The organism is Paenibacillus sp. FSL R10-2748 (assembly GCF_038005565.1).
GTDB lineage: Bacteria > Bacillota > Bacilli > Paenibacillales > Paenibacillaceae > Paenibacillus > Paenibacillus polymyxa_B.
Genome location: NZ_JBBOTK010000006.1, coordinates 230,686 through 288,356 on the forward strand (window position 1 = coordinate 230,686; position 57,671 = coordinate 288,356).

Consider the following 57,671-nt stretch of genomic DNA (forward strand, 5'->3'; position numbering starts at 1 on the left):
AGTTTGTCCAACAGATCTTGTTCAACGCCGAGCGATTCAAAATTCAATGTCATGAAAAGGTCCAACCCCTATACGTAAATTCGTTACTCTCCATTATATGCGAAAATAGCCCTGTTACCAAATCACAAAAATAAAAGATGTCCCTCACCATAGCTAATGGCTTACGGGACATCTTTTATTTCTTATTCATCACGCCATGACCCAGCCTATCGGTTAGTCTGGGAGCTAACTGATACAGCTTGAGAAAAGGAGATACCCACCGTGGCAGATTAACCTCCTCTTTGCCAAGCTCCATCGCTCTTACGATATGCCGTGCTACCTTATCAGGTTGTAGCATAAACCAGCTTACATTTCGAACATATCCTCCTGAAGGATCTGCCAGCTCAAAAAACGGTGTGTCGATCGGCCCCGGGTTAATCGTCGTTACAGTCACTCCACTCCCGCGCAGCTCTTGCCTGAGCGCATTGCTGAAACCCAGCAATGCATGCTTCGTCGCCGTGTAAGAAGACGATTTGGCTGTCCCGATTTTCCCAGCCATTGATGCTACATTGACAATCTGTCCATGGCCCCGCTCTGTCATTTGCGGCAGAAACGCCTTGATGCAGCGAACAACACCCATGTAGTTCACGTCCATCATTTGTTCAAACTCCGTCAGGTCGGTTTCATTAAAATACTCAAACTTTCCGTAGCCCGCATTGTTAAGCAATATATCGACCCGTCCGTACTGTTCCAATACTCGTGCAGCAACAGCCTCTACCTGCTCCTGGCGGGTGACGTCCAGTTGGATAAGCTCATGCCTGCCGCTGATTCCCGCAGATACTTGCTTCAGTCGCTCCTGCGAGCGTGCTGTTAAAATAGGAATCGCGCCCTTTTCGCTTAACAACTGAGCGCAAAGGGCTCCAATTCCACTAGATGCACCTGTAATCACAACTATCTTGTCCTGTAGTATACTCACGGTCATCCCTCCACATTAAGGAAACTTGCTCCTTTAATATTAAGAGATCATCACCTGAATATCCAGCTCGCCGATTCCTTCCACCGTGAGCGGAATATAAAGGGCACGCTGAGGCACAAAAGTGGTCAAGTTTTCTGATTTCATGACCTGCGGAGGCGTAATATCCACGACAATTCCCTGATTGGACAAAATCGTACTGGCATTACCACTAATCATATTGCCCAATTCTGAAATTGCGCTTTTTCCCATCTCATCAATTTCAGTCAACACAAATCCGCCCATCATCGCTGATACCATACGTAGCGCCACCTGTTCATTCAGGCCGAACACAATATTTCCGCTAAGCTGTCCGGTCATCCCGATCATAATCCAGATGTGGTCGTCCACCAGCTCGACATTTTTCACACCAAGATTTCCGGGTGAAGGAGATACTTGGATCAATTGTTCAATGACCCGTCGCGCCGACTCCAAAAAAGGATTTATCACTTCTGCCTTCACGATCAAAGCGCCCCTTTACGATGGGCTTTTAGACATACAACAAAAGTCCCATTTAAATTAGAATTTTTTAATTAAATATTACTGTAAAACGCATCGATCCTCAACAAAATGCTCTCTCTATCACTTATCGACAGCTGCCCGGTAATTTTTTATAGCTAAACCACAAAAAATGTGAATAATGTCCTATATCTTTGCTTCTTACCGATTTTAGACTGATTATTTTTGAAGGATATCAGGACTTTAGTCTTTATTTCCCAATATACCACACTTTAAGGTGCTCTGCTTCGATTCATTGCCCTTCCTGCTCGAATAACCTATAATTTAATGAAATAAAGCATAACGACGGTTTTACATATGAACCTATGGATTGGCTAAAAATATTCATTCTATACAGCTGCGACAAGATTAAGAAAAGAGAGGAGGAACTTCATGAACATCAGTCAACTTGAAACACTTATCATGATTTCCAAAACAATGAGCTTCCGCAAAGCCGGAGAACTTCTCAATTTGACGCAGCCGGCGGTGTCCGCCCAAATTAAAAGTCTAGAGGATGAGTTCAAAACCATTCTGATTGACCGCAACCAGCCCGTCACCCTGACCGACCGGGGAGCTGTTTTTTTGGAACACGCCGAGCGCATATTGGAGGTTGTTGAGGAATTAAGACAAAAATTGTACGATCTAAACGAAACACCGCAGGGTCACATTGCGCTGGGTACCACAACATCCATCGCTATTCAAATTTTACCGCGCGTGCTTTCCTACTTTCAGGATCAGTTCCCTCTCATCAAAACCTCCATTCAATCCATGGCTTCCTCAATGATTTATCAGCAGGTGGAGAACGGACTTATTGATGTTGGCATCGGCTATCTGATCGAACGTAATCCCAATTTAAGCACTTCGGTTCTGTATTACGATTCCTTCGAGCTAGTCGTGTCTCCTACTCATCCGCTGGCCTCACAACCACATGCTACCATTGAAGCCCTTCGGGAAATTCCGCTTATTCTGCTCTCTCCCGATACGGTGGGACGAAAATTCGTGGACGATGTATTTAAAAAGCACCAAATCGTACCTCATGTAGTGATCGAGTTGTCCAGCAGTGAGGAAGTCAAACGGATGGTCGAAATTAATCTCGGTGCTGCCATTATTTCCAGACTGTCGGTCACTTCGGAACTGCGTGCAGGCACATTAAAAATGATCCATATTCCCGAGCTGGAAGTTAGTCATCCGGTAGGAGTGATTTATAAATCCGGCCGATATCTAAACTCAGCCATGCAGCAATTTTTAAGTGATCTGAAGGGGATGCCGGAGACGAATTTTACCAGTTCTGAATAACGTAATTCACTATGAACAACATACGCAATATAAACTTGGTTACGAAAGGAAGACAGGCTATGAAATTTGATCTGCACACCCATCATTTCCGCTGCGGTCATGCAGACGGCAACATTCGGGATTATATTGAAGCAGGTATTCAATCTGGCTTACAAGCTATTGGCATTTCGGATCATTCCCCCTTTCTATGTAGCGAACAGGATCAGGCTTTTCCTAAAATTTATATGGCTAAGTCACAGCTTGCTGAATACGTAGAAGAGGTACAACAGCTCAAAAAGGAATACGAAGGCCGTATTGACGTGCTGCTCGGATTGGAAACAGATTATTTTCCTGATTTCGCTGAATTATATCGTTCCACTCTGGCTCCTTATCCATTTGATTACCTCATTGGGTCGATTCACAATGTCGAAGGGGACAGCATTTTTAACCGTAACCGTTGGAACAAATTAAGCGACGCTCGTAAAATCGAAGTCAAACAAGCCTACTATGCGCTCATTCAGGAATCTGCGCGAAGCGGCATGTTTCAGATATTAGGTCATATTGACGCAATGAAGGGGAACTTCCCTGCCTTTTCAGACATTCCTGCCGATACAGCCATTGATGAAACCTTGCGGGTAATTGCGGAATCCAATGTGGCGATTGAAATTAACACTTCGGGTAAAACCAAGCTGAGTGGCGGATGGTACCCGTCTGCTTCTATTTTAGAAAGAGCGCACCATTTTGGTGTGGAGGTCACTTTTGGTTCGGATGCCCATAAGCCTTCGCGGGTAGGCGATGATTGGGAAGAAGTAAAGGCAATGCTGAAGGATATCGGCTTCCGGGAATGGGTCTATTTTAAAGAAAAACGTAAAATTCCTGTGGCGCTTTAAAATTTAAGGTGGGAATTGCCGCTCCGCAAATCATTTGATCTTACGAACGCTGCTGCAATGGGATTGTTGGGGATTGTAATTTATAAGGTGATAATCCCATTGCAAAGGCGAATGCTTAGCAAGATTATGACATCTATGTGTGAGGAGAATTACATATGCACTTGGAAGATCCTATGGACAAGATCAAAAAGCTAAAGCATGACATCACGCGGTTTATGCTAATCTATAAATTTGCGCTCGACGAAATGGAAACCAAGATTGAAATATTAAAACAGGAATTTCAAGCATTACACGATTACAGCCCTATTGAGCATACCAAATCACGCCTTAAATCTCCTGAGAGCATCATGAACAAAATGCTTCGTAAAAATAGCGAGTTATCCCTGGATGCTGTCAAAAATCATATTAAGGATATCGCTGGCTTACGTATTACTTGCTCTTTTATTTCTGACATTTACGATGTCAGTAACATGCTTCAGAGACAGAGTGACTTGAAGGTGCTGGAAATTAAGGATTACATCAAGAATCCCAAGCCGAACGGTTACCAGAGCCTGCATTTGCTGGTTCAAGTTCCTGTATTCATGTCGGATTGTGAGGAGCTAGTCTGCGTAGAGGTGCAAATTCGAACCATTGCCATGGATTTCTGGGCCAGCCTGGAGCATAAAATCTTTTATAAGTACAACCAGTCCGTTCCCGAAAGTCTGACACGTGAATTAAAGAGCGCAGCGGATTCCGCTAATGCGCTAGATCTCCAAATGGAGCGTCTACATCGTGAGATCAAGGAAATTAAAGACGCTAGAGGTGAAGAGGACTCCATAGAGGAGCTTCGGAAGATTATGATTAATAATCAGCAAATTACGGTGCCAGCCAATTTCTTGAAGCTTCTAGGAGAGTAAGATTAGGCGGTGCTCCACCGCTATGCGAATGATTTGATCTTATGATCAACGGATTGCATGCTTGTTCAAAAATGAAAGAATAGAATCATTGATTAAGATCGGCTTCTCTCTAAGCATGTGCGGTCGATGACTACAACCCAGAGCAATTAGATAACGTGAGTCTTGGACCCATGAGCATAATTCCAGAAGCTGCTCTTCGGTGGCAAAATCATCATGTTCACCCGCGATAAATAATGCAGGGCACGTAATGCTGCTTAGCTCGTTACGTGCCAATTGCGGATATTGGCGCCAATCCTGTGCGCTCTGTCGCATAAACTCTTGCCAATTCCCCTGATGTGCCTCCTCATGCCGTTCCATCATTTGATGGATCATTTCATAACGTTCGTTTTTTGATGAGCCACTCCGGTTCAAATTCATCTGCCCCCACAGGACATGCGACTCCACTACAGCCTATGATCCTCCTCTTTTTACTTAATTGTTAGATGAACTATGTAAATAAACTAAGTATATGATAGATTGCAAAATGGCTCGGCACTAAGAGCACTTCATCAAAGTATGTTAAGCTCTTTTCATTCGCTCTGTACCCTTTACAGTCATTATTTCGTCTACCTTAATATCTGAGGATTTTGCAAAAAAAACAATAAGCGACTGGAATCGAATTTTGCAAAATCCTGATCTATGAAAACCATTCCGAAGGAGTGATAAAGTATGAGAAAGGTACTTGTATTGGGAGGAACGCGCTTTTTTGGCAAGAGACTGGTGGAACGTCTGCTGGAGAGTTCCGAGAACTCCGTTACCATCCTCACACGAGGCCAAACAAGCGATTCGTTCGGTGACCGCGTTCAGCGGATCTGTGCAGACCGTACCGACCGGCAAGCGCTCGCAGAGGCGGTAGGTGAGCAAGTGTGGGATGTTGTTTATGATAATATTTGCTTTTCTCCAGATGAAGCCAGCGAAGCCTGCCGCATTTTTGATGCTAAAGCCAAGAGGTATATTGTGACCTCCAGCCTATCCGTCTATGATTCGAGCCCGGAAGTGCTGACAGAGAGCATCTTTGATCCTCAAACTTACCCGGTTCGCAAGGGCGGGAAAGACGATTTTACATATCAGGAGGCTAAACGGCAGGCAGAAGCAGTTTTTATGCAACAAGCTACATTCCCTGTAGTCGCTGTTCGTTTTCCGATTGTATTGGGAACAGATGATTATACGAAAAGGCTTCATTTTCATATCGAACATGTTCGTGAAGGAACAGAAATCGGAATACCTAATTCCACAGCACAAATCTCATTTATTCGTTCCGATGAAGCCGCAGATTTTCTGCTTTGGCTCGGTCACACTCCTTTAACAGGGCCTGTAAATGCTTGCTCCGACGGTACAGTGAGGATTGGGGAGATCATTTCGATCATTGAGCAGACAACGGGAAAACAAGCTGTGGTGAAAGAAAAAACAGCAGACGAGCACATGTCTCCATTCGGTATTACACAATCGTGGTACATGGATACGTCCAAAGCTCAGTCAGAGGGGTACTCATTTCTCTCCCTAAATGAATGGCTTCCAGAGCTGATAACCAGCCTGAACCGTTCCTAAAATCATAAAAAAAGAGGACCCGAAGCTTCGGGTCCCAGCAATATATATAATTCAAAGGGGGTCATATCTATGTTGTACCCACTCTATGTTAAAGTAACTTTGCAGTTATGTTTCATCTTTGTAACAAAATGAAATGCAAATGAGTCCAGCCAAGGCAAGAACTCCACTCACTGCCACAGAAATAGAGAATGCTCTGATATAATCTGACAGATTAGCTTCTGAAAGCGTGTGATGGAGCAAGGAAGAGAACAAGATACCGATCAGAGCGACTCCCAACGAATTAGCCAAGTACATAAAGGTCGTAAACAAGCCTGAACCCGTTCCTGCCTCTTCAGCCGATACAGCACCAAGGACGACATGGGCCAGTGGCGTTGTGGCCATCCCGAGACCCAGACCATATACACCTAGTATCATGATATTTTGAATATGACATAAATGGATTGCATCTAGATGTAACGATCCAATGAGCAGAAAGCTACAAATCCCCATGATTAGCATACCTGATTTCAACACCTTGCTCCCCCACTTCTTTACTAGCCTGGACGACCATAATGAGGTGAGAAAAAAGCCAACACCAAGCGGCAAAAAGACCATGCTTGTGGATCGAACATTGTATTTCAAACCGGATTGTACATAATAATTTAAAATAAAGAAGAACGAAAACATACTAAGATAGATGACAATTACCGTCAATATCCCTGCGCCGAATGAACTCTTTCTAAATATAGATAGACGAATAAAAGGCGAGCCTTCCCTCTTTTCTTTTCCCATTTGCGTAACTATAAAAGCAACCAAAACCAGAATGGACAACAGCAGACACCCCCATGTCCATAAAGCCCAGCCCTGCTTTTGCCCGGTTGTCAACGGATAGACAAACAGCATTAAACCAAGAAGCAACAGAAAAGCCCCACCCCAATCCATATTCGGCACAGATCTGCCATAGGATTCCGTAATAATAGGACAAAAGAGTAACACTAACAGCCCAAAGGGGACATTAAAAAAGAAAATGATGCGCCAGCCCAGGCCGAAAAGGTTCCAGTCTACCAAAAATCCACCCAGAATTAAACCAAGTGTAAATCCAACCCCAATGATAGCTCCGTAAATTGCAAATACCAGTCCCTTCTCTTTGGGAAGAAAGCTGCTTTGCATGATAGATAGAACCTGGGGTTGAATCATGGCAGCTGATATCCCTTGAAGCACACGAATCATAATGATTAACGTAGGCTGCGATACGATCCCCCCTAACAGAGCCATCAATGTAAACCCCAACACCCCGATACATAACATGCGTCTTCTACCATACATATCTCCAAGTTTGCCGCCCAATATCAAGGCCACAGCCAATCCCAGAGAATATCCCGTAAATATGAGCTGTGCCTCTGAAAAACTGGCATGCAGGTCCGCCTGCATCATCGGAAGGGCAACCTGCATCATATAGTTGTTCAGTGAAATTAATAAAGTAGGAAGTAAAATCAGAGCTAATGCGTACCAGCGACGCGAATCTACCTGCTGTACTGCTTGAGGATTAGTCATGGCTATGGCAAAACGATCTTTCATTGTAGTTCCTCCAACCTATAATGGGCATCTTTAATCTTTTCATTTCTCATCTCAACTGATAACCATTATCATCTATAAAGCAAGGGGGTCTCTACCTGCAAAGGTATTTTCTATCCCTATAGAAGGAGCACCAATAAAAAATCCTCCAAACATGATGGACATGCTTGAAGGATTGTTTCATTAAAATTTATTCGTAAATGTATCTGGATTACGTATTTTTTTGATATATTCGCTAGGATTACAACCATAATACTTTCGAAAGGTTGTCGTAAAATTACTGGCGTTGCTGTACCCGATTGAAAATGCCGTCTCTCCAATGTTTAATTGTTCAACTTCCAAGTACCAGAGAGCTTTTTCCATTCTTTGCTTACGCACCATTTCAAAAATAGTCATTCCGAATAAATGGGGGAATCCTTTCTTTAGCTTGAATTCATTAAGCCCAACCTTTCGGGCCAACGCTTGAATCGACAGGGGGTGCTCAAAATGAAGAATGACGAATTCACGAGCCTTATGGAGCTTTGAAATATCTTCACGACTTATAAAATGGCTTGTCCCCCTTGTTACATGTCCATCCATCTCCCCAAACAATGCAATAAACTCCATTGCCTTACTTTCCATGTATAACCGTTTCATCGTCCCATTGTAGTTACAATGTATCATGTCATAAACACACCTGTGCATGGCGGGCGTATCCGCGTAGGCGTCAATATTCCCTTTGTAACGTTGTAACCATGTTTCTATGCTATGCTTTTCTGCAATATCTCCGGCGTAAGAAAATAGCTCTTGGGGAGAACACCTTATTTCCACCATTTGGTGGTGAACGCCTGCCTTCTTTTCCTCATAAACCAGTTCATCCTCTAAATATAAAACATTCCCGGTCAACCGATTGGTATGACTTTCTTTGCCGTTCCATTCACAGTATATTTCACCATTTAAGCAATAGCTGAGTTCAAAGAGCGGACAAGCCTCCTGAATATGAAGCTTCATATTCTGTTCAAAGGTGAGATCCGTGACCACGATTTCCATACCTGGACGAATCCGTGTGCGAGTCATACTTCCCTTACCTATATGCGAGGGAATCGTGAGTTGTTGCTCCGATTTTTTATGATGAATATGACCATCCACAAGCTCAGTGAATTGGTCAAATAAATGATGAATGTCTGCACTCCATATATTCAAAGCCAATGCCAGCCCTTCTTTCCTGTTCAGTTCTAACTATAGGATAACAAAAAAAGAGGACCCGAATCATCGGGTCCCAGCAACATATATTATTCAAAAGGGGGTCATGTCTGTATTGTACCCGTCCTGTGTTAGAGTTGTTTTGCAGTTATATTTCATCTTTGTAACAAAATATTCCACTGCCATTTCTACGCATAATCCCCTTGGGTCATCGAAAATACCAATACACTCGGTACCTCGCCTGAGGGATCATAAGCACCAATTGTACGCAGCAGGCGCATCTTATTTTTAATAAGCACGCGCATGGAAGCCTGATTATCCTCTTGGCAACGACTTTCGATCCGCTTGAGCTTCAAAGATCCGAAACCAAAATTCAGCATTTCTCCTACCATTTCTGTAGCCAGCCCCTGTCCCCAAAAAGGACGATCCAAAATATAGCCCAATTGCGCCTCACCCGTTCTTTCATTCCATTGCTGAAAAGAGACGATACCGAGCAACGGTGAGGAGGTAGGCTCATTGGACTCACCAAGTAAATTGCTTTCTCCTGTATTTCTCTGATGCCATTCCACCGCAAAATGCAGGGAATCTAGTGAATCAGCAGATACTTTAATTTGCGCAACCAGACGCCGCATTCGTGTATAGACTGGCTTGCGAATTCGATTCACATATTGGATCACCAATGGATCGGATAGGATCCGTTCCAGCGCGGGATAATCCTCTGCTCTTAGCTGGCGCAATCGGACTCGACGGGCGTAAAGCTCCGGTAGCCCAAGACGAAGCATTTCTCTGGTCAGCACAATGTCCCCTCCTGCGGATGGATTGGCTTTTAGAAATGAATGTTTCCATACTTAATCCAGGTCCTGAATCCCCCGGTAAATTCCTGTGCGCAGCTCTCGAATATAATACGGCAAAGAAGGTACAGCAGCTTCCTCCGCTTGTTTTACCGCCAGTTCTATATCATAAGGTACACGTACAAAATGAATGGAGAAGGACGTAGGCTGCTCCTCTCCCATCTCCCCCTCTAAAATGCAGTAGGAAGCCTGCGTAACATCCAACGGATTCCCGACACTACCGACGTTAAAAAGTGTTTTTCCCTGAAAATGCTGGATAAAAGCATTGTGCACATCACCATATCCCACGACATCCGGAGCAAAAACAACTTTTCCATTTTCTTCTGCTAACGGATCGAACATGGCAAGCCGTTTTTCCGGCTCATCCCATGGCTGCACACGGTGATATACACTTTGCGGCGAGGCATGCACCAGACGGATACGGCGTCCGCTCATTCTGAAATCATAATGAAACGGTAACTGTGCCAAATACTGCACTCGTTCTGCCCCCAAGCGTTCGGCTTGCCAGCTAAAATTGAGATCATCCGTAATACTAACCAGCTCATCCCAATTCCCCCGCACGACCACTTCACAACGTTGACGGACAGCATCCAGAACCTCGCACGGGCTAGGCCCTTTGCCGATCAGATCCCCCAAACAAAACACACGGCTAATGCCTCGGGAAGCAATATCCTCCAGCACCGCCTCACAGGCAGGCCAATTGCCATGAATATCTGAAATGACAGCAATACGATCCATCTGAACCTCACTCCTTTGTCCGAAACGACTACATCTCTACACTACATTCGAGCCATCTTTATGTAGTTCCAACATATATGATAAAGATGAAAAAAAGATCATGGCCTATTGGCCGGATTTTAACGTAATGACACTAAGCTCCGGTCTGCACAGCACGCGAATCGGCAGATGTGTCATGCCAATGCCTCGGCTGACATACAGCGGCATTCTCTCCGTTCCCACATGAAATAATCCCTGGATGTACTTGCGTCCACCCGGAGGCGGCATCGGCGCTCCAATGACCGGCAAGCGTACCTGTCCTCCATGCGTATGCCCTGACAGTTGAAGATCAAAGGACATTTGCGCCGCCACATCTGCATAGTCCGGCTCATGCATCAGCAGGAGCTTGCACATCTCATCAGGTAGTCCGTGAATGGCACGCTGCGGATTGGGCTTGCCCATGATGTTATCCTCTAAACCGACCAAGGCTACACGCTGTCCCGCAAGCTCTACAATCGCATGCTCGTTTCTCAGCAACGTAAACCCGGTTTTCGGATACAATTCCTGTACTCCGGCTGGTAAGCCTCTATAATCATGATTGCCCAGAATAGCAAATTTGCCAAGTGTGGCGTGCATAGAAGCCATAACTGGAACAGCAGCCTTCATGGATACTGCATAGTCATCCACAATATCGCCTGTAAAACAGAGCAAATCTGGCTTCAGACCTGCTATACGGTCCGCAAGCTCGCGTAGATCCTGCTCATCCATGTGAAAACCCAAGTGCACATCACTGAAATGTACGACCCTGATTCCGTCAAAAGCAGACGGAAGACGAGGGAGAAACAAGTTGAAGCGTGTAATTTCCAAATGATTAGGCTCCCATAAGGAAGCATATCCTCCAGCCAGAAGCGCGGTTCCGGCTGTGGCTAAAGCCGCTTTTTTCAAAAAATGGCGGCGCGAAGGATTGGCTGGTTCATTTGAAATGGAACGCCGCGAAGAACCGGGAGGGATAGCGGACCCCTGATGCGGGCCATCCTGACTCTCGCGGCGGGTGTGCGGCGTCTTCTCCATATGCATTCCCCCCTGCAATCTATTCCTTGATCTCACTTTTTAGAAATTCTTACTGTCCAGAAGCTTTAGCGGTAGTTGGACAACCACTGCTCCGCATAGTCTACCAAATCACGTTGCCTCGCGAAAAAACATGAAGCCTCCCCAATGTTCACCCGCGTAAAGGCTGAGGGACAGTCCCGTTCAAAATCAAGTCCCAGCTTCTCAAAGTCATCTGAGGTAATATTAAAATCCTGAAAAGATACCCACGCTTTTGCTCCATCCACCATCATAGGAGCTTGATGCGTGATCACTTCTCGTCCATTATAGGCTGTTCGATATTCCGCCAAATGCAAGGACGTGTTGCTGTCATGTTCGCAGCCCAACAGCAGTACATAGGCATCTGCCTCATACAGCTTTGCCAAGGGCGAATGCTCACCCAGCCCAAAATCAAGCTCATGCGCCTCCAGCAAGTCTGAAGCAGCAGGTCCACGTGCCGCCAGAGAAACATGCGGATGTCCGCTGCGCTTGGTTCCTGGCAGACCACGGAACGTTTCTACAATGACGCCCATCCCTCCGGTCAGCGTCCAGGCCGGATCATAAGCGGGCATTTCCTCGCGTACCAGTTCCCACCATGACTCATCCAGAGGCGGGTTCATCCAAGTCGAGGGATCAGTCAAGTCATGAGACTGTGTCGGCATTACCAGCGTCCCTTCCGGACCAACCGCTTCGGTTAGCGCGGCAAGAATGGCTGAGGCCCCGCCTGGAACAAAGCGTCCAAAGCTGCGCATCGACGAGTGAACAAGCAATGTCATGCCGCTCCGAACTCCCAGATCCTTTAATCCCTTCATTACATCCGACCTAGTGACAGGTCGATTCGTTATCGGTTGCACAGTCACCTGTCCAGCCTCCTTTTCACCAAAAACGATACACAATACCATAATTATACCATAACTGCTATCCCGCGCTCCTTTCTCCATGTTACCCTCCATCATTCCTGAGCGCAAAAAAACAGGCTTTCTCCAGTTTGAGAAAAAGCCTGTTTGTGCATAACCTATTCGCTGTCTAGTGCTATACAGTCAGCCAGCGCTTGAACATATGCTTGGTCGTTTCCTTGTTCATTTCGGCAATAGAAGTTGTCAACGGAATGCCTTTCGGGCAAGAGCGTACGCAGTTTTGCGAGTTCCCGCACCCTTCCAGCCCGTCGTCCGTCATCAACGCCTCCAGCCGCTCTTCCTGATTCATTTCCCCTGTCGGATGGCTGTTGAACAGGCGAACCTGAGATATCGCCGCAGGTCCGATGAACGTCGTCTTCTCGTTGACGTTCGGGCAAGCTTCCAGACAGACACCGCAGGTCATGCACTTGGACAGCTCATACGCCCACTGACGCTTTTTCTCTGCCATTCTAGGACCAGGGCCCAGATCGTAGGTACCGTCAATCGGAATCCACGCTTTGACCTTCTTGAGCGCATTAAACATCCGGCTGCGGTCGATGACCAAATCCCGAACTACCGGGAACGTGCTCATCGGCGCGATCGTAATCGGCTGCTCCAGCTTATCGACGAGCGCCGCACAGGCCTGACGCGGCTTGCCGTTAATCACCATGGAGCATGCTCCGCATACTTCCTCCAGGCAATTCGACTCCCAGCACACCGGAGCCGTCTCTTTACCGTGGCTGTCCACCGGGTTACGCTGAATTTCCATCAGCGCGCTAATCACATTCATCCCCGGACGATAAGCCAATTCGAATTCTTCCGTATAGGAACTGGTTTTAGGATCAGCTTGACGGGTCACAACGAACTTCACTGTTTTATTCGACTTCACTGCTTGCTCCGACATCTAAATACACTCCCTTCCGTTATTTGTTCTTGGAATAATCCCGAATACGCGGCTTGATCAGCGAAACATCCACCGCTTCATACGAGATTTGTGGTCCTTCCGGTGTCCAGTCCGCAATCGTCGTTTTCAGGAAATCCTCATCGTTGCGATCCGGGAAGTCTGGTTTGTAATGGGCCCCGCGGCTTTCGTTGCGCAACAGCGCACCTTTGGTCATCGCTTCGGCCAGCTCCATCATATTCCACAGTTGCCGTGTAAACGCCGCACCCGCATTGTTCCAGCGCGAAGCGTCATTGATGTTAATGTTAGAGTAACGCTCCTTCAGCTCCTTGATCTTGTGGATCGTAGCTTCCAGCTTGTCATTATAACGAACCACAGTCATGTTGTTCGTCATCCACTCGCCCAGCTCTTTATGAAGAACATAAGCATTTTCTTTTCCGTCCATATGCAAAATACGCTCATACTTCTCCGTCTGCTGATTAACTGCCGCATCAAATACGGAAGTAGCTATATCCTGTGCAGATTTTTTCAAGCCTTTGATATATTCCACAGCCTTAGGTCCAGCTACCATCCCGCCGTAAATGGCTGACAGCAACGAGTTCGCACCCAAACGGTTCGCACCGTGATATTGGAATTCACACTCACCAGCCGCGAACAAGCCCGGTATATTCGTCATCTGATTGTAATCGACCCACATGCCGCCCATTGAATAATGAACAGCCGGGAATATTTTCATCGGGATTTTGCGCGGATCGTCACCGACGAATTTTTCATAGATTTCAATAATGCCGCCCAGCTTTACATCCAGCTCTTTCGGGTCCTTGTGGGACAGATCGAGGTAGACCATGTTCTCGCCATTAATACCCAGTCCATCATCAACGCATACACTGAATATTTCACGTGTTGCAATATCGCGAGGGACCAGATTTCCGTAAGCCGGATACTTTTCTTCGAGGAAATACCATGGCTTACCGTCCTTATACGTCCAAATACGACCGCCTTCTCCCCGTGCCGACTCGGACATGAGACGCAGCTTGTCATCCCCTGGTATAGCCGTCGGATGAATCTGGATAAACTCACCGTTCGCATAGCGTACGCCTTGCTGATACACCGCACCAGCAGCTGTGCCCGTATTAATGACGGAATTCGTGGTTTTACCGAAAATAATCCCGGGGCCACCAGACGCCAAAATAACTGCATCTGCTGCAAAAGTCTTCACTTCCATCGTACGCAAATCCTGCCCGCAAATCCCTCGACAGATGCCTTCATCATCCAGTACAGCCTGTAAAAACTCCCAATTTTCATACTTGGTCACCAAACCAGCAGATTCCCAGCGCCGTACCTGCTCATCGAGAGCGTACAGAAGCTGCTGTCCTGTCGTCGCACCAGCAAAGGCGGTCCGATGATGCTGGGTACCGCCGAAGCGGCGGAAGTCCAGCAGTCCTTCCGGTGTCCGGTTAAACATGACGCCCATGCGGTCCATGAGATGAATGATCCCTGGAGCCGCTTCGCACATCGCTTTTACCGGAGGCTGGTTGGCCAGAAAGTCCCCGCCATAGACCGAATCATCAAAGTGAATCCAGGGTGAGTCTCCCTCACCCTTGGTATTTACCGCACCATTGATGCCGCCTTGAGCACAAACGGAGTGGGACCTTTTGACCGGAACCAAAGAAAATAAATGAACGTGAACTCCCGCCTCTGCCGCCTTGATCGTAGCCATTAGACCTGCCAGACCGCCGCCCACGACAATAATGTTGGATGCTGCCATTTCTGCTCACTCCTTTTTTTCAGGATTTTAACCAAATCCCCTTTTACGTTTAAAAATAGAATCTCAACACGATGTATAATGGATATGACTCATTTACAGTAGCTGTTTAAAAGCGCTGCATTGCACCAAGGCAGTTGCCGTTTCCTGAAATTCCGCGCTGCGGAATGCAAGCAGGGAAGCGATGAAGCCGATAGACACCACCACGAACAGGGTCATACAGATATAAGAAGATACTTTTTGCGCACGCGGTCCCACAGTAATCCCCCAACTGACCATAAATGCCCACAGTCCGTTAGCAAAGTGAAAGGATGCCGAAACGACACTGATTAAATACAAAATGAAATAAACCGGGTTCGTCACGATGCCATGCATAACGCCGCCTAGCTCCTCATGAGTTACTTTACCCAGAGCTACCTGAAAGCGTGTGTCGTATACGTGCCAGATAATAAATACAAATGTAATGACGCCAGAAATACGCTGGAACAGAAAGCGCCAGTTACGTGAATAGCCGAACCTTTTGACATTCGGGTCAGCCTGATAAGCGATATACAAGCCATAAATCCCGTGGAACAGTAATGGCAAGTAGATGAATAACGTTTCTAGCACAATAACCAGCGGCAAACCATTCAGGAAGGCCACGCTGCGATTAAATCCTTCCTTGCCGCCCTCCACCGCTGTGAAGTTCGTCACCAAATGCTCAACAAAAAATAGAGCCAACGGAATGACGCCAAGAAGCGAATGCAGCTTTCTGGAATAAAATCCTCTCATCTAGGTCATGCTCCCTTCTCTCAATAATAGCGTTTTCAATAGTAATATAACATATAAAATGACAGTTCCCGACAGGAAATGTCCAACAAGGTGTCCCTTATTAGGAAAAACAAAAGTGTGAACATCTTGTGTCGCTTTCATGTTACTCCTTTTCGGCTTATAATGGAATTGCAATATACGTATTAATTATTATGTCTTTTTTGCATATAGAGAGGAAGTGGATGATTTGTTTGAGGATTTGAACGCTTTTGCCGTCATTGTCGAGCAGTCCAGCCTGAATAAAGCCTCCAAACTGCTGAATCTGTCCCAACCTGCCCTGTCTCGCAAAATTGCCAAGCTGGAGGAAGAGCTGGGTGTGAATCTCTTTGATCGTCGGGGCAAACGGCTCGAAATTACGTCCACTGGCCGATTTGTTTATACATTCGCGCTAGAGCAACGGCAACGACAGCTTCGCTTTTTACAAAAGCTGTCCCAGCACAAAAATGAAGCCCAGAGTATGCTTACACTCGGCGCAAGCCTCACGACACTCCAAACGACGCTGCCTACCCTCGTCGAAGCTTTCATGAGCAAGCATCCTCAAACCGAGCTGAAGCTGCTCACCGGTAAAACCCATGAAATCGTCGCCTTTGTACGTGATAAAAAAGCAGACGCCGGTATTGTCGGGTCTGCCATTCATGAAGCCGGACTGCGTTGCATTCCGCTATTTGATGATCATTTGGAGCTTGTTGTTCCCATTGGACATGAATTAACCGTCAAGACAGGAACGGCCTCGATGAAAGACCTGCAAGGATTGCCGATGATTATTTTCTCCAAAGGAACCTGGTATCGCAGTCTGACGGATGACTTATTCCAGCGCAGCGGCATCATGCCGGATATCCGCATGGAAATCGACTCCTTCGAGGCAATTGTACGCCTGCTTCCAACCTGTAAGGCTTCCGCCTTGCTACCCAAATCCTATTTGCGCAGCGAACTATTACGGGATAATGGACTCACTGCATTGTACTTGCCCGATTTGAAGGAGACACGCCGAACGACCTCCCTCATTTACTCGGAGACGACCGATCTCGGTCCGACAGCACGACGCTGGATTAGCGAGACACGTGCGTCGTTTGCAGGCTATCGTATGGTGTAGAGGGTTTAGCCCTCTTCATTGACATTAACAACCTCATCCTCAAAGCGACCGATATTGTCATTCGAGCCGATGATGACCATAATATCGTCTGCTTTTAGCCGATCCATAGCCGTCGGTGCGATCAGGATACCGTTCGCCGTATGAAGCGCCACGACACTACAACCAAAGCGAGTACGGGCATTTAGCTCTGCTAGCGTTTTGCCATTCAGACATGCAGGTACATTGAGTTCCACAATACTGTATTCTTTGGACAACTCCAAATAATCGAGCAAATTAGGCGTGACTAGCTGATGAGCCACCCGGATACCCATATCCCGTTCTGGATAAATGATCCGGTCCACACCGAGCTTCTCTAACGCACGCCCGTGCAGCACAGATATGGCTTTGGCTACGACTTTTTTCACACCCAGCTCCTTCAGCAAAATGGCGGTCAGGATGCTTACCTGAATGTCATCACCAATAGCAACAATGCCGCAATCGAAATTACGGATGCCCAGTGATCGCAATGAGTCTTCATCGGTAGCGTCCGCCACGACAGTATGTGTCAACATCTCACTCATACTGTCCACCACATCCTCATTCCGGTCAATGCCTAGCACCTCGCACCCCATATCCACCAATTGCAAAGCCAGGCTTGAGCCAAACCGTCCCAAGCCAATAACTACAAACTGCTGCGTTTTCATATCTACTCGAAAACTCCCTTATCTGAATCAATTTCATAAATGAGGATTTTGCAAAAATCCCATAAGCGACTTCCAATGAAGAAGATATAGATCGAAATGGTTTAGTTCGTCTATATCTTGACTTCGGAGCGACTGGTATCGAATTTTGCAAAATCCTGAAATGATTAAACCCACGAAATGTATACTACATATCATGAAATGATTCATCCTATAATCATTTTGCCTTCCGGATGACGATATAATTCTTTACCCTTTTTCGGCCCCAGTGCATAAGCTAGCGTGAGTGGCCCCAGTCTACCTGCAAACATCGTCAGGGTAATCACCAGCTTACCTATGACTGTCAAATCAGGTGTAAGCCCCATCGACAGCCCCACCGTACCATACGCAGACACCGTCTCAAACAAGATCATCAGAAAATGATGATCTTCGGTTGCCGACAAAATCATGGTCACCCCGATCACGAACAGCAACCCCAGCAGTGTAATGGTCAAAGCCTTGTAAATTCGTCCCTGCGCAAGTCGGTACTTGAACAGTACAATATCTTCACGCCCCCGTAGCATCGAAATCACGGCTCCAATGAGCAGCGCGAATGTTGTGGTCTTAATCCCGCCTCCAGTAGAGCCAGGAGAAGCCCCGATAAACATGAGTATGATGATAAAAAACTGCGTAGCCTGCCGCAAGCCTGCAATGTCCAGTGTATTGGCACCTGCGGTACGAGGGGTTACGGACTGGAATAAAGATCCCAGCAGTTTCCCCCCCCAATCAAGCGAGCCAAGAGTCTTTGGATTCGTAAACTCAAATACAAAAATCACGAGCGTGCCGACTACAATCATAGCGCCCGTCATGCTGAGTACCACCTTAGTATGCAAGGAAAGTCTCTTGCGCTTGCGATATTCTGCCAGGTCCGACATCACTACAAAACCAATTCCGCCTGAAATAATCAGGAACATAGCTGTAAAATTAACAATCGGATCATATACATAATCTGTCAGGCTGCGAAAGTGCCCGAATAAGTCAAAACCAGCATTGTTAAACATGGAGATGGCATGCCAAATCCCAAAATAAATCGCCCTGCCTACAGGCATATCAAACGACCAGCGAATCGCAAATATTGCAGCACATACGCCCTCAATGACCAGCGAGTACAGCAGCACCTTACGAATCAATCCGACAATTCCTTCGACAGAGGTCTGATTCATCGCTTCCTGTAAAATGAGGCGCTCCCGTAAGGAAATCCGACGTTTGAACACCAGCGCGATCAAGGTAGCCATAGTCATAAAGCCCAGGCCGCCGATCTGAATGAGCGCAGCGATAACAACTTGACCAAAGGTTGTAAAAAAGGTCCCCGTATCCTTTACGACAAGCCCTGTAACACAGGTCGCGGAAGCGGCAGTAAACAAAGCGTCTATAAACGCAAGTGGCTTTCCTGTTGTATTGGAGATCGGCAGCATTAACAATAAACTACCTATTAGAATGATAATGGCAAAGCCCGCAACGAATATCTGCGGTGGAGAAAGCCGGAGCCAGCTTGCATTGGGATTCATCTATTCATCACTTCTCTCCTAATCCTTAAAACTATAAAAACAGTGATTTAATACGGTGTAAGCCCGCTACGCGTTCCATTTGATCTTCCGATCGTCGTTGCCCCTAATTTTTTTGATTTTTCCAAACCTTTAGTAACTATAATTAGCATTCCCTGAATACAGGAAGAATGCATGTCAAGCACTACTCTGCCCCCTGTGCTATTGGCGGGCAGCAGCGAAGGGAGCAGAATTGTTCTGAAGAAGCGAAGCGTTTGCCTTTATCTCCGGATTTTAACCATTAAAGGGGTTATACAATCAAAAAATCCGGGGATAACAGCAATCGGAAGAATAATCTGCACCCGCAGCGGTCTAACCAATCCAAACACTTTTATACACACAAAAAAAGACACCGGAAAACCGAGTGCCTGACTTGGTTCCTGCTCACAGCCTACGAGGTTAGCTGACGGATTCGGGCAGCACAGTATGCCCTATTTACACATCCAATCCAGCAGGATCAGCTGTAAAATTCACCCCAGTAACATGGTTCCCCCGTTTTCTCATAGAAATTCGGCTCAACTGTATATCATTACCTATGTATTTTATAGGCATTGCCTCAAGATTATAATCCTTCTATATCCAGATCACAAAACCGATTTCGCCGAAAAAACGTGAAATTGGCTTTATTTTGCGAATGGGCATCGTTTAATCGCAGCTTATCTTATTTTATTGGAACTTTAAAGTGCTTTCACTCTATTTTCATGAATATCGCTGGTCTGTTGGCGGGAACCTGTGCAGTATGATATCTTTAATGGATGTTCTTATTTACAGATTAAGGAGGAAACTCATGAATCCTATCGGGAAACCGGTCGTGCTCACGGCCAACTTCAAAAAATTAGGCTTGCTGGGCGGGATTGGCCTGATTTGCTTTTTTATCTTTCAATTGCTTATTCCCTCGCTTAGCAATCCGAGTCCAGAATCAGTAATGAACGCAAAGGTCATCAGCAAACAAGAAGCGGTCATACACGCATTGGACTTTGCCCGCTCCGAGTTGGGCTATACTGAATCACAGCCAGAGGAGCCTGTCGTGACCTATCAGGCCGAAACAGATTTGTACGGTTATTTATCTAGAGAAAAACTGCTTCAACAGTACGACCGTACATGGAAGAAAAATTACCCTTACGAAACCTTTCGGGTTGATCTGCCTGAATCCTCAGCGAAAAGCAAACTGCAAATTCATGTGGATTTATCCACTGGGAAGGTCGTTAGCTTTAAACGGATCACCTCCAGTACCAATTACACACAGGCTGATATTTCTACGGATGAAGAAGCACGTAACAGGCTTATACGTGTAGCTGAGGACGGCATGACGCTTGAAGCCAAGGAGCAGGCGGCCGCAGTATGGGTTAAGCGCTTTGGTTTTAAGCCGTCGGACTTGAAGCTCGCCACCACTGAAAAAGAAGGTGGATTAAAGTATACCGTAGACGATAAAAAAATCGGCGCCTCGGTACTTACATTGGCTTTTACTTTCGAAGACGGTGATGTTCGCTCCTTCTCTCAAAGCTTTTCGGCCCCGTCGTCCTATACCGATTATATCGAAAAGCAAACATTTTGGGCGAATTGGATGACCTATGCGGGTTATGCCCTATTTAGCTTTGTGCTGGGTGTTCTTGCCATTGTGTATGCGTCACTCACCCGACGACATACTTCATTTGTACGCGGCATTGTTCTGTCCGTTATATACTTTATTGCAAGTATAGCTGGGACAATGAACATGCTGCCTTTATTGCAAGCAGAAGCAGGCGGTAAGGGCATGCTTATATTTCTTATGGTGTTCCAGATTGGTGTTACCTTCTTCATGGCAGTAGCGCTCTACTTCTCCTTGGTCGGCGGTGACGGACTTATGCGTCAGGTTGGACTGAATGCATGGCCGCGTGCGAAAGAGCCGGGCTACGGGCTGTATGTGCTTCGCAGTATGTATGTTGGCTACTTGTGGGCCTTTATTTTACTCGGGGTACAATCCATCTTATTCTTTATACTGGAGCGCACATTTAATACATTCTCCACAACAGATGCCACGCAATCCCCTTACAATATGGCTTATCCATGGTTACTGCCGATTATGGCCTGGATGGCAGGTATTGGAGAAGAGACTGTCTACCGTCTGTTTGGTATTCCGATGGTCAAAAAAATAGTGAAAAACACTTTTGTTGCTTGTCTGATCACCACGCTGATTTGGGCACTGGGACATACACTTTATCCGATCTATCCGGTGATTTCCAGACCTATTGAGCTGACTTTTCTTGGCTTGCTGTTCAGTTTTGTGTTCCTGCGTTACGGTTTTATTGCCGCCATGTTCAGCCACGTTATTTTTGACAGCATTCTAATGGGGCTTAGTGTAATGAGTCTGGGAGACACTGTGAATGTGAGCGCTGGTCTATTCTGGATCTTACTTCCAGCCATTGTGGGTTACATCATTTATTGGTTTAGTCCTAAAAAGCCAAATCGAATTATGTTTGAACCTATTAAAAAAGAGGAGCCGTATTCTACGACTCCTCCTCCCGAAGGGCAGCTATAATCTGACGCGCAAGCTTATCCCCAATAGAGAGAGGCCGGAATTCTTCAACGCTGGCCTCTCTTATTTTTTTGAGTGATCCAAAATGCTTGAGCAGTAACTTACGCCGTTTCTCGCCGATGCCTGGAATAGAGTCCAGCCGGGAAGTTACCATAGATTTGCCGCGTTGCTCGCGGTGGAACGTGATGGCAAAACGGTGAACCTCGTCCTGAATCCGTTGCAGCAGATAAAATTCTTCGCTATTGCGTGCAAGTGTCACGGCCTCAGAGGACTCTCCCACTAATAGTTGGGAAGTTCTATGTTTGGCATCCTTCACCAGACCACACACAGGAATGAACAAACCCAGCTCATTTTGCAGTACATCGGTCGCCGCCTTAATTTGTCCACGTCCACCATCCACAACGATCAAGTCGGGACGTTCCAGATTTTCCTTAAGCACACGTTCATATCTACGCCGAATAACCTCACGCATCGTTTCATAATCATCGGGTCCCTGCACAGAACGGATCTTATATTTTCGATACTCCTTCTTGGCAGGCTTGCCATCAATAAACACGATCATGGCGGAGACTGGATCGGAACCCTGGATGTTGGAGTTATCAAACGCCTCCACCCGGTGCAAGCTATCCAGCCCAATGGCACGTCCGAGATTGCTTGCAGCTTTGGATGTCCGTTCCTCATCCCGCTCGATCAGCTTAAACTTCTCATCCAAAGCAACACGTGCATTTTCCGTCGCCATGCCTGTCATTTGCTTTTTCAGTCCACGCTGCGGTACAAGTACCTTAACATCCAACCATTCAGCCAGAGCGAGAGCTGCCGTAGCTGGGTCCTCCAGTCCACCGGATAGTTGGGTTTCTGTTTCCTTTATCTCTGCATCTTGGTCACCAACTTGACCTTGATTCGTTGCTACTGCATAAGCTACTCGTTCTTCAGCCACCAGCAGTGAGTCAGCAGAATGCTCTGTCTCCGTTTGTATCGCTTTCTCATCTGTCTGTCCGGTAACATCGGCTGTAGGTGCACTGTGGAGTGCAGTTTCTGCCGCAACCGGTTGATAGACATTGACCTGTTCTGCCTGCATCAGCTTAGGAGAATCCGGCAGCAATATTTCCTGCGGCACTGCTGGGTTGTCACTATAATATTGCGTCACATAAGACATAAAATCACTGTAAGCCTCACCGTAGAAAGGAAAAGTCGACATATGGCGCTCGATCATTTTACCTTTGCGGACATATAGGATTTGTACACACATCCAGCCCTTATCTACTGAAAAACCGAATACATCTCGATCCTTCGCATCCGATGTGGTGATTTTCTGCTTTTCCATCATCGCGTCGATGCTGATAATCTGATCTCGCAACTCCTTGGCCCGCTCAAAGTACAATTCCTCTGCGGCCTCCTGCATTTTACGCTGAAGATCCTTTTTAATTTCCTCATGTCCCCCGCTCAAAAAGGAACCAATCTCCTGACCAATCTGCTCATACGTTTCCTTCTCGACCTCTTTCACACAAGGCCCCAAACATTGATGCATGTGATAATACAGACACACTTCCTTGGGCATCACACCACACTTGCGTAAGGGATACATGCGATCCAGCAGCTTTTTCGTCTGATGTGCCGCGTAGGCATTGGGGTACGGTCCAAAATATTTTGCTTTATCTTTCAGAACGCGACGGGTCACCTCCAGCTTGGGGTGTGCCTCGTTCGTAATTTTCAAATACGGAAAGGTTTTATCATCCTTCAACAGCACGTTATAGCGCGGCTGGTGCTTTTTAATGAGGTTGCACTCCAGAATGAGCGCCTCCATATTACTACCTGTAACGATATATTCAAAATCACGGATATCGGAAACCAATCGCTGCGTCTTGCCGTTATGGCTACCTGTAAAATAGGAACGGACCCGGTTTTTCAACACTTTGGCCTTGCCGACATAAATGATGGTGCCTTCGCTGTTCTTCATCAGGTAACAGCCTGATGCATCCGGCAGTAACGCTAATTTGTGCCGTATGTTTTCCAGCGCCTTCTCCTGATTCTGCAAGTCCTCCGCATAAGGTTTCATTCGCCCGGTTCCTCCTTCCATTCTTAATGACTGCTCAACTAACTATTTATAATATATAGGAATAATACACAAAAACGCCCCCGGTATTTACAACCGGAGGCATTGACCTTTCATGGCCGCTCCACCAAGCCCCCGCGGGAGCATGGGTCACATGCGATGATTATTGGTGTTTAGTAAGCATGCTTTTCAGCGCTTCTTTGGAGTTCAGACCTACCACTTTATCAACAGGCTGTCCGTCTTTGAAAACGATCAGGGTAGGAATACTCATCACGCCGAAACGGGAAGCAGACTCTGGATTTTCATCCACGTTTACCTTCGCGATTTTGACGCTGTCGCCAACTTCTGTGGACAGATCCTCCAGAATGGGAGCGATCATTTTGCAAGGACCGCACCATGGCGCCCAAAAATCAACCAAAACGGTTCCTGTGCCTTCGACTTCTGCGTTGAAGGATTGATCGGACACGTTAACAATTGCCATTGTATGTTCCTCCTTTATAGAAAAGTCAAGATTATTATAACCTGTAATGTCTGTTTCGACACCTTTTAATTATATCACAATAGTCTTTTAATTGTAAGATATCAAAATAGCAGACGGATAAACGCTTACCCCCGCTGATTTTTTCCCTTTACGGTAATGACATCTACAAAAGGACGAATCCGGTCCATCAAGCGTTGTCCTTTGTACATTTCCTCTCCGTCCTTGCTCGTAAAGCTGAGATGCTTCTCCAGCCCCTGCAACGAATAATTGGAAGTATAAAAAGTAGGTTTGCGGTTCATTCGGTAATTCAAAATGGAACCCATCACATGGTCCCGTACCCACGGGCTTAAATTTTCGGCACCAATATCGTCAAATACGAGCAGATCACAATTTTTGAGCATTTCGGTCGTTTCCTTCAGCTTCTGTCCATCCTGAATCATGGACTTTAAGTCCTCCACAAAATCAGGCATATACACGATCACACCGTTCAGACCCGACAGAGCCAGCTCGTGCAATAGATAGCCCATCAAAAAAGTTTTACCCGTACCAAACGTACCTTCCAGATACAGTCCTTTTTTGGATAGACCCTGACTTTTCGTTTCTTCAATGTAACGGAATAGCTGTGTGACGGCAGGCATACGTTGTGAATCTTTGCGCGCAATCTCAAGAGCGTTATATCCCTCCAGAAGTGCCCGTTCATCCACATAAAAGCTTTTAATTCTCTGACGCACCCGTTGTTCATGTTGGGAAGCAACCAACTTCGCACATGGGGTCCGAATGTCCACGATTTCGGCTGTTCCATTCGGATATTCCACGCCCAGCTTACAAAAGTGGCCCTGAAAATCGTTAGGACACTGTTCCAGCCCCGGACAATTGTCGCAATTTCGACGATCCCGGGCATACTGAAAGAGCATGCTCATGTTGAGTCGCAATTGTGTTTCGTCCACATCAGGATGCGCAGCACAAAACTCCTGCACGAGCGGATCATTTAGAACTTGATCGGCTACATTGCGAGTGCGCTGGCGAAACGAAGGGTTCTGCATCTGCTGTAGCAAATCGCCCAGTGATTCCAAGAACGCTCCTCCTTTCTAAAATGTGCAGAGTTATGGGGGGAGACGCTTCGCGGATGGATCATTCTTACGATCGCTGTTGCCACCAGATTTTTTCTATCGTAATAGAAATTTAAAGGTGAAAATCCGGTGGCAAAGGCGAACGCTATCGCTTCTCCAGAACGATTCCATCCGCTCCGCTACTGACCGCCATAAAGTCGACATCTATTTGAATTGGCTTCGCTTAATAGTTTCATAAAACCTAAAATTCACTAGACTTTTTTCTGTTTTCCGGATTGCATTCGTTCGGCGAGACGCAGCAGTTCATCCAATTCTTCCTCAGATACAGACTCCTCGGAAGGGTGATCCTGAACGATTGGAATGGATGGCTTGGCTGGCCCGTTATTTTTGGCATATGCGCGGGATCGGCCGCCGGAAGGAGAAGCAGAGGACTGTTTTCCTTTTACCTTGGCTTGATCCCTTATATATTGAACGGCTTTTTCGTAAGTGTTTACCTGCTTAAGCAGCATGTTGGAAGCAACGGCCTCGACAAAGTTTCGGTTAATTCGCTGATCGCTCCCCGATACGAGCAGTGACATCAAATAATGGATCAGCACATTGATGACTTCACCGGGCAGCTTATAGCTGATATCAATTTTCTCGAATATATCCAGCAGGTTACCGGGAACCGTGCCGGGGAAAAAGGTTTGCAGCAAACGGCGATAAGGCTCGTTGCGCAACATCATATTATATTGGTGAATGTCACACTTGGCTGTGAATTGTGGTGGAACCTCCACATAAAATTCCATTTCCACAGCCTGTTCTGCAGGCGGCTCTTCAGGTGTGGAAGCTTCTCTTTGGCGCAAGGCGACCACTTTGGCGGCCTGTACCTGCTGTTCCTCCTGACGCTTCCGATCCTGTCTGGAGTGCTGACTAGCCCGAAGCTGAAGCTCGTCAAGCAACAAGTCGCCTGCTTCGGTAAAAATACCATCCTCATCCAGCAAGCGACTAATATCCTGTACAGAAAGGTCAAATTTGCGAACAACGTAATTGACCATGCCTAACTGCTCGTGTTCAAACCGGAGACGCTCCACGTGCTTGCGATTGGCAGATTCACGCGGAAAACGGAGAATAATATCTGCATAATTCAATGCTTCCTCCGATTCTGACGCTAGTGGTCCAGTCTGACGGCTAGTGGACACCTCGGACAGCGCCTGTTCCAGTTCGTAATCTATAACATGGGTATTCAATTCAAATAACTCGTAGAAAGGAATCGAAATATTTTCTTTATTATAGGAAGATTGCGACCATTCGCTAGATTCCCTACTCCACAACGATTCTCTCAGAGAAAGCACTGCAAACTTACCGATTTTGTCTCTCAACAAAAGGGTGAGATGCTGCGTTCTGAAAAATTCAGCAGGTGCGAGCGGCGGCTGCATCTCATATTCATACATATAGTCGTCCGTTTCGGGTGCATACAGCCTGGACGTCTGTAATAGACCGACGGCCTCCAGCTTGGAGGTCTGTTCAATCAAATACTTGCGTCCCTTCTCACTCGGCTCCAGTCCCAGTGTCAGAAAAAGGCGACGCTGCTGTTCCAACGGCGAATAACCGACTTGTCCTACTGGCACATGCTGGAACAACAGTCGATACAGACTGACCGCAAATGCGCCTACCATCGGCTGATAGACGCTTCCCAGCATCAATTCATCCAGTGCGCTCAAGCCAAATTCCCGATAAACGCAGTAGCGGTGGTTCTCAGTATAGTGCAGCAGGTTTTTCATCCGCATTCCAACATTCTTCCTTTCCTGACATAACGGTCTCCAAGATGTTTTTCTATTCTATCATACTTGCCTTCTCGTGGGACCAACAAAATAAGGGCAATTGTTCTCCTTTTTGGCAGCCGTATTCGTCTGAGTTCTACTTTTTTCGAGAATACTAACTATTTTAAGACTTTGTGACCTGCATCATGGTAAAAATAAAATTCTTCACACTTCTTTCATTGGTGAAAAGCTTTACTTTGAGCTACAATATAATGGTTAAGCATCACGTATTGGATACAGGAATGATATAAGGAAGTACACATATTTCGGCTGAGCCGATTATCATTTACAGACGTAAAGGAGTGTAGATCGTGAGTCAACATCAACCTCAACAAACCCCAGCAACACCCAACGAAGTAGCCTCCACACTGGAAGGCTGGTATGCGCTTCACGATTTCCGGTCCATCAACTGGACAGCATGGAAGACCGCAGACGATGAAGAGCGCGCCGGAGCACTGGACGAGCTTCAAGAGTTTATGAAGGAATGGAACGTTACCGAGGAAGCGGGTCTGGGCAGTTCAGCTGTCTATACTGTTGTCGGACAAAAGGCTGATTTTGTCATGATGCACCTGCGCGAAACGCTGGAAGACCTCAATAAGCTGGAAAATGACTTTAACAAAACAACCTTCGCCAAATATACAACCAAAACCTATTCTTATGTGAGTGTGGTGGAACTGAGTAATTATTTGAGCAAGGATGAAGATCCCATGCAAAATCCACAAATTGTCGCACGCTTGAAGCCTGTACTAAACAAGGCCCGTTATATTTGCTTCTATCCAATGAACAAAAAACGTGATCTGGACGATAACTGGTACATGCTTTCGATGGACGAGCGTCGCACCTTGATGCGTAGCCACGGCTTAATTGGACGCAGCTATGCTGGCAAAGTAAAGCAAATTATTTCCGGTTCCGTCGGCTTTGACGATTGGGAATGGGGCGTAACACTGTTCTCCGATGACGCACTTCAGTTCAAGAAGCTAATCTACGAAATGCGTTTTGATGAAGTCAGTGCCCGTTACGGTGAATTTGGCTCCTTCTATGTCGGCAGTGTGTTAAATGAAGAGACATTTGAAGACATGTTGAAGCTGTAAACCATAAGCGTCGGAACTATATCGCAACATACAATCAAGGATTTCGTGAACTCCCACTTTCGGGACGACGGAATCCTTTTTTATATACCTTGATGCGCCAGCTTTCTTTTCTCCAAAGCGATCAGAATAGAGATAATAAGCAGCAAACCACTTAGTAAGATCAAAAAGCCTCCCAATTCGGGAATAAAATATTTTAAGCTTCCACCTTTAAAGCCCATACCTCTCAAAAACTTGAAATGCCAGGTCAATGGGAGAATGTTACTTACATATTGCAGCGATGGAGGCAGCATAGCCACTGGCAATTGAGCGCCGCTCAGTAAAAACGAAGGCAGTATAATTAGCATGAGGCGTGGGGAAGCTTTTCCAGGATTGGCCGCATTCCACCCTAAAGCCATCGCAAACAAACCCAACGTAATCGTGTACAGGAGAAATGGAATACTGAGCTGCCATACATTCGCTTCAAAGCGTAGTCCGCCAATTTGCTTAAGTAAACCAATGGACAGGTAAAAGGACACACATCCTACTAACGCATACGGCAACACCCTAAGAATCAAGCCATACGAATGCTGAAGCTCCTCTTTTAATCTTCCTTGCTCCCGCAATCGCGGGACAATTGTCAGTACAGTAGCACCAATCAGTGAAATCATGACCGTATTAATGAACCCCATAACCGAGGTCATCAAAGTAGCATTGGTAGGATTATATAACAGGCGCTGCTGAAGCAGCATATTGGAAGTAAGCCCTGTAACCTGACTGTCACTCATTCCCATACCCTTTAATCCACCACCAGCCAGCATCGCATTTTCCGTCGCCATGATCTCTGTGACTGCCGAGCGTAGATTTCCAGTAGCCTGACCTACCGTATTATCTACATAAAAACCGATGTTGCTCTGAACTCCTTTAATCCTATTTTCCTCCAACCCAGCTGGAAGGTAAATCACCGCAAAAAACTTTTCATTATATAAAAGTAAATTCGGATCGGTTTCGTTCTCTTGCACATGGCGTACATCAATATACTGCGATGCATCTAATTTATTAATAAGCTGTCGGCTATAACTGCTATGATCTAAATCGACTACAGCTACAGAGGCATCGTTAAGCTGATTATTTTTAAAAACAAATCCAAAGGCAACAGCTACAACGATAGGAACGAGCAGCATAATAAAAACCATTTTGCCGCTGATCATCAGCTTCCATTCTTCTATAAACGCCTTCATTTCGTCACAACCTCTACCGTCATTCCAGGTAATAATTCAGATGTTCGCTGGACATCCACCCGTATTTGGAAGGAGCTGATATCCGACAGACCTTTGTCCCGACTCATTCTCATGTTGGTATACTGAGGGGCAGAAGTAATGTACCTCACCTTGCCTTGGACATCTTTATCTAAAGCTACAACGTGCGAAGTCACATTTCCCCCAGCTTTAAACTGTGATATGGAATCCTCGCCCACATAAATATCGTAGTATAGCTGATTGGTTTCAATAACGGCGCCCGTTGCCCCCGTAGAAACGATCTCTCCCATTTTAGGTACAATACGCGACACCTTACCATCTGTGGATGCCTTCAGCACCATACGTCCACGCTGCAATTCCAAAGTTTTGAGTTGAACACTCAATGCCTGCTTTTGTTGAGCCAGAAGATCCACATTGTATTCGCTATTCTTAACATCTTTTCGTGTTTGCGAGGTTTGAGTCAAGGCTTCCTTGGCCTTTTCTGTTTTGATACGAGCCTGCTGGCGTTCCTCAGCAGTTGCGCCAGCCTCCATTTTATCCAAAGCGGTTTGCTGCTGAGCGATCCCATTTTTAGCAATGTCCGATTGTTTGCTAGCCGCTGTAATCTGGTTATTGGCAATTTCAACCTGATCCTTAGCTGTATCTAACGCGATTTGGGCATTATCCAGTTGGTTTTTGGCGTTATCCAGTTCTGCTTTGGTTCCAGCTCCAGCATCATATAACGCTTGAATACGGTTGTAATTCACTTTAGCCAAGTCCAGAGCCTGTTGTCTGGATGCTACTGTTTTTTGCGCGATTTCCGCATTTCTTTTGGCTGTCTCTACTCCTGTCAGAGCTGCGTCCAACGATTGCTGTGCTGCTTCAATAGCCAGCTTTTGTCTTACAATATCCTCCGCACGTGTGCCTTGGTTTAATAAGGACTCTCCCGCTTGCGCAGCTTGAATGTCCAATTGCCCCTGTTTTTCTGAATTCGAAATTTTCTCCGACTGATTTTGCAGCGCGTCTTTAGCCTGTTTTATTTTCACATCAGCCTGTGCGATATCCGTTTTTAATTTCTCAATTTGCAAATCAAGGTCTACAGGATCGAGGGTCATGAGCACATCCCCTTTTTTCACCTGTTGTTCTTCCTTCACCTCAATCGTGTTTACTCTTCCCCCTACACCCTGAAAAGCAACATTCACGGTATCCGCCGTAAGCAGTGTATTTTTTTGTTGGGCTGCCATACTCACAGCATCCTTGCCGCTCATTGCCATTAGCGTACCCCCGGTACCTAACGCGACAATAAGTAATACGTACACAATGATCTTTTTGTTCATTACAATAAACTCTCCTTCATGATGATTTAGCAATGATAGTTAAAAATTAATAGTCGAAAACTAATAAGGAACCTGATAGTACGATGTCTAACTATTTGAGTTGGGAAATTTTTTTATTCCCGTTTTATCTGTTCAAGTCCTGAGGAAAGCTTATTTAATAACGTAGCAAATAGAATATGATCTTCCTTCGTAAATTCATTCATCAAATCAGCAAAAAGCTGCATAAACAACGGAATTCTTTCCGTCATTAACTGTTTACCTTCATTAGTCAAGGAGATTGCAGTCATACGTCGATCCGTCAGCGTACTTCTCCGGATGATGCCGTCTCGTTCCAGCTTATCAATTACACTGGTTACTGTTGAACGAGTAACTCCTGAATATTCAGCCAGCTCGGATGGAGTCAATGCACGTTCATGAAGAAACAATGGCATTAAAATTTTCAGGTTGCCTACAGACAGCCCATATTCCGACAGTCTGGAAGACACTCCATTGTACACTTCATGCGCTGCCTGCACGAAAAGTACCAACGTATTCAACGATTGGGAGTCCGCATTTGGAAACTTTTCTGCCAATAAATTTATTCTCTTGGGATCAGCATTGATATTAAAATCAGAATTCAATCTGAAGCTCCCCCTCTGTAATTAGTAACCATACTATACGTCGTCAAATAGTTATGAGTCAATACCTTTTTTTGTTCGCCTAAATAAAAAAGGTCTCCATGCTCCTTTTTAGGAGTCAAGGAAACCTTTCTACCTTTAGAAAAACCGTCCCTTTTTCAGTACCAGTGGAATTCCGCCAATGATGAACAGATAGCGGAGATCCACAATTTTTTTCAATTGTGCGGCCACCCAACCTTTTATTTTGCGTTTGCCCACCACGGCGACGGCTTCGCCTTTTCCAAGAGAAGCAACCGTCCCTTTGTTGGAAAATACAAACTTGTGCAGCTCCTTTTTGCGAAGAGTAGCGGCCAGATTCTTGGCACAAAGGACCCCTTGCTGCATCGCAATTTGGGCAGTCGGTGGATAAGGACGTCCTTCGGGATTAAACATCAGGGAGCTGTCCCCGATAATAAAAATATCATCGTGGCCCGGTGCACGCAGAAAATCGTCGATTTTCACCCTTCCGCGCATCACTTCGAATCCGGCCTTCTCGATTAATCCGTTCCCACGGATCCCTCCCGTCCAGACCACCGTGCAGGCTTCGATTTTCTCCCCCTCACCAACGATTACACCATCCTGCAAGCATTCCTTAATCGGAATTCCAATGCGGAAGGTGACCCCTTTATGCTTAAGGACGTTCATCGCATACTCCACCAGCTCAGGATCGAACCCTGGCAGCGCCGTAGGAGCTGCCTCGACGTTAATGATTTGAATCCGGTTAAAATCGATGTCATAGGCTCTGGCCAGCTGTGGCAATCGATCCGCTAACTCCGCTACAAACTCAATGCCGCTAAAACCAGCGCCTCCTACGACGAAATTGAGGCGACCTGGTTTACCGTCATTTTTATACAGGGCCAGCTGGTATTCAATATGCTCACGAATCAGGCGAACCGAGTTAATACTGCGAATCGTCAGCGCGAACTTATCCATTCCCGGAATACCGAATGTTTCTGGCTCCCCGCCTAGTCCGATGACCAAATAATCGTAGGACAGCGAGCCATCCTCCAGCACGATTTTTTTCTCCTTTGGTATGATTTCCTTAACCGTTCCTTTGACTAAATCCACCTTGAACTCATCGATTAGCTGCGCAATCGGAATCCTTGAATGCTCAATCGTATCCGTACCTGCCGCAGGCATATGAAGATGTGTCGTAATATAGTGGTAATCATGTCGATTGATCAGTGTGACATCCGCTTCATTGTGCTTGAGCTCCTTTTGCAATTGCTGAGCCGTCAATATACCGCCATATCCGGCGCCCACAATGACAATTTTGGGAATACTGCTCATGCTTCTACCCCTTCCGATATACATAATCATTAATTATTCAAAGCTGTTCTCTCAAAACGGTTAATTTATACTCACAGAAAAGTCTTCATCAAATATTAATCGCTTTAACTTTGCAAGCGGAACCCAGCAGTTTATAATGATAAACAGTGAATCATGCGTTCGGCGGCTATCTGAACCTCTATGCGGCTGATTCAATATCTACAAATCCCATACTATCCCTTTCGGAGGTGTTTTAGAGTGACAGCTCAATCCACAGGTGCGGAAATCCGCGATCTGATTATTATCGGAGGCGGTCCAGCCGGTATTTTCGCCGCTTTTTACGGGGGAATGCGTCAGGCGTCCGTCACCTTAATTGAAAGTATGCCCCAACTGGGCGGCCAGCTTGCAGCCCTTTATCCTGAAAAATATATCTATGACGTCGCTGGCTTTCCTAAAGTGACTGCACAGGAACTGGTTAACAATTTGGTTCAACAAATGAACCACTTTAATCCAGAGGTGCAGCTAGAAGAGAAAGTCGTATCATTAGAGAAAAAGGAAGAACGCCACTTCATCGTAAAAACAGACAAAGGTGGCGAGTATCATGGTAAAGCGGTTATTATTACCGCTGGTGTGGGTGCTTTCGAGCCGCGCAGACTGGAGCTTCCAGGTGCCGAACGTTTTGAAAAAACGAACCTGCATTACTTTGTCAGCGACCTGAGCAAATTTGCAGGCCGAAAAGTGCTAATTAGCGGTGGTGGTGACTCTGCTGTAGACTGGGCACTTATGCTGGAACCGATTGCAGAACAGGTTACATTGATTCACCGCCGTGACAAATTCCGTGCGCATGAACACAGTGTCGAAAACCTCCTCGCTTCCAAAGTAAACGTTATTACACCAACGGAAATTACAGAATTGCATGGAGAAGACACAATTACGAAAGTCACTCTTGCTCATGTAAAAACCAAAGAAACACAGGAAATCGAAGTGGACGATGTGATCGTTAACTTTGGATTTGTATCCACACTTGGCCCGATTGCTGAATGGGGAATTGAAATCGAAAGTAACTCTATCGTGGTCGATTCTCGCCAGGAAACTAATATTCCCGGCATTTTCGCCGCTGGGGACATTACGACCTATCCAGGCAAGCTCAAGCTGATTGCGGTCGGCTTTGGTGAAGCTCCTACGGCAGTCAACAACGCCAAGGTCTATGTAGATCCAGATGCCAAGTTATCTCCTGGTCACAGCAGTAACATGAAATTGTAGTCTAGTTTAGACTATGACAAAAAAGGGTATTTTACTCCAAATTTGAATCTTTGGAGTGAAATACCCTTTTTTACGGTGTGCCTATTCGTTGCAGTGATTGTCCGTAAAGTCATCCGAACCCTGAATGACTTCACAGTCGCAGTACGAGAGCTTGTCCGGTCTAATGAAGGACTACGGCTGTATTCATCTCTAACTTTCTTTTGTGAATCTCAGCCAGCAACAGTGCAATGAAGTCACATTCAAGTTTAAGCTCGATTGCCATCTGATAGGAATCCAAAAGCATTTCATCCGTCAGCATAGCCATCCTCGACACAACCTTTCCTTTTATTTCAAAATCTATTCTATCAAAATACCAAAATCGGAACAAGCGTTCTGTTATCCACAGTCAATTGTGGAAATCCTGTGTATAAATTGTTGGTAAGTGTCGTTAACCCATATATGTGACAGGGGATAATGTGGACAATATTTATACACAGAATTTTGACGCTCGAACACAAAAAAAATATTTTTATTATTTATATAAATATATTATATTTAGCGTCTTGTTAATAGATTATATTGGAATTTTTTTAAAGAAATCAGAAATTTATTGAGGTCTTGTATTAACCTCTAAAATCCATACCCGTCCACTCTGATCAAGCCCGTAATCAAATCCCAGTTGTCCGATCCCAGGAAATCTTCTTTCCAGTACAGGAATACAGCGCTGTGTAAGTTGAATGATTTCTCGCCGCTTTTGAATAGCAAGCCGCCGGGGATATATCATCCGAAGCGCCTCTGTTCCCTTCAGCAAAGTTCCCCCTTTGCACAGATTTGTAATGACCAGTCCGGGACGAGCATGACGTGCAACCACCGCACGAAAATCCCATCTCTGCCCTTCCTTCACGACTTTGACTCGATAGTCGACAGGTCTACCTTGAATACTTGCCAGTTGGATGCCTTGTTGAATGAGATATGGACGTTGGATTCGGAGCTTATTGATTCCGAATACAAGTGCTCTAAAATGACTGAACCGATGTGTATGCTCCATACGCGTACAGGCGTATCCTCTACGCTCCTTTGCCACACGCATGACTCCGATTCCTCCGCCTCCTTTTACAGGTTTTATAAATACAAAAGCATGCCGCCGCAGCATCATGCGCAATTGATCTTCACTATATAGACAGGTTTCCGGTATATAAACGGCGGTATGTGGATGGTGCAGCAGCGCCTTCGTCTTTAGCCATTTGCTTGCAAGTTGTCTCATCTAACCCTCTCCTTTCGCCGTCAGGTATACTTATACATACTCAACAGGAAGGTTCTATTCTTGGATGATTGTCGGTGGCATGTGTCTATTTCGACAAGATCATGGCGAACGGTAGCATGCACCGAACATCACTGGTACAATGACAATAATCTACTACCATTTGCACGGAGCAGCGGAAATTACCGGCAAATCGTTTTTTCAACAAGGAGGTCAACTCATGAATAGCAAAATTGGCATCATGGACATTGGCTCAAACTCCATACGTCTGGTGATCTATGAAATGACAGAGACAGGAGCCTATCGAATTGTGCAGGAATGCAAAGAAGCTGCCCGACTGAGCGAAAAGGTTGGGGCCAACGGCCGTATGGAACGAGAGGCGATTCGAAGCATCGCTCCATTGCTGCGCCAATTTATGGCGGTATGCCATATGCACGGGGTTGTCCGTATGCGTGCAGCAGCAACAGCAGCCATCCGCAATGCCACGAATTCGGACGAAATCGTCCAATGGATCGCGGAGGAGACAAATTTAACACTGGAAATACTGAGCGGAGAGCAAGAAGGCTATGCCGGTTTTCTGGGAGTAGTGAACACTATGAATGTGAGTGACGGAATCATTATTGACATCGGGGGTGGCAGTACCGAAATTACGTTGTTCCGCGATCGAGAACGACTGCATACTGTGTCATTTCCCTTTGGCGCCGTCAATATGAATTGGCGCTTTGGACGTGAGGTCAGGAATGGCGAATGGTCTCCTCAGCAGATTGAGGAAATGGAGAGCTTTGTCCGTTCTTCCCTGCAAAATCATGATTGGATCTTCTCCAATCCGGGTCTGCCATTCATCGGGCTAGGTGGAACCCTGCGTACTTTGGCTAAAATCAATCAGAAACGACTGGATTACTCACTTCCTGTGACGCACCATTACGAAATGACGATAGAAGATGTCGATTACTTCTATGGCAGTCTGCCCCATCTGCCCTATGAAAAACGCAAAAAAACAGCCGGCCTGTCCAAGGACAGAGCCGACATCATTGTACCGGGTCTTATTATATTGAAAACGATATTTGAAGCTGCTCAAGGCTCCGCGTATTTAGTCAGTGGAGCGGGTCTGCGAGACGGCCTATTTCATGAGCTGGTCAACGCTGAACAGCCCGTGGTAGCTAATCCGCTTATCACATCCATTCGCAATATCCTTTCGTTTGCTGTCCCGGTTAGCGAAGCGCATGTCAAGCGGGTTAACGAGTACGCCGTCCGGCTCTATGACACATTAGCTGGCGGAACCTCAGCTGCTATGGACAAACGCTTGTTACTGACCGCAGCAACTCTTTACAAAACGGGAGCTGCCTTGAATTACTATCATTTCCGCCAGAATTCCGTGTTCTGGATCTTACATGCAGGCATTGGCGGTTTATCCCATAGGGAAACGGTACTAGCCGCGTTGATCGCGGATTACCATCCCAAGAACCGGACACCCCGTTTGCTACGCACACATGCGGATATTTTGGAGCCTTCCGACGAGGAACGTGTACATCGGCTCGGCTCGCTGCTCCAGCTCGCGATTGGCATGGATCGAAGTGAGTCCGGAATGATTAGCAGCATCAATCCCACTACAGGGGATGATGCACTGCATCTTCGTCTGGAAAGCAAGAGTGAACCCATATTAGAACAACGGGAGCTGGAATCAGTTGCCAAGGATTTCCAAAAGGCATGGAATCTTACATTGTCGTGGTCCATTCTACCTTCTTCCAATTTCTAACCTTCATCGCTTCAGATTGGCTCCTGATGGGAGCCTCTTTGTCGTTTCTGGACACAAATTGATAGCTGCCGTTAGGCAAAAGCTGGCGCGCCTTCACATTATCTCTTAACGATAAATGCAGAATATCTGCCAGCATTTCTTTGATCCCGTCATCATAAATCGGGCACATCAGTTCAATTCGGCGGGTCAAATTGCGCGTCATCCAATCCGCACTGGACAGAAACAACTCGGAATTGCCTCCATTTTCAAAATAAAACAATCTGGAATGTTCCAGGAAGCGGTCTACAATACTGATGACACGTATGTTCTCGCTGAATCCTTCCACACCCGGACGCAAACAGCAGACCCCTCTAATGATAAGATCAATCTTCACACCTGCTTGGGAAGCCGCATATAGTTCATCGATCATCTCCTGATTGGATAAGGAGTTGATCTTGGCAATAATCCGGGCGGGCTTACCTGCCAATGCTTGCTCAGCTTCCCTACGGATGAGTTCAAACAGCTTGTTCTTCATTCCCGTTGGAGCCACCGTAAAAGCTTGCAAAGTCTTGAGCGCAGAGAATCCCGTAATTTCATTAAACAGTTCGGAGGCATCCTCGCCAAGTACCGGATCCGACGTAAACAATCCGATATCCGTATACACGCGCGCCGTGCTTTCATTATAATTGCCTGTGCCTACGTGCACATATCGTTTGAGTGCGTTGCGCTCATGGCGTATGACAAGAATGATTTTGGCGTGCGTCTTCAAGCCAACCAGCCCATACACTACGTGACAGCCTGCTTTTTCAAGCGTACGCGCCCAGGCAATATTACGTTCCTCGTCAAAACGGGCTTTCAGCTCCACCACCACCGTTACCTGCTTGCCCGATTCGGCCGCACGTGCCAATGCCGGAATCAGCTTCGATTCTCCGTTGACACGGTACAGGGTCATTTTGATTGCCATCACATCCGGGTCCTCTGATGCCTCAATGATAAAATCAGTTACCGCATCGAATGATTCATACGGATGGTACACGAGCACGTCCCGTTTGCGAAGCACGTTGAAAATATCCTCTTGCGGGGGTAGTTCTTCCGGATACAGTGGCTTGATTGCCGGAAATTTCAAATGCGAATACCCCTCCAAATGATCGGCAAAAGACGACAAAAACGTCAGATCCAACGGCCCGTCCATCTCAAACACATGATCGAACAGCTTGAATTCGCGTTGAAGCTCCATCAGGGCATAGGGATGAATCCCTTTTTCTACTTCCAGTCTTACCGGCGCCCCCCGTCGTCTTCGACGCAGCTCTTTTTCAATCTCTTCGAGCAAATCTTCGATCTCTTCTTCATTAATGGACAAATCGGAGTTACGCGTAACACGAAAGGCATGAACCGCCTCCGGAACATATCCGGTGAACAGCGTTTGAATGTGATGCTTGATTAGTTCCTCAATTAAAATAAATGATTTCTTCTTGCTGTTCGACCGCAAAGGCACCGTAACAACACGTGGAATATTCGAAGGCACCTGCACAATGGCAAAAAGTGGTTTATCCTCCTCCGTATCCCCGGGACGTCTCAAGACGACCGCTAAATATACGTATTTATTGTGAACGAGTGGAAAAGGACGGCTCTGATCGACCGCCATCGGCGTGAGCACCGGAAATATAATTTCATGAAAATATGCATCCAGCGACTTGCGCTGTGTCGTATTTAAGTCTTCATATTCGAGCAGTAAAAGACCCTTTTTCGTCAAGAGGCGAGAAATATCACGATAGGTCCGGTATTGTTCCGATACCATTGAGACGGTACGCTTGATCAGGCGTTTGTACAAACCGGAGGGGGTATATCCCGTAAAATCCTTTTGCATAAAACCCGCCTTGATCTTCTCGCGCGTTTCTGCAACACGAACAGCCATAAACTCATCCAAATTGCTAGATACAATCGCCAAAAATTTGGCTCTCTCCAGCAACGGTGTATCTGCATCCTGAGCTTCCTGAAGCACACGGCGATTAAATTCAATCCAGCTTAAATCTCGGTTAAAGTAACGTTCTGACCCGGCTTTATCCTTATTCTGACTCTCTATCAACATATGGCCTCCATCAATTCATGCAGTATAGTTACCCTTTATTGTACTATTAGATGAAACGCACTAGCATCACAGCAGTGTAAACGCAATGTAAAATGTGTGTAAACACAAACTGGATGTTTGAAAAGGTCAATCGGATGCTTTACAAAAATAGCATTAAGCGGTACAGTGTTTACGTCTGTTTCATAGAGTAGATTGACGAACCGTTCCTTTTTCAGTTGTTTATTTTCATTATGATGTGTAGTAACCACTTAGAAGCCACGTTCAATTGCTGATTTTTAAATGGCATGATATAGGGAGGATTTACGTTATGGAACCCAAGAAAACGCCACGCGTACTGCAAAAAAACATCGAATTTTTCACCGCGGCGCTGTCTCAACACCTCGTTTCGGTCTGGCAAGAGGACCCTACAGGTGTATACTGTGAGATTGGCTGTGGATATATCGAGTTATTCAGTAGCGAGATGATTCGGGTGCGCAATCAAGATGGAACCCCAAGCCATTATGACCGCAATATTACCATGTTTCAGTTAATCACGAAGGATCAGCCGATATAATTATTATATGCTATGCCTGCGCTGTTCTTCCAGATTAGAATTGTTTTATGTTACAATTACCGATTTTCATATCTGCTGAATCCTGCAGTTTTTCCAAAAAGCGCCTCAGAGCGCTTTTTTTGTCGACTTTTTTTGAACATCGTTTCGAAAAGCAGTATGATAAGGGAGCATATTACCTAAATTTAAAGGGGAATCAACCGATGGAGCATACAACATCAGATGGACGCATCCTGGTTATGACCGCGGTTGAAGGCGAACGGGAAGCTGTACTGCGGGGCCTGAAAGGCGATACCCGTTTTGTGGTCGAGCTGGCTGGCGTGGGCGCACCGTCCGCAGCGGCTTCAACCGCGCTAGCACTGGCGGCGGCTGGTGACTACCGGCTGGTTATCAGCGCCGGAATTGGTGGCGGCTTCGTGGAGGTCGCTGCACTGGAAAGCGTCGTTGTTGCTGACGTGATCATTGCCGCCGACCTGGGTGCCGAGACGGCAGAGGGCTTCAGCAGCGTGGACGAGCTGGGTTTCGGCTCAAGCCGAATTGCCGTGAATGTTGCCACCGCGCAGCGATTCGTTCAGGCGTTGCGTGCCGCTGGACAGACAGCTGTCGCGGGGCCGATCCTGACCGTCTCTACGGCCACCGGTACGGCGGCAACAGCGGAACAGCTGGCCAAGCGCGTTCCCGGAGCTGCTGCCGAAGCGATGGAAGGCTACGGCGTAGCCGTGGCGGCAAATAGGCTGGAACTGCCGACGATGGAAATCCGCACGATTTCCAATGCTGTTGGTCCACGTGACCGTGCAGCCTGGCGGATCAAAGAGGCTTTGCAAGCGTTGGAAGCCGCATTTTCTACATTAACGGAGGTTATATAGATGCAAATTGCTTTTTCACCTTGTCCTAACGACACTTTTGTCTTCCATGCCCTGGCTCATGGATTGATTCCGGGCGCACCCGCGCTGGACATTACATTTGCCGATATCGACATCACCAACAATCTGGCGATCACACCAGACGGACTGGATATCATGAAAATTTCGTATGCTGCACTCCCTTGGGTGCTGGATGAATACGCCCTGTTGCCTTGTGGAGGCGCACTGGGCCGGGGTTGTGGCCCGCTCGTGCTGACCAAGGAAGGTTCCACCGTCGAAGGCCCGGAAGCCCTGTCTGGCAAGCGTGTAGCCGTTCCGAGTGAACGTTCCACTGCCTATCTGCTGTTCCGCCTGTGGGCAGCCAAGCATGTGCCTGGGGGTGTCGGTGAGATCGTCGTGATGCCGTTCGACCAAATCATGCCTGCTGTCCGTGACGGGGAGATAGATGCCGGACTGGTTATTCATGAAGCACGGTTCACGTATCCGTCCTACGGACTTAGTAAGCAAGTCGATCTGGGGAACTGGTGGGAAGAAGATACAGGGCTGCCGATCCCGCTCGGAGCTATCATTGCCCGCCGTACGCTGGATCTGGATGCGATCACAAACTGGATACGCGCCTCTGTCGAATATGCTTGGAAGCATCCTGAAGCTTCGCGTGAATATGTATTGTCTCATGCGCAGGAACTTTCACCCGATGTTGCCCAATCGCATATCGACCTTTACGTAAACGATTTTACCGCCAATCTGGGCGACAGCGGATATGCCGCCATTGAAGCTTTGCTTGGTCGCGCTGCGCAGGAAGGGCTGGTACCTTCGTTTGATTTAGCTCTTCTGCGCCCTACTTCCACAACAACACGTTAAAAGGGACAGACATGCTATGCATGTTTTCATGCTGAATAGAGTAGTTTAAACATATAAAACCTCCCGAACGAGCACATGGCCTAGCCATGCGCCCCATTCGGGAGGTTTTATCATTTCATATGGCGAATCCTCATTCGGACTCGCTTGATCCTTTATTCTTAGTTCTGTTCCTGCTCTACAACCTCGGTCTTAAATACGTTATCCAGTTTGGTACCCAATCTTTTGACCAGCGGCACCTTGATATCCCGGCTCAGCTCCTTGAAAAAAGCGTCCATGTCACAATTAATCTTATCCAACACGACCTTCACGGTGCCCTCTGCCAAGATCTGCTCATTCAGATCCTCCGGTACGGTAACCGAGATATCATACTTCTTGCTTAACGTTTTAATGTACCGGGTAAAGATTTCGATAAGCTCCTCATTGTTGAACTTCTCAACTGCAACTTGCCCTTTGTTGGTAAATTTCAAATTCACTCTCACGTTAGCATTTCCCCTTTTCCTTTTGACCATTTATTTTGGATAAACGTTGAACCTTTCAGAGGCTCTTCAAAGAAAGGGCCTTACCGGTCGTTTTAGACTCTTGTCCTTTGATATACTAAGTATAACACATTAAGGCCGTTTTCATTTCCCAACTTGTCGTTTTATGATAAAAAATGATACAATTTGCGCATTTTCAGCATAAATTCTTTCTTTTCATGCCAATCATTAGAAATAGTTTATACACAAATACACAAAAAAACGCCTATCTCGCAAAAGAAAGACGTTTCCGTATAGATGCCTAAGTGGTATGCATTTACAGAGGTTTCGTACATTCCCAACCGTGTGAACGATACTCACGCACAGCGTCTCGTATATCCTCAATATCATCAGAATGCAGCAAAACGGCAGGTAGAATTACCCAATATTCATTCTCCGCTAGATCAATAAATACGTCCTCGACATCGTAATATTGCATATCGCCAAATGCCGTATCCCTAATTTTCTGTCCAACCAAAGGTGTAAACTGGGAATCAAATGTTTTCATCACCTTCGTATATTCCTTCACGCCCGTTGCCGAGATCTGCTGTGAAATAATGACGCTCAATGCCGTTACCTCCCTGACCTAATAATGCTCATTATACCCTTCTCTTAGACCTTCTACAAAACCTTGCGCAAAAAAAATCATAAAAATCAATAGGCCGATGCCAATAGCAACGGAGCTGATTACAATAATGAAAATGCCCTGCGTGTTTCTTTGCTCCATTCGTTTCGTTAAAATTCCGAAAACCAAACCTAAGACACCCAACAATCCTCCAAAGACAAAAAAACTAAATACGAACCCCAAACCTGCAAAAATCCAGCCAAATAGAGCGAGCACCCAGCCCTGCGGCTGTGGCTCACTCTGTTTCATCTGCCAGCGTTCCCTCGCTGTAGGTGTATATCTGTCCATTCCTTAGCTCCCCCGCTCCACTTGCATTCCTTAAGACAAAAATTCGCTCGCCTTCTCCCGGTGGACAGGCTTGATATGCATGTCCAACACTTTCAAAGCTGCTAGCACAACCCCCGCATCATCTGTAAAACCCAACATCGGAATAACATCTGATATAGCATCTAATGGAGAAATAAAATACGCCAAGGCTCCGAATGCTACCCCTTTGGCATACAGAGGCGTTTCAGGATCTATCGCACAATAGTACATAGCCACCGCATCTTTCACAAAGGGAACTTTTCCAGCCGTGGACTTCACCTTGTTGAAAAATCCCTTTTTCACCTGTTCTTCCTGTTTTGGATCATACTTGGCTTTGGTTACGTCAAAATCCTTCATTAGGTTCCTCCTATTGCTGACTGGTGAGTTTGAAAGTGCCACCTTCCCGCTTACCAAGCGGATAATTTTGAACCGTCATTTTCACTAACTCAACAGACTTATAGTCATATTTTACTATGACCTCCTTTGATATTCTAGTATATTTTTCCTATTCCTTGCTCCAATGTATTTGTACAGGCTTTTGCTTACGATTCCAGAACAAACTAAACGACCTTTCCCATTAAAATTTCGAGAAAAGGCCGTTACTAAAACAATATGAATCTTTTACTGTTTACCGTTGCTATAAATCGTGCTTAACTTGGATGTTGCTCTGATGCCATTTGGACCTTCAATAATGGCATGTCCTTGTTCAGTATAGCTCGATCCTGCCCAGTCGTTTGACATATCCAAATATTCTAGACCTGATCCATTTCCTTTCCAAGACCATCCGAGATAACCTACACCTTTTTGTTGGGCATAACTCATAATGGTGGCCTCGTCAACATCACCATTTGTATGCTTGATTCCGAATTCTCCAATGATGAGAGCTAGATTTTTGTTTAATACATTGTCAATATTGCTTTTTACTGTTTCGGCATTTCCCCCAGCGTATTCGTACATATGAATGGAAAACATCGTATTTTTAAGCGGATCGGCATCAAACACTTGCGTTCCGTAGTCAAAAATCGACTTCGGATATTGCCCCCACCCAGCGGCGTCAACCATAATGGTATTTTTGATGCCAGCATTTCTTAGCTTTGGAATAACTGATTTATACCCCTGTGCCCAGCCGTTCCCATCCCAAGTACCAAACCATTCATTCGCGATGTTGAGAATGACTGTATTTTCTTTTCCAATCAGTGCACTTTTCATTTCAATCCAGTAATCTGCGATTTTATTCAACACAGCAGCATTATCATTTCCCGTACCATCATGTACTTCAAGGATAACAACCAATTTGTTTTGTTCTGATAAAGTGATCAGGTTTTGCAACGCTGACAAATCATCTTTCGTCCATTGTTGACCGTCAGACAACACGATTCTAATCGTGTTCGCTCCGGTTTTGGCAATTGCAGGTATCGCAACTGACTCTTGACCTTTGTACCAAGTGTAAGCGTGATTAATTCCTCTCATGACAAAGGGATTTCCGTTGCCATCATAAAGCGTCGTACCTTTAACATAAAATCCTGTATTTTGAGAGGAGTCGGAATTTGTTGTTACTTTTAAGACATTACTTGGTTCCGAAATATTGCCTGCTGCATCTTTCGCTTTTACAGTGAAGTTGTAGGATGTGTTCGCAGTGAGACCCGTCACTGTATAACTTGTTGTGGTGCTCGTGCCTACCAGATCTGTTCCGTTATAAATAACGTAGCCAGTTACACCTACATTGTCTATTGAGGTCGTCCATGTAAGAGTGACAGATGTGCTCGTCTTGGATGAGCTTTGGAGGTTTGTTGGGGCGGTTGGAGGTGTCGTATCTGTTGTCGTATCAATCTGTGTGAATCTCCACCTTTGCTGAGCGCTACCGTTGTCGGCCCATTGTTGAACGTTTGCACCGTCATGGGTATAACCACCGACAACATCCAATGCTTTACCACTAGATTGCGAGATCAGCTTATAATATCCACCACCAACGTCAATGATTTTCCATTTTTGCTGAGCGTTCCCGTTGTCTGTCCATTGTTGAACGTTCGCTCCGTCATGGGTATTACCACCGGCTACATCCAATGCTTTGCCACTAGATTGCGAGATCAGCTTATAATATCCACCACCGACGTCAACCACTCTCCACTTCTGTTGCTCCTTTCCGTTATCGGTCCATTGTTGAACATTCGCTCCGTCATCCTTTGATCCCCCTTCAACTTCCAGGCTTTTTCCGCTATGCTGTGCAGTAATTTTGTAAACAGCATCTGAAATAATATCCGATTGGGCAGACGGTGTTGAATCAAGCGCTAGATTAGTAACTCCATCATTGTTAGCGCTTACAATCATGGTCGGCAATATATAAACAAGCATACTCAACGAGATCAAACACGACAATAACTTCTTCATTTTGTAACCTCCAGGTAACCAGCGTTACAATTCACCGTTTGCTCGAAGTTTCCAACATTTCTATTTAACTGCATCTCGACTTACCCCTCTCCCTTAGCTTATATATTCAAATTTCCATCCCTTAGGCACGTACTACGATCTCTCCCTTCCGGCCATAATTCGGAAAAGAAAAAAGAACCAAAAAGAGCTCTATCCTAATATTAGGTAAACGTTTTCAATTATTCCAAACTAATTATGTGATTGGGAAATGAATTCTTACTCATTCTAGTTTACGTTATACTAAATGTCAATTGTTAGCATAACAAAAATACGTAAAATACAATCATTATAAAAAACAAACATCCTATAAACATAACAAATTAGTGATATTGAGTACCACGTTTCTTTTATCACCTCTTTTTTTGCTCTAAAATATTATATTCATTGAATTCTTTACATAAGAACGAGAACTATAAAAAAACAAAAAAACCTTTAACGTCATTTTGTTAGTTTAATGTTTTTTATAACAGTACATCTTGTTAGCTAATTTGGTACGACAAACCTCTTTGAAAATCATAGTCAAAAAAAGCACGCTATATTGGTGCTTCCAATATGCGTGCATGAAAGAAGTTATTGAAGTTCTTCCTGATCCATCGCCCCCGTTAATCCTCAAATGTCTCACCGTTCTGATACTTGGTTGATAACTCTATTCTTTCTTTAATATTTACCAGATACACACTGCCTGCAATCAGCACCAGTCCCACAACAAACGTCAAAGTAAGTGATTCCTTGAGCATTACCATACTAAAGACCGTGGACAACACCGGTATCATAAACGTATAGGAGCCGACGGTTCCTGCATCTCCGTTATCGATCAGTTTAAAATAAATCATCCAGCCCATCGCAATCACGAATATCGAAATAAACAATAAAATCGCGATAAAGGAGGTAGTCCAGTGAATATCGCTCCATTTCTCGGTCGTAAATCCAATCCCATTGAGTATGATCCCCCCAAAAATGAGCTGCATCGTCACCGCCCAAATGGAGTCCAATTGATTGCTTTTTTTCTTCATATAAATCGTTCCGAGCGCCCAGCACAGTCCTGAAGCTAGCCCCAACACAATGCCCAGTACCGACAAATGCCCTGCCATCCCACCAGAGCTAATCACGATCACCCCGCCAAAACCCAGTACCAGTCCAATGACCTTCAGGGGAAACATACGCTCCCCCAACCACATCCAAGAGAATAATCCCAACAAGATCGGCTGAAGGAACACTAAAGTGGAAAATAACCCAGCAGGCAAATAACGTAGCCCTACCGTCTGCAAGCCATAGTAGCCTGCAATATTAAATATGGCCAGCACAAGATAAGTCCACGCATTCTGTCTAAAGCGCAAGGTTTCCCGGTGACGCATAGCGAACAATAGCAGAATCACACCACCCAGTAGGGTACGGATTCCTGAAAAAAATATCGGCGGTGTATCTGGCAAAGCCAGCTTGGTCAACGGCCAGTTGATCCCCCATACCATCACTAATATCAAGACAAGCCACAGTGTAGCTTTAGGTGTTAATTTTTTCATAGATATCTTCTCTCCCTTAGATTTTCATCGTTCATTGCTACCGACTAAAATCTGAATAGCCGTTTGCAAAGTTTTGCTTTACTAGCGTATACTGTGATCACTAATAAATAAAATGAATGTTTTCAATAAGGGAGATAACTTTTCACTTATGACCATTACTCAAATTATGATCTTCGTTCGCGTAGCTGAAACGCTAAGCTTCACCCAAACTGCCCATGAGCTGCATATGACGCAGCCCGCGGTCAGCCATGCCATCGCCAGCATCGAAAACGAGCTGGATGTCCAGCTATTGCTGCGCGACCGAAAAAAAGGAGTGCTGCTGACCGATATCGGGAACAAGGTACTGCTGCAATTCCGTATGATGCTGCAAAGCATGGAAAAGGTACAGCAGCAGGTGGCTGCTGAAAAAGGTCTAGACGTGGGCACGATCACGATCGGTGCCTTTCCTTCTGCCTCAGCCTATTTTCTGCCCCCGATTATTCATCATATTCGTCAGCATTATCCGAACCTTGTTTTCGACCTACATGAAGGCTCCACGAATGAAGTCAAGGAGTGGGTTCATACCAGAGAAATCGAAGCGGGTATCATCCTGTTACCAGACCCTCAGGTAGATGTCATCCCTTTATGTCAGGATGACATGGTTATTCTCCTGCCAGACGGTCACCCTCTGCAATCGCACAACAAAATCGCCATTCGAGACTTGAATGAGCAGGATATGATCTTTTGTAAAGGTGGACATGAGGTCGCCATTATGGAAGGTTTTGAACGCGAACAAAGTCAGTTGCAGGCACAATTCATTACTCATAATATCAGCACCTTGGTCAGCATGGTTCGACAAGGACTGGGTATGGGCATTGTCTCTTCACTCGCCTTGTCCACGTTCCCCCATGATCTGACCGTCAAGGAGACTTCACCTCTGATCACACGCCAAATCGGTATCGCTGTACCATCCCTGCATAATGCTTCACTTGCTGTACAGTTATTTGTGCGAACCGCGCAGGAGCTATTTACGGATTCGAAGCAGTAGAAGCATTGGATCATGATCATAAGGAGGTCTATTCATATGCAGAGAAATCAAATCATTCGACCAAATAGCTAAATTTCTAACCCATTTCAGGTGGTTTTAGGGAAAGACGGAAACAATTCGTGGGGCCGAAACAATTGGTTGCCTATGCTGGACTACGACAAAGAGCAAATCAAAAATTAAAGGTCTATTAAGAAAAGAAAAAGAAAGAAGGCAAGCCTTACAAGGTAGCTGGGATCGCCTGCGCCAACAAGTTTTTACATCACATATAATACATTAATTCCACTGGTATATTATTCTAGTGCGGCGGGTAACCTATATGTTGAATACCTGCAATTTTTAAACTAGGAGGCTTTTGCATGAATGGCCATCTCGTTATTTTGATCAGAAGTTTCTCTGCATTCGTTATCCTCATGCTAATTGGGAGAATACTGGGGAAGCAAACCCTCTCCAATATGAACTTTCACGAATTCGTGACGGCGGTCATATTAGGGGCTATAGCAGCCAACTTTGCCTTTAACGAAAAAATAGAAGTTGTCCACCTATTAATAGCCCTGTCTGTTTTTACAATTACTTCTTATGTTTTATCCAAGTTTTTTTTGAAATTCAGAAACTTTAAGATGTGGACAGAGGGAGCACCCACCGTGCTCATAGAAGGAGGGTTCATTCTCGAAGATAACTTAAAAAAAAATAATATGACATTAGATTCTTTAAATCAACAGCTTCGCCAGAAAGAAATTTTTAATATAGAAGAAGTGGAGTACGCCCTCCTTGAGATTAACGGAAAACTATCTGTTCAAAAGAAAAAGGAACTGCAAGCCGTGACATTAAAAGACCTGCAGTTGAATGCAGGTAATGCCACACAGTTCCCAATTGAGCTTGTAATCGACGGACAGCTTTTACATGGCAATTTAAACTCCAATCATATTCCCGAATCATGGCTGCTGTCTCAACTGAAGGCACGCGACAAAAAGTTAGAGGACGTATTCTATGCCGTTAAAGGCAGCAACGGCCAACTCTATGTGGATGAATATAAGGATAAAATCCAGCATCCAATTGATGTGGAGTAGTATTGACTTTCGATCAATAGTTACCTGAGATTCAACGTAATCAGATAATTGTATTTGGCAGCGTGCTTAAGCTCATCCAATATGATACCGTACACCGTGTCCTTATAGATGCCAGCAGGCAATCCAAACCAGATGTTGCGGTATCGTTCCACCGCACCCAACTCCCCCATCAAGGCGCGCTGTAAACCTTCTGTATAAGATTGCACCCTCTCATATTGCTCACTACTGATGCCTGCAATTTCTTGTCCTGTCAAAGCCCGATACATCTCTCTGAACATTTTATTGTGGCCGCGCTCATCGTTACGGATGCTTTCAATAATAGCCACCTGCTCTTGTGAGGGAGCCAAATTGATCAATTCATCGTAGAACAACTCATCGTTACGCTCCCCTTGTACCGCTTCCTTTATCATTTGTACTGCTTTCGGAAATCCTGTGTTCCAGATAGGTACAAAATTGGCCCGCATATAGTATGAATTTCCCCAGTAAGAAGGTACTTGATACAAGTTTATCTCCTCCCGATGTTAGTTTTTAGAAAGTATATGCGCATCTGCCCATGTCGGTTCCTAACATTAGGAAAAATGACTGTTTCGCACACTCCTAGTCGCCCTTTTCTAGTGAAGTAATGCTAGTGGCTATTTGACTTACCAACATACTGGGTTGATTATACTGATGATAGCTAACACAGGGGAAGAACTCACTAAAAAATTAATTACGATTTGTGTCATAGTTGAAAGTGCTGCATCTATTGCTATAAGCTACAGAGAAATAGACGAGAGACTCCTTGACAAACATTAGCTGGTTTTCTTGTCTTAATATAGTCTACTAAAAAAACAAATAGGAGTTTTCCATAAACGGAAAACTCTTTCGCACTTTAAACAATCTGCTTCTATACTTTCTTCAATGTCGGACCAATCCACCAGCCAAATCATCCCATCGCCAAGAAACCTCATGTCCATGGAGATGCAGCCCCCCAAACCACTCGTCGATCCCTTGAACTGCAATGCGGTCCGCTGATCCATTCAGTACCTCATTACCCAACTCTGTCAGAATTACCTTTCGGTTCAGAAAATCCGGAATTTGTCTGAAATCCAAGCTGGCCTCATCCCCGTCAATGATCAGCAAAGGATGTTCGCCTTGCGCCAAAGCACGAATAAATTTCCAGTATTCGAGATCACCCATCCCAAGCACATGCAGGACGTCAGTTACCTGACGAAACAATTCCAATGGCGTATTCACTCCATTATGAACGGCCTGAAGCGTGGTCTGTTCCACAACGCCAAGACCATTCTGCTCCGAGGGCAGCCGCTTGAGATGCGCTGTGAAAGCTTCATAGGCAAAAGGCAGGCCGGATGCTGCCAATTCTGCCTTCTTGTTTTCCAGCAGATTAGCCATTTGAACAGGATCAGGAGAAGCATACGCCTGCCAAAGCTCGCTTCCGAGTTCCATTTCTTGCCGCCCAATAGTCCGCCAGGTACCGGATAATGTCTGAAGCTGTGCCGGAGTGAGCTGTCCCAGACCATGGAACCGTTCGATTCCCGGAAACTCCCCGATACAGAGCAGGCTCAGCTTCGTGCGGCCCAGTTTCTGTCTTTTGAACCAGTGGAGCAGATAGGCGAGCATGCTCTGATCAAACAGGTCATGCTCAAACCACAACACGACTTCATCATACTTAATAAACTCACGAAGTTTCTGCTCTTGTTTCTCACACCCCGTAATATATTTGCTGGCCGGAATACCCATCGTTTCTTCCAGGACCTGGGCCCGCAGTGCCCGTTCTTCCGCCCCCGCTGGATTTGCAAATATCGGTCCTGCCGGATATACCTCTCTCCATACAAGCACATCACCCTGTACAACACCCTGCTTCAACATCTCGCCTACAACATCACCGTTAACAATATGCAGCATGTTTTGCCCTCCCTCATACAAATGATTGAATACGGAAACAAGGTCGGCTACCGGGAGTGTACCTTTCAACTTTCGGCGGGCATCGTGCAGCCGCTTCTTAAGCGTCGGGACCGGAGTGCCCAGATAATCCGAAATTTCCTGCAGAGAGTAGCCGTAAAAATAAAACAATCGCAGAGGCACGCGCAGCTTGGCAGACAGTGCCTTCACCGATTGTTGCAGAACTTGGCTCTCCTCCCTACGCTCCGCAATTTCTGCTAAACCCGGTACTCCTCCGGAAACCTGCACAGCCTCATCCAGAGGAAGCATCGAATGATGCTTGCGCCGCAGCATCCGCTGGCACTGTCTTACGACAATGGTCTTGAACCAGCCTGGAAAAGCGGACGGGGTCTGCAGTTTCTCCAGATTCTGATAAGCCTCTATGAACGCATCCTGCACGGCATCTTCCGCGAGATGAACATCCTTCAGCATGTCATAGGACACCGCATAGGCCATCCCGCGAAAATGCAGCATCAGCTGACCGAACGCTTCCGCATCCCCTAGCCGCGCCTTTTCAACCCACTCCCTCATACGTTCCTAGCCTCTTTTCTTTCGTGTTCTTATTCTTAAGTGCCAACTCCGTGGAGGAAGGTTACAAATCATATTGATGGAAAAATGAATTGATTGATAAAGAGCTTCACTGAACACAGCAACCATATTAACAGATTCTTTCTCAATAGAAGCATAATGTAGTTACAGGCTGTTGGTTTTCAACAGAAATATATCATCCTTTATTTTTTACGAGGTTAAGTTCAATATGACTTCGACCATGTAGCCATAGCAGTTCATCCAGTAAAAACGCCAATCCATCCTTACTACGCAAACGCTCAATCATTTCTGTAACGACCTCCATTATCTCACGCTGTACATTGTTCGCTAGTTGGAGGCCCCCACTTTCCCCATCCACATAAAGATGTGGATGATCCGGTTGATCTACCTTTCGTACATGCCGCAGACACAATATCCCATGTTCAAGATAAAAGAAATAGCTACGATCATACAGAACTCCCTCAAATAATTCATACATATGAGGGTCATCATCAGTTCCATATGTCATAGTAACTCTTTTTAAGCCAACTGGATTGCTCATATATACTTTCACTCCCTCAGAATTCAATTGTAAGTTCCTATACTTGAAATTTTAGTGAAGTAAAACTCTAATTCAAATAATGTGAATTTTTTATTCGATAAGTCCTGGAGGTTTGTATGCAATACTGTAATTTATGTATAAGAAGTCGTTCATTAAATACATTCGCATATATTCTCTCTCAAAAATCATCAGCAATATGGTATATATACCGAGTTAACTTCTATTTTGTTAATGAGGTACTTATACTATATGTTTTGAATTCTTATAATCAAATTGGAGAGTGATACAATGGATTTTATAAAATCTATTTACACAAAACAAAACGTAAATAGCTCAGTACTCTTTTTCACATTTTTAGTTCTATATAGTGTTTTTTCTGAGATTGAAATTAAACCCGTAGTTCTCTTACTTTTTACAGTTGTATTTGCCTTTTTTAATGTCTTGAGTAAATTGGTCCAATCCATACGTAGTGATAATGATCTTAAGTAAAGTAATCTTTACATATTAAAAAGACCTCCAGGACGAATATAGTACCTGACTATACCGTTCTGGAGGTCTTGATTTACATTTTCGAATTGTTAACGCCCCATCATTAAGGTTTGCAGACAATTCATTTTCATTGTACCCTTTTAAACTATCTTAACAAGGCTCTTCGTTCGGTTTCCCGGCATCTGTAGCTGTACGGAAGCTTGAACCACAGCCACATGTCGCTACAGCATTCGGGTTATGAATCGTGAACCCGCCTGACATTCCAGACTCTTCAAAGTCGATTTCCAGACCGTCTAGGTAGCGGATGCTTTCCTTTTCCACTACAATCTTCATATCCTGTACGTTCATATATATATCCTGATCCGTCTCGTTGTCGTCAAAGCCCATTGCATACGAGAATCCAGTGCAACCGCCCGGCGTAACACCCAGACGTAAAAACATATTCGGCGTTTCCTGCTGCTCCAGCATATCCTTCAAACGCTCAGCAGCGGAATCGGTGATGTTAATCATAGCTCCATCCTCCTCTTTTACTTCATGTTCTCCTTCAGTATACTCCACTATTTGCAGGTGCTCAAGTCATGGAATGTCCTTCCCTTACAGGCTTAAAGACCTGTTTTTCTATTCGTTTGTATTGAACACCGGTGGTGTGAGGTTTATAATAGGTGAAGAGTGTGTAAAAGAAACTGTCGGAAATTTGTCATTTCAAAGGCGATATTTTGAGATATTCATCATTGTAGCCTGGCATTGTAACATTTTTCACATATCGTATATCCGCGCTGCCGGATTCTTACCGACGGAACGGGACATCCTGTGCGCACTTAGCGCTTGTGCCGCTGATTTGGCGGACAGCCTCGCACAGAGCAACTTGAAGGAGGAATAGGCATGTCCACATTAGTTACACCTTTTACAGACCGCAGAATGGCGGAAATTGTAGAAAAGGTACAGAACGGTATTCGTTTGAACCTTGAAGACGGTATATATTTGTATGAAACTGACGATATCCTCACACTGGGTCAGTTGGCTAACGAAGCTAATTTACGCAAGAACGGAAAAAAGGTTTATTTTATCGAAAACATGAGCCTGTACTTCACCAATGTATGCGAAGCGCGCTGCGCGTTCTGCAATTTCCGCAAGGATCAGGGGGAGGACGGCTCTTATACGTTGTCCGGGCAGGAAATGATTGATTATGTAGAGCAGCACATCCATCCGGGGGTAAGAGAATTTCATATCGTCGGTGGTCATAATAATCATGTGCCTTTCCAATACTATGTAGACTCATTGAAGGCACTGAATGAAAAGTATCCTCACGTTACACTGAAAGCTTACACTGCAGCGGAAATTGACTTTTTCACACGCATAAGCGGCTTGAGTATTAAAGAAGTGCTTCAGGAGCTGCAAAAGGCTGGACTTCAATCCCTGACTGGTGGTGGCGCGGAAATCTTGTCCGACGAATATCGGAAGAAGATGCGTGTTACCAAAGCCAACGTGGACCGCTATCTCGAAGTACATCGCACGGCCCACAATCTCGGCATGAAAACTCATACGACTATGCTGTACGGTTCGGTCGAATCGTATCAGGATCGTATTGAACATATGCTGCAAATTCGCGAATTGCAGGACGAAACGAACGGATTTATGGTATTTATTCCACTGTCCATGCAGCCGAAAAGCAAAAACGCCAACATCATGCGTCGTAACTCCGCTTACGAGGATCTCAAAACCATTGCGATCAGCCGCCTGATGCTGGACAATATCGACCATGTCAAAGCTTACTTCATTAATATTGGACCGCAATTGACGCAGGTCGCTCTCACCTTTGGCGCATCAGACGTCCATGGCACGATTGTGCGTGAGCAGATCAGCCATGCCGCAGGTGCGTTAACCCCTGCCGGATTGACCCGTAAAGAGCTAATCTGGCTGGTCAAAGGTGCCGGACGTATACCTGTTGAACGGGACACCTTCTATAACGAAATCGAAGTTTTCGAATAAATGTAATATCGGATTCAAATTTCCCGCGAGCATTTCATCCCCATTACTCACACCATGCAGCATCTGCTGCCTCGGAATACGCTGGTCTGCCTGACAAAGGCAGGCCTGATTCTCGGGTTTTATAACAACAAAAACTTGTGTTAGATCGACGAGACACCAGACCATTTGCCGGGGACACGGTAGCGAAAGGAAGGCGGATTTTGATGAAAAATTTCGTTATTCTGGGGGGCGGCTATGGCGGCCTTACCATTGCCAAAGAATTGCTGGATAAACACATTCCCGACGATGTTCAAGTTATTTTAGTGGATCGAATGCCCTTTCAGGGGTTGAAAACAGAGTACTATGCCCTCGCGGCAGGTACGGTTTCTGATTTTGATTTGCGGGTGCATTTTCCAAATGAACAACGTCTTATTCGCAAATATGGAGAGGTCACCTCGATGGATCTGGAGAATAAAACGGTCCATTTTCAGGAAGGTGAACCCTTGTTCTATGACCAGCTTGTCATTGCGTTGGGTTGTACCGACCGCTTTCACAATACACCGGGGGCTGAAGAACACAGCTGTACGATCCAGTCGTTTAACCATACCCGCCAAACCTATCTGCGCTTGAACGAAATCAAGCCATATGGACATGTCCATATTGTAGGCGGCGGTCTTAGCGGTGTTGAGATTGCTGCGGAGTTACGTGAAAGCCGCACGGATTTAAATATTACCATTATGGATCGGGGCGAGCGGGTGCTGTCGGCATTCCCGCAACGTTTGTCTGCCTATGTACATGCTTGGTTCAAGGAGCATCAGGTTAATGCCCTGAATCATGTTGCGGTTTCCCGTATTGAGCCGGGGGCTATTTATAACCGTGACGAGCAAATTGTAACGGATGCAGTGGTATGGACAGCGGGGATTCAGCCGGTAAAAATTGTGCAGGATTTAGCCGTCCCTAAAGACCCTCAGGGCCGCATCGTGCTCAACGAATATTATCAAATACCGGACCATCCTGAGGTGTATGTGGTCGGAGACTGTGCGAGCCTTCCCTACTCTCCAAGCGCTCAAGCGGCAGAAGTGCAAGGGGAGCAGATCGCACACATTGTACGCGACCTGTGGAAAGGTCAAACGCCTCATCCGCATCCTTTAAAGCTGCGCGGTACATTAGGCGCACTTGGCAAGAAGGCCGGGTTCGGTTATGGCTTTATGGGCAGTACCTCATTGCGTGGACGAGTACCACGCCTGCTTAAAAGCGGTGTGCTCTGGAAGTCCAAACGCCATTTTGGATAAACGTATGCTAAACAAACAAAGAAGACCCGCTCTCAGAGCAGGTCTTCTTTGTTTCTTGAGTGTTTGCATCATGTATATTCTCTACAAAAAGGAGCTGGCTAACAGAGCCTATCAATCCAAATCTAGGTTATCCCATGCTTCAGCTTCCTTAATTTTGTTCATAATCACTTCATACAGAAGTTCTGCTGAATCCGCGGATACAATCTCACCGTTGACCATTGCATAGGGTTCGGCGTTGCACTGACCGCAATTGCTTAGGCAGCCGTATTCAATCACATCATAATCTGGATTCTGTTCCAGCTTGGACATGATTTCATCGGTACCCCAATGCATATTACTGGTGCAAAACTCAATAATAGGTCTTAACATTTTTTCACCTGCTTTGGATGACGGGCATTTTAATTTGGCCCGCTTTGTAATATAATAATAAAGGTATAGGAAAGGAGTTGAATTCTAATGAGCGAAACACAAAGCGTTCAAATGTATGATGAAGTAGCTGATGTACTGGATAAGCTCCGTCCGTTCCTGCAACGCGATGGTGGCGACGTTGAGCTGGTTGACGTTGAAGACGGCATCGTTAAGCTGAAGCTGGTAGGCGCTTGCGGCAGTTGCCCAAGTTCCACAATCACGCTGAAAGCAGGGATTGAACGCGCTCTTCTCGAAGAAGTCGACGGCGTCCAAGAAGTGGTACAAGTATTCTAATGCTTGATGCATAATGATCATGAGAGTCTTGACTTCGGTAACGAAGCTCAAGACTCTTTTTTGTGTTACAGCGTCTGAAGGATCACTTAAGCTTATATGGTTGGCCGAATGGGGTCTAAACCTCCCGATACATCCATAATATTGCCTGTTATAAAATCCGAATGCTCCTCACATAAATAGGCGATCACTCGCGCAATGTCCTCTCCACTTCCCGGACGTCCACGCGGTGTCTCTTTATCCTGCATGCCGATGACATCGGCGATTGACATTTCCTTATTTGCTCCTCGGATATCCCCTGGACAGATCATATTGACCGTAATGCCATAAGGAGCTTCCTCCACAGCCAGTGACTTCGTAAAAGACACCAGCCCCACCTTGGCGGCTGCGTAGACGGCGCGATGCGGCCAAGCCCTTGCTTCTCCAGCATGACCAAAGCCAAAATGAATAATACGTCCCCAATGCTGGCTACGCATGTGGGGCAATACCAAATGATCCAGCAACATGGTACCGACCAGATTCCCTTGTATCATGGCATGAATCTCAGCTACACTGTAATCCGCAAACAGACGGCGTTCCCGGATGAACGGTCCGGCATTGTTCACCATAATATCGACTCCGCCCAGCCGATCCTGTACTTCGCCAATCAGCCTCGTGATATCTTCCTGAACAGAGATATCCCCTTGTAAAGACAGGCAGCGTACTCCCTTAGACTCAATCACCCGCTTAAGCGCTTCGGCTTCTGCTTGGCTATGCACATAATTTAGCGCAATATTACAGCCTTCATCCGCCAGACGCAAAGCGGTCGTTTTACCTAAACCTTTGGCACTGCCGGTTATGAATGCGACTTTATCTCTCAACAATTTTCCTCCTGTTCACAGAGAACGGTCACCCCCAAGTATAAAATATTTAAGCTTCCCCTACAACTCCATCCAAAAAGAAACCCCATTCCTCTTGTTCAAGAGAATCTGGGGTTTGCGTGCAATGCGTTCTCGTTCCCTGCTTAAAATGCTGGAATAATCGCGCCTTGGTATTTATCTTCGATGAATTTTTTAGTTTCTGGAGATTGCAAAGCTTTGATCAGCTTCTGAATCGCTTCGGAATCTTTATTATCAGGACGTGCTACCAGAACGTTAGCATAAGGAGAATCTTTATCTTCCAGTGCCAGTGCATCCTTCGTTGGATTCAGCTTCGCTTCCAGAGCGTAGTTCGTGTTGATCAACGCAATATCCACTTCAGGCAACTGACGTGGCAGCATAGCTGCCTCAAGCTCCTTGAATTTCAGGTTTTTCTTATTTTCAGTAATATCTTTTACCGTAGCTTCAATGTTGCTTGCGTCTTTCAGCTTGATCAGACCTTGT

56 protein-coding genes and 1 riboswitch (2 of these 57 only partly in view) are annotated in these 57,671 nt (G+C 45.7%); of the genes, 17 read left to right on the forward strand and 39 right to left on the reverse strand.

Annotated elements, in window-relative coordinates:
• The 3 genes from NSS66_RS19215 to NSS66_RS19225 all read right to left on the reverse strand — a co-directional run.
• Nucleotides 1–53: the 5' portion of a DEAD/DEAH box helicase gene (locus NSS66_RS19215; RefSeq protein WP_028541461.1), read on the reverse strand. The gene continues 1,339 nt to the left of window position 1, outside the view; 53 of the gene's 1,392 nt are visible here — the first part of the coding sequence; the start codon lies at nucleotides 51–53; the stop codon falls past the left edge of the window.
• A gap of 122 nt (nucleotides 54–175) precedes the next feature.
• Nucleotides 176–955 carry an SDR family NAD(P)-dependent oxidoreductase gene (locus NSS66_RS19220; RefSeq protein WP_028541460.1) on the reverse strand — a complete coding sequence of 260 codons (780 nt, stop codon included), beginning with the start codon at nucleotides 953–955 and terminating at the stop codon, nucleotides 176–178.
• Nucleotides 956–994: 39 nt separating this feature from the next.
• Nucleotides 995–1,453: a chemotaxis protein CheX gene (locus tag NSS66_RS19225; protein WP_023990131.1), complete on the reverse strand. Its 459-nt coding sequence runs from the start codon at nucleotides 1,451–1,453 to the stop codon at nucleotides 995–997.
• Between the two features lie 429 nt (nucleotides 1,454–1,882).
• Between NSS66_RS19225 and NSS66_RS19230 the strand changes: the two genes are divergently transcribed.
• The 3 genes from NSS66_RS19230 to NSS66_RS19240 all read left to right on the forward strand — a co-directional run bounded on the left by NSS66_RS19230 (nucleotide 1,883) and on the right by NSS66_RS19240 (nucleotide 4,550).
• Nucleotides 1,883–2,785 carry a LysR family transcriptional regulator gene (locus NSS66_RS19230; RefSeq protein WP_023990132.1) on the forward strand — a complete coding sequence of 301 codons (903 nt, stop codon included), beginning with the start codon at nucleotides 1,883–1,885 and terminating at the stop codon, nucleotides 2,783–2,785.
• Nucleotides 2,786–2,844: 59 nt separating this feature from the next.
• The gene (locus NSS66_RS19235) at nucleotides 2,845–3,654 is read left to right on the forward strand and encodes a histidinol-phosphatase (protein WP_028541459.1); all 810 of its coding nucleotides are present in this window, start codon (nucleotides 2,845–2,847) and stop codon (nucleotides 3,652–3,654) included.
• Between the two features lie 155 nt (nucleotides 3,655–3,809).
• Nucleotides 3,810–4,550: a GTP pyrophosphokinase gene (locus NSS66_RS19240; RefSeq protein WP_068941817.1), complete on the forward strand. Its 741-nt coding sequence runs from the start codon at nucleotides 3,810–3,812 to the stop codon at nucleotides 4,548–4,550.
• Between the two features lie 45 nt (nucleotides 4,551–4,595).
• On the opposite strand, the gene NSS66_RS19245 is transcribed toward NSS66_RS19240, so the two are convergent.
• Nucleotides 4,596–4,994 (reverse strand): alpha/beta fold hydrolase, encoded by a 399-nt coding sequence (locus NSS66_RS19245; RefSeq protein ID WP_226887825.1) that lies wholly within the window; start codon nucleotides 4,992–4,994, stop codon nucleotides 4,596–4,598.
• Nucleotides 4,995–5,258: 264 nt separating this feature from the next.
• On the opposite strand from NSS66_RS19245, the gene NSS66_RS19250 reads away from it, so the two are divergent.
• Nucleotides 5,259–6,137, forward strand: a complete 879-nt coding sequence (locus NSS66_RS19250) for an NAD-dependent epimerase/dehydratase family protein (protein ID WP_340959562.1) — start codon at nucleotides 5,259–5,261, stop codon at nucleotides 6,135–6,137.
• A 105-nt stretch (nucleotides 6,138–6,242) separates the two neighbouring features.
• On the opposite strand, the gene NSS66_RS19255 is transcribed toward NSS66_RS19250, so the two are convergent.
• The 9 genes from NSS66_RS19255 to NSS66_RS19295 all read right to left on the reverse strand — a co-directional run bounded on the left by NSS66_RS19255 (nucleotide 6,243) and on the right by NSS66_RS19295 (nucleotide 15,860).
• A complete protein-coding gene (locus NSS66_RS19255) occupies nucleotides 6,243–7,694 on the reverse strand; it encodes an MFS transporter (RefSeq protein WP_340959563.1) in 1,452 nt (483 codons plus the stop codon).
• Between the two features lie 180 nt (nucleotides 7,695–7,874).
• A complete protein-coding gene (locus NSS66_RS19260) occupies nucleotides 7,875–8,879 on the reverse strand; it encodes an AraC family transcriptional regulator (protein WP_340959565.1) in 1,005 nt (334 codons plus the stop codon).
• A 182-nt stretch (nucleotides 8,880–9,061) separates the two neighbouring features.
• Nucleotides 9,062–9,670 carry a GNAT family N-acetyltransferase gene (locus NSS66_RS19265; RefSeq protein WP_068941827.1) on the reverse strand — a complete coding sequence of 203 codons (609 nt, stop codon included), beginning with the start codon at nucleotides 9,668–9,670 and terminating at the stop codon, nucleotides 9,062–9,064.
• Between the two features lie 51 nt (nucleotides 9,671–9,721).
• Nucleotides 9,722–10,462 carry a metallophosphoesterase family protein gene (locus NSS66_RS19270; RefSeq protein ID WP_023990140.1) on the reverse strand — a complete coding sequence of 247 codons (741 nt, stop codon included), beginning with the start codon at nucleotides 10,460–10,462 and terminating at the stop codon, nucleotides 9,722–9,724.
• A gap of 105 nt (nucleotides 10,463–10,567) precedes the next feature.
• Nucleotides 10,568–11,512, reverse strand: a complete 945-nt coding sequence (locus NSS66_RS19275) for a metallophosphoesterase (RefSeq protein WP_076295555.1) — start codon at nucleotides 11,510–11,512, stop codon at nucleotides 10,568–10,570.
• Between the two features lie 65 nt (nucleotides 11,513–11,577).
• Nucleotides 11,578–12,387 carry an aminoglycoside N(3)-acetyltransferase gene (locus tag NSS66_RS19280; RefSeq protein ID WP_023990142.1) on the reverse strand — a complete coding sequence of 270 codons (810 nt, stop codon included), beginning with the start codon at nucleotides 12,385–12,387 and terminating at the stop codon, nucleotides 11,578–11,580.
• A 172-nt stretch (nucleotides 12,388–12,559) separates the two neighbouring features.
• On the reverse strand, nucleotides 12,560–13,327 hold the full coding sequence (gene sdhB, locus NSS66_RS19285; RefSeq protein WP_053326044.1) for a succinate dehydrogenase iron-sulfur subunit: 768 nt from the start codon (nucleotides 13,325–13,327) through the stop codon (nucleotides 12,560–12,562).
• A 19-nt stretch (nucleotides 13,328–13,346) separates the two neighbouring features.
• Nucleotides 13,347–15,092 (reverse strand): succinate dehydrogenase flavoprotein subunit, encoded by a 1,746-nt coding sequence (gene sdhA / locus NSS66_RS19290; protein WP_013311796.1) that lies wholly within the window; start codon nucleotides 15,090–15,092, stop codon nucleotides 13,347–13,349.
• A 93-nt stretch (nucleotides 15,093–15,185) separates the two neighbouring features.
• Complete coding sequence (locus NSS66_RS19295; RefSeq protein ID WP_023990144.1) at nucleotides 15,186–15,860, reverse strand: succinate dehydrogenase cytochrome b558 subunit; 675 nt, start codon at nucleotides 15,858–15,860, stop codon at nucleotides 15,186–15,188.
• Nucleotides 15,861–16,086: 226 nt separating this feature from the next.
• Between NSS66_RS19295 and NSS66_RS19300 the strand changes: the two genes are divergently transcribed.
• Nucleotides 16,087–16,992, forward strand: a complete 906-nt coding sequence (locus tag NSS66_RS19300) for a LysR family transcriptional regulator (RefSeq protein WP_028541456.1) — start codon at nucleotides 16,087–16,089, stop codon at nucleotides 16,990–16,992.
• Nucleotides 16,993–16,997: 5 nt separating this feature from the next.
• On the opposite strand, the gene NSS66_RS19305 is transcribed toward NSS66_RS19300, so the two are convergent.
• Entirely contained in the window at nucleotides 16,998–17,675 is a 678-nt protein-coding gene (locus NSS66_RS19305; RefSeq protein ID WP_023990146.1) for a potassium channel family protein, read from the reverse strand.
• Between the two features lie 203 nt (nucleotides 17,676–17,878).
• Nucleotides 17,879–19,219 carry a TrkH family potassium uptake protein gene (locus NSS66_RS19310; RefSeq protein WP_340959569.1) on the reverse strand — a complete coding sequence of 447 codons (1,341 nt, stop codon included), beginning with the start codon at nucleotides 19,217–19,219 and terminating at the stop codon, nucleotides 17,879–17,881.
• A gap of 409 nt (nucleotides 19,220–19,628) precedes the next feature.
• Nucleotides 19,629–19,781: riboswitch (cyclic di-AMP (ydaO/yuaA leader) on the reverse strand.
• 261 nt (nucleotides 19,782–20,042) lie between these two features.
• On the opposite strand from NSS66_RS19310, the gene NSS66_RS19315 reads away from it, so the two are divergent.
• A complete protein-coding gene (locus tag NSS66_RS19315; protein ID WP_023990148.1) occupies nucleotides 20,043–21,773 on the forward strand; it encodes a CPBP family intramembrane glutamic endopeptidase in 1,731 nt (576 codons plus the stop codon).
• Here the strand turns inward: NSS66_RS19315 and uvrC are convergent.
• The 4 genes from uvrC to NSS66_RS19335 all read right to left on the reverse strand — a co-directional run bounded on the left by uvrC (nucleotide 21,742) and on the right by NSS66_RS19335 (nucleotide 27,143).
• On the reverse strand, nucleotides 21,742–23,826 hold the full coding sequence (gene uvrC / locus NSS66_RS19320; protein WP_279834474.1) for an excinuclease ABC subunit UvrC: 2,085 nt from the start codon (nucleotides 23,824–23,826) through the stop codon (nucleotides 21,742–21,744). The two genes, NSS66_RS19315 and uvrC, sit on opposite strands and share 32 nt — an antisense overlap.
• Before the next feature lie 160 nt (nucleotides 23,827–23,986).
• On the reverse strand, nucleotides 23,987–24,304 hold the full coding sequence (trxA, locus tag NSS66_RS19325; protein ID WP_010347861.1) for a thioredoxin: 318 nt from the start codon (nucleotides 24,302–24,304) through the stop codon (nucleotides 23,987–23,989).
• A gap of 125 nt (nucleotides 24,305–24,429) precedes the next feature.
• On the reverse strand, nucleotides 24,430–25,377 hold the full coding sequence (gene dnaI, locus NSS66_RS19330) for a primosomal protein DnaI (RefSeq protein WP_023990150.1): 948 nt from the start codon (nucleotides 25,375–25,377) through the stop codon (nucleotides 24,430–24,432).
• 248 nt (nucleotides 25,378–25,625) lie between these two features.
• Nucleotides 25,626–27,143, reverse strand: coding sequence for a DnaD domain protein (locus NSS66_RS19335; RefSeq protein ID WP_028541451.1), 1,518 nt, complete (start codon nucleotides 27,141–27,143; stop codon nucleotides 25,626–25,628).
• Between the two features lie 344 nt (nucleotides 27,144–27,487).
• Between NSS66_RS19335 and hemQ the strand changes: the two genes are divergently transcribed.
• On the forward strand, nucleotides 27,488–28,267 hold the full coding sequence (gene hemQ / locus NSS66_RS19340) for a hydrogen peroxide-dependent heme synthase (RefSeq protein ID WP_023990152.1): 780 nt from the start codon (nucleotides 27,488–27,490) through the stop codon (nucleotides 28,265–28,267).
• A gap of 80 nt (nucleotides 28,268–28,347) precedes the next feature.
• On the opposite strand, the gene NSS66_RS19345 is transcribed toward hemQ, so the two are convergent.
• The 4 genes from NSS66_RS19345 to NSS66_RS19360 form a co-directional block, all read right to left on the reverse strand.
• Nucleotides 28,348–29,484, reverse strand: coding sequence for an ABC transporter permease (locus NSS66_RS19345; RefSeq protein ID WP_340959571.1), 1,137 nt, complete (start codon nucleotides 29,482–29,484; stop codon nucleotides 28,348–28,350).
• A complete protein-coding gene (locus NSS66_RS19350; protein WP_340959573.1) occupies nucleotides 29,481–30,818 on the reverse strand; it encodes an HlyD family secretion protein in 1,338 nt (445 codons plus the stop codon). The genes NSS66_RS19345 and NSS66_RS19350 overlap by 4 nt, the downstream gene beginning before the upstream one ends.
• A 113-nt stretch (nucleotides 30,819–30,931) precedes the next feature.
• Nucleotides 30,932–31,438: a MarR family winged helix-turn-helix transcriptional regulator gene (locus tag NSS66_RS19355; protein ID WP_023990155.1), complete on the reverse strand. Its 507-nt coding sequence runs from the start codon at nucleotides 31,436–31,438 to the stop codon at nucleotides 30,932–30,934.
• 135 nt (nucleotides 31,439–31,573) lie between these two features.
• On the reverse strand, nucleotides 31,574–32,764 hold the full coding sequence (locus tag NSS66_RS19360) for an NAD(P)/FAD-dependent oxidoreductase (protein ID WP_053326050.1): 1,191 nt from the start codon (nucleotides 32,762–32,764) through the stop codon (nucleotides 31,574–31,576).
• Nucleotides 32,765–33,001: 237 nt separating this feature from the next.
• On the opposite strand from NSS66_RS19360, the gene NSS66_RS19365 reads away from it, so the two are divergent.
• On the forward strand, nucleotides 33,002–34,006 hold the full coding sequence (locus tag NSS66_RS19365; RefSeq protein ID WP_023990157.1) for an NAD(P)/FAD-dependent oxidoreductase: 1,005 nt from the start codon (nucleotides 33,002–33,004) through the stop codon (nucleotides 34,004–34,006).
• A gap of 160 nt (nucleotides 34,007–34,166) precedes the next feature.
• On the opposite strand, the gene NSS66_RS19370 is transcribed toward NSS66_RS19365, so the two are convergent.
• Together NSS66_RS19370 and NSS66_RS19375 are read right to left on the reverse strand one after the other, a co-directional pair.
• Nucleotides 34,167–34,310, reverse strand: coding sequence for a sporulation histidine kinase inhibitor Sda (locus tag NSS66_RS19370; protein ID WP_023990158.1), 144 nt, complete (start codon nucleotides 34,308–34,310; stop codon nucleotides 34,167–34,169).
• A gap of 282 nt (nucleotides 34,311–34,592) precedes the next feature.
• Entirely contained in the window at nucleotides 34,593–35,249 is a 657-nt protein-coding gene (locus tag NSS66_RS19375) for a YheC/YheD family protein (protein ID WP_023990160.1), read from the reverse strand.
• A gap of 217 nt (nucleotides 35,250–35,466) precedes the next feature.
• Between NSS66_RS19375 and NSS66_RS19380 the strand changes: the two genes are divergently transcribed.
• On the forward strand, nucleotides 35,467–37,002 hold the full coding sequence (locus NSS66_RS19380) for a Ppx/GppA phosphatase family protein (RefSeq protein WP_340959576.1): 1,536 nt from the start codon (nucleotides 35,467–35,469) through the stop codon (nucleotides 37,000–37,002).
• On the opposite strand, the gene ppk1 is transcribed toward NSS66_RS19380, so the two are convergent.
• Nucleotides 36,962–39,070 carry a polyphosphate kinase 1 gene (ppk1, locus tag NSS66_RS19385; protein ID WP_025724043.1) on the reverse strand — a complete coding sequence of 703 codons (2,109 nt, stop codon included), beginning with the start codon at nucleotides 39,068–39,070 and terminating at the stop codon, nucleotides 36,962–36,964. The two genes, NSS66_RS19380 and ppk1, sit on opposite strands and share 41 nt — an antisense overlap.
• 307 nt (nucleotides 39,071–39,377) lie before the next feature.
• Between ppk1 and NSS66_RS19390 the strand changes: the two genes are divergently transcribed.
• The 3 genes from NSS66_RS19390 (at nucleotide 39,378) to NSS66_RS19400 (ending at nucleotide 41,344) form a co-directional block, all read left to right on the forward strand.
• Entirely contained in the window at nucleotides 39,378–39,623 is a 246-nt protein-coding gene (locus tag NSS66_RS19390; protein WP_007431922.1) for a hypothetical protein, read from the forward strand.
• Between the two features lie 200 nt (nucleotides 39,624–39,823).
• Entirely contained in the window at nucleotides 39,824–40,486 is a 663-nt protein-coding gene (locus NSS66_RS19395) for a futalosine hydrolase (protein WP_340959614.1), read from the forward strand.
• A complete protein-coding gene (locus NSS66_RS19400; protein ID WP_340959577.1) occupies nucleotides 40,487–41,344 on the forward strand; it encodes a 1,4-dihydroxy-6-naphthoate synthase in 858 nt (285 codons plus the stop codon).
• 158 nt (nucleotides 41,345–41,502) lie between these two features.
• Here the strand turns inward: NSS66_RS19400 and NSS66_RS19405 are convergent, their stop codons facing one another.
• The 6 genes from NSS66_RS19405 to NSS66_RS19430 all read right to left on the reverse strand — a co-directional run bounded on the left by NSS66_RS19405 (nucleotide 41,503) and on the right by NSS66_RS19430 (nucleotide 46,737).
• Nucleotides 41,503–41,823 carry a hypothetical protein gene (locus NSS66_RS19405; protein WP_014277849.1) on the reverse strand — a complete coding sequence of 107 codons (321 nt, stop codon included), beginning with the start codon at nucleotides 41,821–41,823 and terminating at the stop codon, nucleotides 41,503–41,505.
• A 313-nt stretch (nucleotides 41,824–42,136) separates the two neighbouring features.
• Nucleotides 42,137–42,427, reverse strand: coding sequence for a hypothetical protein (locus NSS66_RS19410; protein ID WP_013311821.1), 291 nt, complete (start codon nucleotides 42,425–42,427; stop codon nucleotides 42,137–42,139).
• An 18-nt stretch (nucleotides 42,428–42,445) separates the two neighbouring features.
• Nucleotides 42,446–42,772, reverse strand: coding sequence for a hypothetical protein (locus tag NSS66_RS19415; protein ID WP_025723578.1), 327 nt, complete (start codon nucleotides 42,770–42,772; stop codon nucleotides 42,446–42,448).
• A 30-nt stretch (nucleotides 42,773–42,802) separates the two neighbouring features.
• Nucleotides 42,803–43,147, reverse strand: a complete 345-nt coding sequence (locus NSS66_RS19420) for a YkvA family protein (protein WP_013311822.1) — start codon at nucleotides 43,145–43,147, stop codon at nucleotides 42,803–42,805.
• A 264-nt stretch (nucleotides 43,148–43,411) separates the two neighbouring features.
• On the reverse strand, nucleotides 43,412–45,178 hold the full coding sequence (locus NSS66_RS19425) for an RICIN domain-containing protein (RefSeq protein ID WP_340959578.1): 1,767 nt from the start codon (nucleotides 45,176–45,178) through the stop codon (nucleotides 43,412–43,414).
• 641 nt (nucleotides 45,179–45,819) lie between these two features.
• Nucleotides 45,820–46,737 carry a DMT family transporter gene (locus tag NSS66_RS19430; protein ID WP_028541440.1) on the reverse strand — a complete coding sequence of 306 codons (918 nt, stop codon included), beginning with the start codon at nucleotides 46,735–46,737 and terminating at the stop codon, nucleotides 45,820–45,822.
• 148 nt (nucleotides 46,738–46,885) lie between these two features.
• On the opposite strand from NSS66_RS19430, the gene NSS66_RS19435 reads away from it, so the two are divergent.
• Together NSS66_RS19435 and NSS66_RS19440 are read left to right on the forward strand one after the other, a co-directional pair.
• The gene (locus NSS66_RS19435) at nucleotides 46,886–47,764 is read left to right on the forward strand and encodes a LysR family transcriptional regulator (protein WP_071642816.1); all 879 of its coding nucleotides are present in this window, start codon (nucleotides 46,886–46,888) and stop codon (nucleotides 47,762–47,764) included.
• Between the two features lie 356 nt (nucleotides 47,765–48,120).
• Nucleotides 48,121–48,831, forward strand: a complete 711-nt coding sequence (locus NSS66_RS19440) for a DUF421 domain-containing protein (RefSeq protein WP_028541438.1) — start codon at nucleotides 48,121–48,123, stop codon at nucleotides 48,829–48,831.
• A gap of 20 nt (nucleotides 48,832–48,851) precedes the next feature.
• Here NSS66_RS19440 and NSS66_RS19445 read toward each other — a convergent pair whose 3' ends face one another.
• The 4 genes from NSS66_RS19445 to NSS66_RS19460 all read right to left on the reverse strand — a co-directional run bounded on the left by NSS66_RS19445 (nucleotide 48,852) and on the right by NSS66_RS19460 (nucleotide 52,861).
• Nucleotides 48,852–49,295 carry a ferritin-like domain-containing protein gene (locus NSS66_RS19445; protein ID WP_049828413.1) on the reverse strand — a complete coding sequence of 148 codons (444 nt, stop codon included), beginning with the start codon at nucleotides 49,293–49,295 and terminating at the stop codon, nucleotides 48,852–48,854.
• A gap of 433 nt (nucleotides 49,296–49,728) precedes the next feature.
• Nucleotides 49,729–51,303: a sigma-70 family RNA polymerase sigma factor gene (locus tag NSS66_RS19450; RefSeq protein WP_340959582.1), complete on the reverse strand. Its 1,575-nt coding sequence runs from the start codon at nucleotides 51,301–51,303 to the stop codon at nucleotides 49,729–49,731.
• A 193-nt stretch (nucleotides 51,304–51,496) separates the two neighbouring features.
• Nucleotides 51,497–51,862, reverse strand: coding sequence for a hypothetical protein (locus tag NSS66_RS19455; RefSeq protein WP_069080300.1), 366 nt, complete (start codon nucleotides 51,860–51,862; stop codon nucleotides 51,497–51,499).
• Between the two features lie 639 nt (nucleotides 51,863–52,501).
• A complete protein-coding gene (locus tag NSS66_RS19460; RefSeq protein WP_013311832.1) occupies nucleotides 52,502–52,861 on the reverse strand; it encodes a HesB/IscA family protein in 360 nt (119 codons plus the stop codon).
• A gap of 372 nt (nucleotides 52,862–53,233) precedes the next feature.
• Between NSS66_RS19460 and mqnE the strand changes: the two genes are divergently transcribed.
• A complete protein-coding gene (gene mqnE, locus NSS66_RS19465; protein WP_023990177.1) occupies nucleotides 53,234–54,340 on the forward strand; it encodes an aminofutalosine synthase MqnE in 1,107 nt (368 codons plus the stop codon).
• 203 nt (nucleotides 54,341–54,543) lie between these two features.
• Nucleotides 54,544–55,611 (forward strand): NAD(P)/FAD-dependent oxidoreductase, encoded by a 1,068-nt coding sequence (locus NSS66_RS19470; protein ID WP_340959584.1) that lies wholly within the window; start codon nucleotides 54,544–54,546, stop codon nucleotides 55,609–55,611.
• A gap of 111 nt (nucleotides 55,612–55,722) precedes the next feature.
• Here NSS66_RS19470 and NSS66_RS19475 read toward each other — a convergent pair whose 3' ends face one another.
• Entirely contained in the window at nucleotides 55,723–55,980 is a 258-nt protein-coding gene (locus NSS66_RS19475; RefSeq protein ID WP_023990179.1) for a YuzB family protein, read from the reverse strand.
• An 87-nt stretch (nucleotides 55,981–56,067) separates the two neighbouring features.
• Here NSS66_RS19475 and NSS66_RS19480 point away from each other — a divergent pair, with 87 nt between their 5' ends.
• A complete protein-coding gene (locus NSS66_RS19480; RefSeq protein WP_013311836.1) occupies nucleotides 56,068–56,313 on the forward strand; it encodes a NifU family protein in 246 nt (81 codons plus the stop codon).
• A gap of 92 nt (nucleotides 56,314–56,405) precedes the next feature.
• Here the strand turns inward: NSS66_RS19480 and NSS66_RS19485 are convergent, their stop codons facing one another.
• Nucleotides 56,406–57,170, reverse strand: coding sequence for an SDR family oxidoreductase (locus tag NSS66_RS19485; RefSeq protein WP_023990180.1), 765 nt, complete (start codon nucleotides 57,168–57,170; stop codon nucleotides 56,406–56,408).
• 143 nt (nucleotides 57,171–57,313) lie between these two features.
• Nucleotides 57,314–57,671: the 3' portion of a MetQ/NlpA family ABC transporter substrate-binding protein gene (locus tag NSS66_RS19490; RefSeq protein WP_220025986.1), read on the reverse strand. Its footprint extends 485 nt past the window's final position; 358 of the gene's 843 nt are visible here — the last part of the coding sequence; the start codon falls outside the window, past its right edge; its stop codon occupies nucleotides 57,314–57,316.

What these genes read in the sequence shown, in the direction of transcription:
- NSS66_RS19230 (WP_023990132.1), top strand. Translation starts at nt 1,883, where the DNA reads ATGAACATCAGTCAACTTGAAACACTTATCATGATTTCCAAAACAATG.
- NSS66_RS19235 (WP_028541459.1), top strand. Translation starts at nt 2,845, where the DNA reads ATGAAATTTGATCTGCACACCCATCATTTCCGCTGCGGTCATGCAGAC.
- NSS66_RS19240 (WP_068941817.1), top strand. Translation starts at nt 3,810, where the DNA reads ATGCACTTGGAAGATCCTATGGACAAGATCAAAAAGCTAAAGCATGAC.
- NSS66_RS19250 (WP_340959562.1), top strand. Translation starts at nt 5,259, where the DNA reads ATGAGAAAGGTACTTGTATTGGGAGGAACGCGCTTTTTTGGCAAGAGA.
- NSS66_RS19255 (WP_340959563.1), bottom strand. Translation starts at nt 7,694, where the DNA reads ATGAAAGATCGTTTTGCCATAGCCATGACTAATCCTCAAGCAGTACAG.
- NSS66_RS19270 (WP_023990140.1), bottom strand. Translation starts at nt 10,462, where the DNA reads ATGGATCGTATTGCTGTCATTTCAGATATTCATGGCAATTGGCCTGCC.
- NSS66_RS19275 (WP_076295555.1), bottom strand. Translation starts at nt 11,512, where the DNA reads ATGGAGAAGACGCCGCACACCCGCCGCGAGAGTCAGGATGGCCCGCAT.
- sdhB (WP_053326044.1), bottom strand. Translation starts at nt 13,327, where the DNA reads ATGTCGGAGCAAGCAGTGAAGTCGAATAAAACAGTGAAGTTCGTTGTG.
- sdhA (WP_013311796.1), bottom strand. Translation starts at nt 15,092, where the DNA reads ATGGCAGCATCCAACATTATTGTCGTGGGCGGCGGTCTGGCAGGTCTA.
- NSS66_RS19295 (WP_023990144.1), bottom strand. Translation starts at nt 15,860, where the DNA reads ATGAGAGGATTTTATTCCAGAAAGCTGCATTCGCTTCTTGGCGTCATT.
- NSS66_RS19305 (WP_023990146.1), bottom strand. Translation starts at nt 17,675, where the DNA reads ATGAAAACGCAGCAGTTTGTAGTTATTGGCTTGGGACGGTTTGGCTCA.
- NSS66_RS19310 (WP_340959569.1), bottom strand. Translation starts at nt 19,219, where the DNA reads ATGAATCCCAATGCAAGCTGGCTCCGGCTTTCTCCACCGCAGATATTC.
- NSS66_RS19315 (WP_023990148.1), top strand. Translation starts at nt 20,043, where the DNA reads ATGAATCCTATCGGGAAACCGGTCGTGCTCACGGCCAACTTCAAAAAA.
- uvrC (WP_279834474.1), bottom strand. Translation starts at nt 23,826, where the DNA reads ATGAAACCTTATGCGGAGGACTTGCAGAATCAGGAGAAGGCGCTGGAA.
- trxA (WP_010347861.1), bottom strand. Translation starts at nt 24,304, where the DNA reads ATGGCAATTGTTAACGTGTCCGATCAATCCTTCAACGCAGAAGTCGAA.
- NSS66_RS19335 (WP_028541451.1), bottom strand. Translation starts at nt 27,143, where the DNA reads ATGCGGATGAAAAACCTGCTGCACTATACTGAGAACCACCGCTACTGC.
- NSS66_RS19345 (WP_340959571.1), bottom strand. Translation starts at nt 29,484, where the DNA reads ATGAAGGCGTTTATAGAAGAATGGAAGCTGATGATCAGCGGCAAAATG.
- NSS66_RS19350 (WP_340959573.1), bottom strand. Translation starts at nt 30,818, where the DNA reads ATGAACAAAAAGATCATTGTGTACGTATTACTTATTGTCGCGTTAGGT.
- NSS66_RS19360 (WP_053326050.1), bottom strand. Translation starts at nt 32,764, where the DNA reads ATGAGCAGTATTCCCAAAATTGTCATTGTGGGCGCCGGATATGGCGGT.
- NSS66_RS19370 (WP_023990158.1), bottom strand. Translation starts at nt 34,310, where the DNA reads ATGGCTATGCTGACGGATGAAATGCTTTTGGATTCCTATCAGATGGCA.
- NSS66_RS19375 (WP_023990160.1), bottom strand. Translation starts at nt 35,249, where the DNA reads ATGAGACAACTTGCAAGCAAATGGCTAAAGACGAAGGCGCTGCTGCAC.
- NSS66_RS19380 (WP_340959576.1), top strand. Translation starts at nt 35,467, where the DNA reads ATGAATAGCAAAATTGGCATCATGGACATTGGCTCAAACTCCATACGT.
- ppk1 (WP_025724043.1), bottom strand. Translation starts at nt 39,070, where the DNA reads ATGTTGATAGAGAGTCAGAATAAGGATAAAGCCGGGTCAGAACGTTAC.
- NSS66_RS19390 (WP_007431922.1), top strand. Translation starts at nt 39,378, where the DNA reads ATGGAACCCAAGAAAACGCCACGCGTACTGCAAAAAAACATCGAATTT.
- NSS66_RS19395 (WP_340959614.1), top strand. Translation starts at nt 39,824, where the DNA reads ATGGAGCATACAACATCAGATGGACGCATCCTGGTTATGACCGCGGTT.
- NSS66_RS19400 (WP_340959577.1), top strand. Translation starts at nt 40,487, where the DNA reads ATGCAAATTGCTTTTTCACCTTGTCCTAACGACACTTTTGTCTTCCAT.
- NSS66_RS19415 (WP_025723578.1), bottom strand. Translation starts at nt 42,772, where the DNA reads ATGGACAGATATACACCTACAGCGAGGGAACGCTGGCAGATGAAACAG.
- NSS66_RS19420 (WP_013311822.1), bottom strand. Translation starts at nt 43,147, where the DNA reads ATGAAGGATTTTGACGTAACCAAAGCCAAGTATGATCCAAAACAGGAA.
- NSS66_RS19425 (WP_340959578.1), bottom strand. Translation starts at nt 45,178, where the DNA reads ATGAAGAAGTTATTGTCGTGTTTGATCTCGTTGAGTATGCTTGTTTAT.
- NSS66_RS19430 (WP_028541440.1), bottom strand. Translation starts at nt 46,737, where the DNA reads ATGAAAAAATTAACACCTAAAGCTACACTGTGGCTTGTCTTGATATTA.
- NSS66_RS19435 (WP_071642816.1), top strand. Translation starts at nt 46,886, where the DNA reads ATGACCATTACTCAAATTATGATCTTCGTTCGCGTAGCTGAAACGCTA.
- NSS66_RS19440 (WP_028541438.1), top strand. Translation starts at nt 48,121, where the DNA reads ATGAATGGCCATCTCGTTATTTTGATCAGAAGTTTCTCTGCATTCGTT.
- NSS66_RS19445 (WP_049828413.1), bottom strand. Translation starts at nt 49,295, where the DNA reads ATGCGGGCCAATTTTGTACCTATCTGGAACACAGGATTTCCGAAAGCA.
- NSS66_RS19450 (WP_340959582.1), bottom strand. Translation starts at nt 51,303, where the DNA reads ATGAGGGAGTGGGTTGAAAAGGCGCGGCTAGGGGATGCGGAAGCGTTC.
- NSS66_RS19455 (WP_069080300.1), bottom strand. Translation starts at nt 51,862, where the DNA reads ATGAGCAATCCAGTTGGCTTAAAAAGAGTTACTATGACATATGGAACT.
- NSS66_RS19460 (WP_013311832.1), bottom strand. Translation starts at nt 52,861, where the DNA reads ATGATTAACATCACCGATTCCGCTGCTGAGCGTTTGAAGGATATGCTG.
- mqnE (WP_023990177.1), top strand. Translation starts at nt 53,234, where the DNA reads ATGTCCACATTAGTTACACCTTTTACAGACCGCAGAATGGCGGAAATT.
- NSS66_RS19470 (WP_340959584.1), top strand. Translation starts at nt 54,544, where the DNA reads ATGAAAAATTTCGTTATTCTGGGGGGCGGCTATGGCGGCCTTACCATT.
- NSS66_RS19475 (WP_023990179.1), bottom strand. Translation starts at nt 55,980, where the DNA reads ATGTTAAGACCTATTATTGAGTTTTGCACCAGTAATATGCATTGGGGT.
- NSS66_RS19480 (WP_013311836.1), top strand. Translation starts at nt 56,068, where the DNA reads ATGAGCGAAACACAAAGCGTTCAAATGTATGATGAAGTAGCTGATGTA.